Source organism: Kitasatospora sp. MAP5-34, from assembly GCF_029894335.1.
In the GTDB taxonomy this organism is placed as follows: domain Bacteria; phylum Actinomycetota; class Actinomycetes; order Streptomycetales; family Streptomycetaceae; genus Kitasatospora.
The window spans coordinates 1-42,353 of record NZ_JARXZC010000050.1; the positions used below are offsets into that span (position 1 = coordinate 1).

Here is a 42,353-nt window from a genome sequence, read left to right on the forward strand (position 1 = left end):
CTTCAAGCCGCTCTCGCAAGCTCTCCGGGCGCTTCGTTCGTTCTTTCGTGTTTCCAGCTTAGCAGATGATTTCCGCTCCGTTTTCCGGAGTTTCACTCACCAGACTCGCTTTTCTTCGCCCCTCTCGGTGCGACTCCGGAACTGTACGTGGGACGGCGTCCCACAAGCAAATCGCCCCCGCCGGGTGATCCGGACAGGGGCGATCTGGGATGAACGAGTGGAGCCAGGAGCCTCGGTCAGTGGACCTCGGTGATCTCTGGGCCACGGGCGAAGGGGTCGAGAGCGGCGCCGCCGAAGCGGGAGCCCTCGGTCTCCGTGACGCCGCCGTCGGCGACCATCTGGGCATCCTCGGGGAGCTTGAGGACGATGGGGTCGCGCGGCGCCATCGGTGTCTCGCCTCGGACCACGACGGTCTGCTGGAAGACCTGCTCCAGGACGCCGGCCATCTCCGGCTGCACGGCGGCCTGGCCGGAGATCACTCCGCGCAGGAACCAGCGCGGACCGTCACAGCCGACGAAGCGGACCAGCTGGACGCCCTGCGTCCCGTCCGGCAGCTGCACCGGTACCTGGGCCCGGAGGTGCCAGCCCAGCGGGCCTTCTTCCTCTTCGACCAGCCCACCCTGCTGGGTGATACCGGTGGCGATCTCGTCGCGGACCTCGCCCCAGATGCCCTCGGACTTGGGGGCGGCGAAAGCCTGCAGCTGGATCGCGCTGTTGCCGAGGACGAGGGTGGCGGCCACGATCGCATCGCCGGCCACCTCCACCCGGAGCTCCATGCCCTCCACACCGGGGACGAGGAGACCGCCGAGGTCGACTCGGCCCTCCTCCGGGTTCTCCAGCTCGGACATGTCCCACGGACCGTCCGGGCGCGGAGCCGGCGGCAGGCCGACCCGGTCCGCCGGGTCAAGGTCTGTCTGGTTCTCGCTCTCGGAGTCGGCGGAACCTTCGACGTCATCGGGCGTCTCGTCGGCGCTGATGGCGTCGTCGGCGAGCTGCTCGACAGCGTCCTCGCTCTTCTGGCGACGACGGAACACGGTCACTGTCCTTCCCGGTCGAAGACCGAAGCGAATACCTGCTCGGCCACTGCGAGGTCGCGGGCCGAGGTCGCGGGCATGCTAGACCGCGGCATGACCGCCGGTCGACCCGAACCCACCTTCGGCACGTGCCGACCCGGGCAGCTCGGCCACCTCATGGAAGCGCGCCTTCTCGACCTGCTGGATCACCAGCTGGGCGATGCGGTCACCTCGGCGGAAGCTGACCCCCTCGCGCGGGTCCAGATTGACGACGATCACCTTGATCTCACCACGGTACCCGGCATCGACCGTCCCTGGGGCGTTCACAAGGGCAACACCGCAACGAGCAGCGAGTCCCGAACGCGGGTGCACGAAGGCGGCGTAGCCGTCCGGGAGGGCGATCCCGATCCCGGTGGGGAGCAGCGCGCGCTCACCCGGCGCCAGCTCGGCGTCGATGGTGGTGCGCAGGTCCGCGCCGGCGTCGCCGGGGTGCTCGTACGCGGGAAGGGGGATTTCGGGGTCGATCCGCCGGATCAGGATGTCTACCGGCGGACGGGCGGTGGTGCTCACGGGTTCACCTCGAAGGCTCGGGCGCGCTTGATCAGGTCCGGGTCGTCCAGGACGTTCTTGATGTCCTCGGGACGACCGTGCGAGGTGAAGTGTTCCAGCTTCACCTGGACGAAGAGCGCCTGAGCCCGGATCGCGACCGGTCCGTCCGGACCACCGATCCGTCCTTCCGCCGCGCCGTAGATCTTCCGCCCGTGCACTCCGGTGACCCAGGCGCTGATGTGGAGCGCGGAGTCCACCGGGACGGGACGGACGAAATCGGTCTCCAGTCGACCGGTCACCGACGGAGCGTGCAGCAGCCAGCTGAGACTGCCGAGGGTCTCGTCCATCGCCGTCGCCAGCAGGCCGCCGTGGGCCAGACCGGGAGCGCCCTGGTGAGCCACGCGCACGGTGAACTCGGCGGTCACCTCCAACCCTTCGCCGGCTGTGACCACCAGCTGGAGCCCCTGCGGGTGCTGGGGGCCGCAGCCGAAACAGTGGTCGTAGTGCGAGCCGAGCAGCGACCCGGGGGCCGGTGCCTCGGGGGCCCGGGGCGGCAGCACGGCGTCTGCGGGTGGCGTGGTCGGTGCGAGGACGACAGCCCGGACGGGGGTGGGCTGGTCCACGCCCTGAGCCGCAGCTGGGGTGGTGTCGGGTCTGTTCACAGGCGCGACCCTACCGCCGGGTAGCCACGCTGCGGCAGGGGCGGCGCCGGGCCCGCGACACCGAGCGCCCAGAATGGGGGCATGTACGACGAACGCCTTACCGTCCCCCGCTCGTGGTGGCTGCTCTCGGTGGCCTGCGGGCTCTCAGTCGCGCTGATCCTGCTGCGTTACGACGCGGTCGCCGCCCTGGTCGGCCTGGTGGTCGGGATCGTGGCCGGCGCCGCCGCGCTCAGCAGCTACGGCTCCGCGCGGATCCGCGTGGTGCAGGGTTCGCTGGTCGCCGGGCAGGCGCGCATCCCGGTCAGCGCCCTGGGCACGGCCCACCCGCTCACCCCCGCCGAGGCCGTCGCCTGGCGCTCCGTGAAGGCGGACCCCCGGGCCTTCATGCTGCTCCGGAGCTACGTGCCGACCGCCCTTCGGATCGAGATCACCGATCCGAAGGACCCGACGCCGTACGTCTACCTGTCGACCCGCTCGCCGCAGCGGCTCGCCGAGGCGCTGACGGCCGAGCGGCAGAGCACCGGCCGCTGAGCGGGTCCGCCGGTCGCGGCAGGGGCGCCGGCGGCTCGCAGGCGGAGCTGCCGGGCCCGGAAACGGCGGAGGGACGGCTCCGCGGTTGCGGGACCGTCCCAGTACTCCAGCCGTGCTGTTTTCCCTGTGCAGGACTCTCCTGCGGGTGCGATCGCCTGGACGATCGCCGGTTCAGCCTCCGGTCCCGTTGTTCAAGACCGGTCGGGGCGCTGTACCGAGCCGACGGGTGACCGTCGGGCCCGGGTCGGGCCGGCCGACTGCTCAGTCACAGTCCCGGCAGATGGGCTGACCGTTCTTCTCACGGGCCAGCTGGCTGCGGTGGTGCACCAGGAAGCAGTTCATGCAGGTGAACTCGTCCGCCTGGCGGGGCAGGACCCGAACCGAAAGCTCCTCGTTCGAGAGGTCGGCGCCCGGAAGCTCCAGCCCCTCGGCCGCGTCGTACTCGTCGACGTCGACGTTGCCGCCGGACTTCTCGTTACGCCTGGCCTTCAGCTCCTCGATGCTGTCCTCGTTGAGGTCGTCATCGGTCTTGCGTGGGGTGTCGTAGTCCGTTGCCATGTTTCGCTCTCCCCCTTTGGGTGTGTGCGGGTATCTCCAGCGCACGTAACGCACGGGGGGCCGGTCTTGTGCCCGACCCGAGGCCGAGATTTTGCCTTACTTCAAGCCCTGTTACTCAATCGACACCCAGTGGCAAGCACATCGGGGTGATCGAATATGGCCCGAACGGCCCGGCGCGGAGCTGTGAAGGGGGGCGCTCGGCGGCCGTCCGACTACTACCGGGAGTGACCGGAAGCCCGTCGTACGACCGGGAAGAGCCGGGCGGACCAAGGGGGCTGACAACTCGTCGCCAACTCCCCCGCGCCGCCTCCCGGTCACGTTCGGCGACTTTGCCACTCGAACGGGTGGTCACCCTACGAGATCATCCGAACGTGTCGTGCAACAAAGTGTGACCTTGATCACATCGAGGATTTTTCGGGCAAAATCCCGAAAATCCGTCACCCGAACCTACGCCACAACCTACTTCCTGGCGGCGTTGGCAGCCTTGCGGGCGAGCAGCGCGGCCTGTCGCTCGTCGAACTTCGAGGCCTGGGCGTCGAGGCCCTCGAGGAAGCGTCCGAGCTCGTCCTGGGCGAGCTGGCCCGCCGGGCCGAGGCCGCGGATCTCCATCACCTTGAGGTGGCGCAGCACCGGCTGCAGCACGTCGTCGTGGTGGATCCGGAGGTTGTAGATCCCGCCGATGGCGAGCTGGGCGGCGGAGCGTTCGAATCCGGGCATGCCGTGTCCGGGCATCCGGAAGTCGGTCACCACGTCGGCGATGGCCCGCATGGTCTGGTCCGGCGCGAAGTCCAGGGCGGCCTTCAGCAGGTTCCGGTAGAAGACCATGTGCAGGTTCTCGTCGTTGGCGATCTTCGCGAGCAGCTGCTCGCAGAGCGGGTCGCCCGCGTAGTGACCGGTGTTGCGGTGCGAGATCCGGGTCGCGAGCTCCTGGAAGGCGACGTACGCGACCGAGTGCAGCATGCTGTGCGCGTTGTCGGACTCGAAGCCCTCCGACATGTGGATCATGCGGGCCCGCTCCAGCTCCACCGGGTCCACCGCGCGGGTGGTCAGCAGGTAGTCGCGGAGCGCTATACCGTGCCGGCCCTCCTCGGCCGTCCAGCGGTGCACCCAGGTACCCCAGGCACCCTCGCGGCCGAACATGGTCGCGATCTCGTGGTGGTAGCTGGGGAGGTTGTCCTCGGTCAGCAGGTTCACCACCAGGGCGACCCGGCCGAGCGGGGTGACCTTGGACTGGTCGAGCGCCCAGGCCTCACCGCCGAGCGCGCCGTCGAAGTCCCGCCCCTGGCTCCACGGCACGAACTCGTGCGGCATCCACTCCTTGGCGACCTTCAGGTGGCGGTTGAGCTCGGTCTCCACCACCTCTTCGAGCTGCAGGATCAGGTGGGCGTCGGTCCAGGCGGTGGAGGCGGTGCGCTGCACGGGTGCGATGGTCACGGCTGGTGCTCCTGAGGCGGGCAGAGACGGGTGGGACGCACAGATGGCCGGCGGAGCCGGACTGCTGCGACTCACTTACGGCTGCGTAGGTTACGTAACCGTAAGTTGTTCCGGAGCGAAATGACAAGCCGCCCCTGCCAGCACTTATGTCGTCTTGACAGGAGTGGCAGGGGCGGCCGGGGAAATGCGTAGATCGTCCGCATCCGGACGGATTCGGTGGACGGACGGGCGAAAGGGCGCAGGCGGCGTCCCACCGCCCGGGATCGGCGCTCAGGCTCCAGGGATGCGTACCCGGATCGTCAGGCCGCCTCCGGTACGCGGAGTGGCCTCGATGGCACCTCCGTGGGCCCGGACCACCGAGCGGACGATGGAGAGCCCGAGCCCGACCCCCTTGTCGCTGCGGGTGCGGTCGGCACCCTTCACCCGGCGGAACGGCTCGAAGATGTGCTCCAGCTCATAACCCGGCACCACCGGGCCCGTGTTGCTGACCACCAGCTCGCCACCACCGCCGGGAGCGGGCGCGGTGGAGATCTCCACCCAGCCGTCGGCGACGTTGTAGCGGACCGCGTTCTGCAGCAGGTTGAGCGCGATCCGCTCCAGCAGGACGCCGTTCCCGGCAACCGTGACGGGCTCCAGGGCGGGGCGCAGCACGACCTCGCGGCCGACCGCCTCCGGCCGGATCTGCTCCAGGGCGCGGACGGCGACCTCGGACAGCTCGACCGGGCGCCGGTCGGTCAGCTCGTTGTCGCTGCGGGCCAGCAGCAGCAGCCCCTCGACCAGCTGCTCACTGCGTTCGTTGGTGGCCAGCAGGGTCTTGCCGAGCTGCTGCAGGTCGGTCGAGGCGGCCGGGTCGGAGAGCTGGACCTCCAGCAGGGTCCGGTTGATCGCCAGCGGTGTGCGGAGCTCGTGCGAGGCGTTGGCGACGAAGCGGCGCTGGGAGTCGAAGGAGCGGTCCAGGCGGTCGAGCATGTCGTCGAAGGTGTCGGCGAGCTCCTTGAGCTCGTCGTCCGGTCCGTCCATCTCGATCCTGCGGTGCAGGTCCGAGCTGGCCACCTCGCGGGCGGTGCGGGTGATCCGGTTGAGCGGGCGGAGCACCCGGCCGGCCATCGCGTACCCGGCGGCGAACGCGATCACCGCGAGACAGACCAGGGCAGCGAGGGCCTTGCGGAGCAGCGTCGCCAGGGCCACATGGGCCTGGCTGGCCTGGACGTGCGTGAGGTACTGACTGAAGTTCGAGCCGCTGATCTCACTCCCGTCGGGGGCGACCATCTTGACGCCGGGGCCGAGGGTGAGGTTGGGGACGGAGTTCGTCACGTCCTGGAACGACTGCTTGACGAACCAGTACATCAGCAGCAGCAGCACGACCCCGGCCATCAGGAACATCCCGCCGTAGAGCAGGGTCAGCCTGATCCGGATGGTCGGGCGCAGCTGCAGCCAGCCGAGCAGCCCGTCGCCAGGGGTGTAGACCGGGGACTCGCGGCCGGGGACGGCCTGCACCACCGGGACCGACGCGGAGCCGGGCGTGGAACCGGGCTTTGGGCCGGGCTTCGGACCGGGCGAGCCGGACGGGGACTGCGCCGGGCGGGGCGGCACAGGGCCGCCGGCGGGCGCGCCGGAGGCCCCGCCGACGGGGGGCGGGGGGGTCATGACTTTCCTCTCGGATGCCAGGGTTTCGGATGGCGGGGGCTCGGATGACGGGGGCTCGGATGACGGGGGTGGCGGGCGGTGGGGGCCGGAAGCCGGCCGCAGCTGGTCAGATGCGGTAGCCGGAGCCCGGGATGGTGACGATCACGGCGGGGTCGCCGAGCTTGCGGCGCAGCGTCATGACGGTGACCCGGACGACGTTGGTGAACGGGTCGGTGTGCTCGTCCCACGCCTTCTCCAGCAGCTGTTCGGCCGAGACGACCGCGCCGCCCGCCCGCATCAGGACCTCCAGGACGGCGAACTCCTTGGGCGCGAGCTGGACGGGCTTCCCGTCCCGGAGCACCTCGCGGCGCCCGGGGTCGAGGGAGATCCCGGCCCGCTCCAGCACCGGCGGCAGCGGCACGGTCGCCCGGCGGCCGAGGGCCCGGACCCGGGCGACGAGTTCGCTGAAAGCGAACGGCTTGGGGAGGTAGTCGTCCGCGCCGATCTCCAGGCCCTCGACCCGGTCGCTGATGTCGCCGGAGGCGGTCAGCATGATCACCCGGGTGGCGAGGCCCTGCTCGACGACGCTCCGGCAGACATCGTCGCCGTGCACCAGCGGGAGGTCTCGGTCCAGGACCACCACGTCGTAGTCGTTGACGGCGATCCGCTGGAGCGCGGCCTCACCGTCGTAGACCACGTCGACGGCCATCGCCTCGCGGCGCAGACCGGTCGCGACGGCTTCGGCGAGCAACTGCTCGTCCTCCACGACGAGTACCCGCACGGTGGTTGTCCCTTCTCCAGGAGCGGCCCCACCGTGCCCCGCCCGTGCGGGTCACCGGCGTACGGACCTTTGGGCCGCCGGGTTCTCCCCACACACACGGGTCCGACGGTGGTTCCATCCTGCCTGGTCCCGGGTTAAAGCAGCGGTAAGCGGTGGGGCGACGCTTGGAGGACAGGGGTCGGCGGAGCCGGTAAGCGGTACCACCGAGCACCGAATGGACTGTGACGCAGGCAACTTTCTCGACTTCTTAGGTTTCCCTCCCCGGCGGGTGGGGAGGACAGCTTCACACCACGCGATCGGGCCGAGCGCCGGTCGCAACCACCCTCCGTGCGTTCATCCGCACCGGTTCAGGGGTCACGTGTCATCGGGAGCAGCCTTCGGCCGGCTCCGCGTCATCCGGGAGCACCATCCACCCGGGCGCTTCCGTTGGCTCAGCACCTCCGCTCCGGGGAACGCCGACCGTGCCCGTCCGACACAGCAAGGGGGCAGTATGGACGCCTTCACCGCCGGAATCCTGCAGCGCATAAAGAATGCCGAGCAGGACCTGCACCGCGCACTCGAGTCCGGTGACGAGTTCCTCGCCGAGGTCGAGCAGTCCGAACTGGACGACCTGCGCCGACTCGCCGCCGAACACGGCGTCGACCCGGTGCGGGAGATGCACCGCGCCGCCGCCTGACCCGGTCTCCCGACCGACCGACACCATCGCACCATCGCACCGGACTCACCGGACCACGTACCCCGAGAGCCGTAAGGGGTAGCTGACCCCGAGCCCTGGCGCCACGTATTCGTGGGCCAGGGCTCTTCGCTGCGGTGTGCCCGGCGGTCCCGGTCGTGCGAGCAGCCTCAGTCGTGCCAGGCGCCGAGTTCGTCAAGTCGGGTCTGGAGCGGCTCGAACACTCCGGGCGGGGCGGTCACCGTGAGGCCGCCGTGCGGCTCCTCGCCGGGGCGGCCCCCGGCGAGGGCGCCTGCCTCGCGGGCGATCAGGACGCCGGCCGCCATGTCCCAGGGCTGGAGTCCGCGCTCGTAGAAGGCGTCCAGGCGGCCGGCGGCGACGTCGCAGAGGTCGACGGCCGCCGCGCCGGCCCGGCGGATGTCGCGGACCTCCGGCATCAGGGCGTGCAGCACCTCGGCCTGGTGGACCCGGGCGTGCTGGACGTAGTTGAAGCCGGTGCCGACCAGGGCCTGCCCCCACGGCGGTGCCGGGCGGCAGGAGACCGGCCGCCGGTTCAGGAAGGCGCCGCCGCCGAGGACCGCGTGGAAGAGCTCGTCCCGGGCCGGGACGGCGACCACGCCGACCACCGCCCGGCCGTCGAGTTCGGCCGCCACGCTGACGCCCCAGGACGGCAGGCCGTAGAGGTAGTTGACGGTGCCGTCGAGCGGGTCGACCACCCAGCGGACGCCGCTGGTGCCGGGGCGGTCGGCGCCCTCCTCCCCGAGGTAGCCGTCGTCGGGGCGGCGCCCGCTGATCAGCTCCAGGACGAGCTTCTCGGAGGCCAGGTCCATCTCGGTGACCACGTCGACTGGGCTGCTCTTGGTCGCGGCGACGCCCAGATCGGCGGGCCGGCCGTCGCGGAGCAGGGCGCCCGCGCGGGTCGCGGCGTCCACGGCGACGTCCAGCAGCTCGGCCAGCAGCTCGGGGTTGGGCACGGGTGTCTCCTCCTGAAGGGGTGGTCAGCGCTCGGCGGCGGCGGGCCGGGGCGTACGGGGGTTGGGGCAGCAGGCGACGGCGCACACGTCGTGGCTCGCGCCCAGCGTGCCCAGGGCGCAGCGCTCCACGGGTACGCCCCGCTCGCTCGCCGCGCGCTCCAGCAGCAGTTCGCGGACGGCGGCGGTGAAGCGCGGGTCGGCGCCCACGGTGGCGGCGCGGGCGACCGGCAGGCCGAGTTCCGCCGCCTTGGCGCGAGCCTCGGTGTCGAGGTCGTACTTGACCTCCATGTGGTCGGAGACGAACCCGATCGGGACCATCACCGCCGCCGGGGCGCCCGCCGTGTGCAGGGTCTCCAGGTGCTCGCAGATGTCCGGTTCCAGCCACGGGATGTGCGGCGCGCCGCTGCGGCTCTGGAAGACCAGCTGCCACGGGCGGTCCGCGACACCGGTGGCCGTCGCCACGCCCTCGGCGACCAGCCGGGCCACCTCCAGGTGCTGGGCCACGTACGCGCCGCCGGGCGTGCCCCGGGCCGGGTCGTCGGGCGCACCGGAGGTTTCGGCCATCGAGACCGGGATGGAGTGGGTGGTGAAGGCCAGCCGGGCCTCGTCCCGGACCCCTGCGGGGAGCTCGGCGAGCGCGGCCAGGGTCGCGTCGATCATCGGCCGGACGAAACCCGGGTGGTTGTAGAAGTGCCGCAGCTTGTCCACCCGCAGCTCGGGCAGGCCCTCGCCGAGCAGCTGCTCCAGCGCGGCGGCGAGGTTCTCCCGGTACTGGCGGCAGCCGGAGTACCCGGCGTAGGCGCTGGTGGCCAGGACGAGCACCCGCCGGTGGCCGTCCTCGGCGATGTCGCGCAGGATGTCGACCAGGTAGGGGGCCCAGTTCCGGTTGCCCCAGTACACCGGCAGGTCGAGGCCGTGCTCGGCGAAGTCCTTGCGCAGGGCGGCCAGCAGATCACGGTTCTGCTCGTTGATCGGGCTGACGCCGCCGAACAGGAAGTAGTGCTTGCCGACCTCGGCCAGCCGCTCCTTGGGGATGCCCCGGCCACGGGTGACGTTCTCCAGGAACGGCACCACGTCCTCGGGTGCCTCGGGGCCCCCGAACGAGAGCAGCAGCAGCGCGTCGTACGGCGCGGGGTCGGTGGAGGTGAGCGTCTCGGACATGGCACCGATCCTGCCACTAAAGACCATGGGGGAAGGTGCCGGGCAGTAATCGTTTGCCACGGTTCGTAAGCTGTCAATGTGGCTCGTGCAGCTTACGAACCGCGCCTCGGACCGACCGTCAGACCACCCCGCGGAGCCCCTCGTGCTGTCCAGCTACCGCCAGATATTCGCCGCCCCCGGCACGCTGGCCTTCTCGTCCGCCGGCCTGATAGCCCGGCTGCCGATCTCGATGACCGGCATCGGCATCGTGACCATGCTGTCCCAGCTGCGCGGCTCGTACGGTCTCGCGGGCGCGGTCTCGGCGGTGCTGGCGCTCTCGCTGGCAGCCCTCGGCCCGCAGGTCTCCCGCCTGGTGGACCGCCACGGCCAGCGCCGGATCGCGCTGCCCGCCACCGGCCTGACCATCCTCGCGGCCGCCGCGCTGCTGCTCTGCGCGCGCTTCGACGCGCCCGACTGGGCACTGTTCGTCTGCGCGGCCGGGATGGGCCTGATGCCGAGCACCGGCTCGATGGTCCGGGCCCGCTGGGCCAACCTGTACAGCGCCGAGCCGCCCAGGCTGCACACCGCCTACTCGTTCGAGGCGGTGGTGGACGAGATCTGCTTCATCGTCGGCCCGATCCTGTCGATCGGCCTGGCCACCTCGGCCTTCCCGGAGGCGGGGGTACTGCTCTCCGGGATCTTCCTGACGGCGGGCATCCTGCTGTTCACCGCGCAGCGGCGTACCGAGCCGCCGATCCACCCGGGCGCGCACCGGGCGGGGCGGGCGGCGATCCGCTCGTCGGGGCTGCAGGTGCTGGTGGTGACCTTCGTGGCGACCGGCGCGATCTTCGGCTCGGTGGAGGTGGTCACGGTCGCGTTCGCGCAGGAGCAGGGGCACACCGCGCTCGCCAGCCTGGTGCTGGCGGTCTACGCGCTCGGGTCGTGCCTGGCCGGGGTGGTCTTCGGGACGCTCAGGCTCAAGGGCTCGATGGCCGGGCGATTCATCGGCGGGATCGCGCTGATGGCGGCCAGCCTGGTGCCGCTCGTGGTGGTCGCGGCGCTGCTGCGGGGCACGGCGGGGCTGGTCGCGGTCGGGGCGGCGCTCTTCGTCGCGGGGCTCTCCATCTCGCCGACGCTGATCACCGCGATGGCACTGGTGGAACGGCTGGTACCGGCCGCCCAGCTCACCGAGGGGATGACCTGGACGACCACCGGGCTGGCGCTGGGCGTGGCGCTCGGCTCCTCGGTGGCGGGCCTGGTGGTGGACCACTCGGGCGCCCCCACCGGGTACTGGGTGCCGCTGGCCGCCGCACTCTTCGCCGCGCTGACCGCGCTGGCGGGCCTGCCCCGGCTGCGGGCCGGGCTGGTCGCCGTGGCCCCTGCCGACCTGGCAAACGGTGGGACACAGGCATAGACCTGCGCCGGTGGAGTGGCTACGCTCCCCCCTACTCACTGGTAGGACGCGCGGGACTTCCACCGTCCCGGCCCCCGGAGCAGGAGGCACCCGCAATGCCGCAGGCCACCCCCGCCGGCTGGACCAACTGGGCCGGCAACCAGAGCGCCCGGCCCAGCCGGGTCGTCACCCCGGCCTCCACCGCCGAGCTGACCGAGGTGGTGCGGCGGGCCGCCGAGGAGGGACGCACGGTGAAGGCCGTCGGCTCGGGCCACTCCTTCACCGCGATCGCCTCCGCCGGGGACGGCGTCCTGGTCCGCCCGCACGGGCTGACCGCCGTCCACGAGCTGGACCGCGAGGCCGGGACGGTCACGGTCGGGTCCGGGCTCCCGCTCTCCGGGCTCAACCGGCTGCTGGCGGCGGCGGGTCTCTCGCTCACCAACATGGGCGACATCGAGGTGCAGACCGTCGCCGGGGCGACCAGCACCGGCACCCACGGCACCGGCCGCGACTCCGGCTCGCTCGCCGCGCAGATCAGGGCGCTGGAGATCGTGCTCGCGGACGGCAGCGTCCGGCAGTGCTCGCCGACCGAGCACGCCGAGCTGTTCGAGGGCGCCCGGCTGGGCCTCGGCGCGCTCGGCGTGGTCAGCGCGATCACCTTCGGGGTCGAACCGTCCTTCCTGCTGACCGCCCACGAGAAGCCGATGTCCTTCGGCGAGGTGCTGGCGGGCTTCGACGACTTCGCCGCCGTCAACGAGCACTTCGAGTTCTACTGGTTCCCGCACACCGACCGCTGCTCCACCAAGCGCAACAACCGCAGCCAGGGACCGGCCGCGCCGCTGTCGGGCTTCAAGGCGTGGCTGGACGACGAGTTCCTCGCCAACACCGTCTTCGGCGGCCTGTGCCAGGTGGGCCTGCGGCTCCCGCAGGCCGTACCGACCATCGCCCAGGTGGCCGGCCGGGCCCTGTCGGAGCGGACTTTCACCGACCTCGCGTACAAGGTGTTCACCAGCCCGCGCAAGGTGCGCTTCGTCGAGATGGAGTACGCCGTGCCGCGCGAGGCGGCGACCACGGTGCTGCGCGAGCTGAAGGCGCTGGTCGAACGCTCCCGCTGGCGGATCAGCTTCCCCGTCGAGGTGCGGACCGCCCCGGCCGACGACCTCTGGCTCTCCACCGCGAGCGGGCGGGACACCGTGTACATCGCCGTCCACCTCTACCGGGGCACGGCGGAGCGCGGCTACTTCACCGAGGTCGAGCGGCTCATGACGGCCCACGAGGGCCGTCCGCACTGGGGCAAGCTGCACACCCGTGACGCCGCCTACCTCGCCTCGGTGTACCCGCACTTCGGCGACTTCACCGCGCTGCGCGACCAGGTCGACCCCGGGCGGCTGTTCGGCAACGACTACCTGCGGCGGGTCCTCGGGGAGTAGCTCACCTTCACGGGGACGGGGTGCCCGACGGCGTGGCCGCCGAGGTCGCCGGGGGTGTGGCGCCGGGCGGGCCGGCGGTGGTGGGCGTGCTGCTCGGGGTACTTGTCGGGGGGTTCGCCGGGGTGCTGGAGGGCGTGGACGACGGGGTGCCCGAAGGGGTGCTGGAGGGTGTCCCGGACGGGGTGCCGCTCGGCGTCGAGGACGGCGTGCCGGAGGGCCTGCCGGTCGGCGTCGAGGTGGGAACGGTGGCGGGGTCCGTGCCCCCGGAGCCCGGGGAGTCGACGCGCTTCGGGGTCGAGGGCTTGCTGTCGGAGGAGCCGCCGAGCGAGGTGCCGCTGCCGCTCTCACCCTTGACCGTCGCCGACACCGGCTGCCCGGTGGCCAGTTCGAAGCCCACGATCGGCGTCATCGCGAGGACGAAAACCAGGGCCGAGACGGCGGTGTACGTACGCCAGGTCCAGCGCCGCTTCGAACGGAGCGTCCGCGACTCGTTCCACTCGGCGGAGATCTCGGCGGACGTCTGGGTGGACGCCTGGGTGGACGTCTGGGTGGACGCCTGGGTGGGGATGTCGGGGGAGGTCTTGGCGGGCACCTCCCGGAAGTCGTTCGCCAGGGCGGCCGGGGTGCGTTCGACGGCGCTGCGCAGCTGCTCGCCGGTGCGCTTGAAGAGGTGCTGGAACAGCGCACTGCCGGTGGTCGCGCCGACGCTGACCACCGCCGCGCCGATGATCGTCCCGTAGACGCCGAGTTCCGAGGCGAAGACGGCGCCGACGACGGTGGCCAGGGCGCTCGCGGCCACCTGAGCGATGCTCAGGTCGATCCGCCCACGGCCGCCCGGCGGCGGCGGAGCGGCGGTCTCCGGCCCTGCCTGATCGCGCTGCTGCGGCATCAACATCCCTCGGTCGCCATGGCTCGACATTCGTACAAGCCCGTCCATCTTGCACAAAAAAGGACACAAGGGTCGAAAATCTGGTTCTCGGGAGTCGATATATGTGAAGATGATCACCGTCGGTCGACCGGTGGTCGGCCGTTCGAGTGCCCCTTCTTGAGATTCCCGTGAATCGCGGGAGACTTGAACGGCGAGCCGCCCCTCCGGATGCCACGAATGGAGTACTGTTCGTGGAGCCTGAGCCTTCGGTCAACGTGTCGACTGCCCATCAGACGGCGGCCGGGGCACCCGGGCGAGACGTCGACCGGCGACGTGGCAAACAGGCAACCGTGCCACAGCGGCGAGTTCGGGCGAAAGCCCGACACGCCGGGTAACTCAGCAAGGTTGTGGCCACTCGCGAGTGGGCAGGCCACACTCAGTACGGGAGCAGCGACGCAGGTGACGTCGGCAGGCACCACCCGGGAGGTAACCGTGCCCGAACTGCGCGTCGTGGCGGTCAGCAATGACGGCACACGTCTGGTGCTCAAGGCTGCCGACAGCACGGAGTACACCCTCCCCATCGACGAGCGGCTACGCGCCGCCATCCGTGGTGACCGGCCACGCCTCGGCCAGATCGAGATCGAGGTCGAGAGCCACCTCCGCCCCCGTGACATCCAGGCGCGGATACGTGCCGGTGCCTCCGCCGAGGAGGTCGCCCAGGCGGCCGGCATCTCGGTGGACCGGGTACGGCGCTTCGAGGGTCCGGTGCTGGCCGAGCGTGCCTTCATGGCCGAGCGGGCGCGGAAGACCGCGATCCGCCGGCACGGCGAGTCGACAGGTCCGCAGCTCGGTGAGGCGGTGGCCGAGCGGCTGGCGCTGCGCGGGGCCGAGAAGGACACCGAGCGGTGGGACTCCTGGCGTCGCGACGACGGCACCTGGGAGGTCATCCTCTACTTCCGGGCCGACGGTGAGGGCCTCAGCGCGAGCTGGTCCTACGACCCGCCGCGCCGGTTGGTGCAGCCGAACGACGACGAAGCCCGCACGCTGATCGGTGAGAGCCCGGAGCGCGAGGAGGAGTCGGTCTTCCCGTTCATCCCCCGGATCGCCCGGCTCCCGCAGGACCGGCCGTCCCGTCCGATGATCGAACGCCCCTCGCCCGACCGGATCATGTCCGGGATCGAACGCCCTTCGGCGGACCGGATCATGTCCGGCCGCGAGGTGCGGGAGAGCCGGGAGGCGGCCGCCGAGAACCGGGATTCGCTGACCAGCCTGCTGGACGTCGTGCCCGCCTTCCGGAACGACCTCGCCATCCCCGCCGTCGAGGCGGTGCCGACCGAGGCGCCGGAGGAGGCCGAGGAGCAGCAGGCGGCTCCGGCCGCCAGCATCGGCGCGGGTTCGGCGTACGCGGACATCCTGATGCCGCGCGCCGTCGCACCGCACCGGGAGCGACTGGTCGGGACGACGGACCGTCAGGCCGAGGCGGACGGCGTCCGGCCGGGCCGGCGGGCCACCGTGCCCAGCTGGGACGAGATCGTCTTCGGCAGCAGGCGCAAGAAGCAGGAGTAAAGGCCCGGTCAGAGCGGGTGAACCAGTAGGGGCCCGGGGAACTGCGCGAAACGGAAGAGTGCGGGCCTGTTGCCTTCCGGTCTCGCGCACTTCCCCGCGCCCCTTTTTGTGGCTGGTGTGTCAGCCCGGCAGCATGCCCGTCGCGGCGGGGTTCTCCGGGTTGGCGGACCACTCGCTCCAGGAGCCCGGGTAGAGGACGCCCGGGAAGCCGGCCACCGCCAGGGCGAGCAGCTCGTGCGCGGCCGTCACGCCCGAGCCGCAGTAGACGCCGACCTCCCGCTCGCCCGCGCCGAGAGCGCTGAAGCGCGCGGTCAGCTCGGCGGGGGTGCGGAAGCGACCGTCGGCGGTCACGTTCTCGGCGGTGGGCGCGCTCACCGCGCCGGGGATGTGCCCGGCGCGCGGGTCGAGCGGCTCCACCTCGCCTCGGTACCGCTCCCCCGCGCGGGCGTCCAACAGCAGGCCGGTACGGGCCAGTTCGGCGGCCTGCCCGGCGTCGACGGTGGGCAGCTGCCCGGGGACGGGCTTGAAGTCGCCGAGCTCGGTGTCCGGTACCTCGGCCGTCAGCGGCAGCCCGGCCTCCCGCCAGCCGGTCACTCCACCGTCCAGCACCCGGACGTCCGGGTGCCCGGCCCAGCGCAGCAGCCACCAGGCCCGGGCCGCCGAGAGCGCGGGCCCCGCGTCGTACACCACCACCGGCCGGCCGGCACTCACCCCGGCGCGGCGCAGGGCGGCGCCGAACTCCTCCGGGTCGGGCAGCGGATGGCGGCCGGCGCTGCCGGGCGTACCCGCCAAGTCCCGGTCCAGGTCGATGAAGTGAGCGCCGGGCAGGTGTCCGGCCGCGTACTCCTCGGGCCCGGACGGGCCGGTCGGCTGGAAAGCCGGCAGCCGGTAGCGGATGTCGAGCAGCACCGGCGGACGGGCGGACGCCAGCGCGTCGTGCAGTTCGGCGACGGAGATCAGCGGAGAGGCGCATGTGGCGGAGATATCCATGCCTCCCATTGTGACCTGCGGCACCCGGGTCTTTGTCACGTCTTTGCCCGCCTCACCGCGCGAACTGGCCACTGCGGCGGCCCAGGAGTGGAAGCATCACCCTGGGGCGCGCGGCGGCCCGGTCGGCCGGCCCCCGTCGAGGAGGCACGCGATGACTGCGGTGAAGGTCCGGTTGGCTCAGGGAACGCCCTGCTGGGTGAGCCTGATGACCAGTGACCAGGAAGGCGCCATGGCCTTCTACGGAACATTGCTGGGCTGGGAGTACACCCCGGGCCCGACCCAGCTGGGCGCGTACGTGCGCGCCACTCTCGGCGGCGCGAAGGTCGCCGGCATCGGGAGCACCCCGCCCCCGGGCGGCCACCGCGCCGAATGGACCACCTACTTCGCCGTGGACAACGCCGACGAAGTGTCACAGCGGGTCAACGAGTGCGGCGGAACCGTCGCGGTCGGCCCGCTGCAGGCGGAACACGCCGGACGGCTGGCGATCGCGGCCGATCTCTCGGGTGCGGTGTTCGGCCTCTGGCAGGGCGAGGAGCACCTCGGCTGGGAGGTGTCCGGGGAACCCGGCGCACCGGCCTGGAGTGAGCTGCTGACACCTGACGTACCAGCAGCGGCCGTCTTCTACCGCGCCGTCCTGGGCCAGGACCCCTCCCCCGACCGGGACGGGAACACCGCGCTGCTGGTGGACGGCCGGCCCGTCGCGGGCATCCGGCGCAGCACCACCCCGAGCGGCGGAGGACGGCCGCACTGGCAGGTCCACTTCGCCGTCGCCGACGCTGATCTGACGGTACGTCAGACAGTGGGCCTCGGCGGCCAGGTGTCGGACGGGCCGCAGGACACGCCGTACGGCCGGGTCGCCTGGCTCAACGACCCCCAGGGCGGACGGTTCGCGGTCGTCCAACTGCCGGACACGGCCTAGGCCCGCTGGTCCTCGAAGGGGAGGACGTCCGGGGAGAGGACCGCGACGCGGGCCGTGGCCGAGGTGAGGCGGCGGCGGTGGTGGCGGCGGCAGAGGACCTCGTAGCCGACCTCGCCCGCGCTGACGGCGATGTCGCCGACGACGACCTGCGCGCCCTCGACGACCATGACGCCGCCGACCGTGCGGGCGTTGTGGGTGGCCCGGGCGCCGCACCAGCAGAGGGCCTCGACCTGGAGGACCTCGACCCGGTCGGCGAGTTCGATCAGGCGTTGGGAGCCGGGGAAGAGCTTGGTGCGGAAGTCGGTGGTGATGCCGAAGGTGAAGACGTCGATGCCGAGTTCGTCGACCACCCGGGCGAGCTGGTCGACCTGCTCACAGGCGTAGAAGTTGGCCTCGTCGCAGATCAGGTAGTCGACCTTGCCGCCCGCCGAGAGCAGTTGCACCACGTGGGCGTGGAAGTCGAAGCCGTCCGTGACCTCGACCGCGTCGGCCCGCAGGCCGAGCCGGCTGGAGATGGTGGAGGCACCCGCGCGGTCGTGGCGGGAGAAGATGATCCCCTGCCGGCCGCGCGCGGCGTGGTTGTGGTCCAGCTGGAGTGCGAGCGTCGACTTGCCGCAGTCCATCGTGCCGGAGAAGAAGACCAGTTCAGCCATGGGTGGAGCAGGGGCCTTTCGAAGAGAGAGGGTCAGCCGCGGACTTCGAGCAGCGGCACGAGCTGCTCGACGGGGGTCATCGACCCGTGCAGGCCGATCATCGAGGACTCGCCGGGCTCCTTGCGGGAGGCGATCACCGCGATGTCGTCCCGGGCGGCGGCCACCACGTCACCGATCCGGCCGTAGACCCGGTCGTCGACCGCGGGACCGAACCAGCCCGCCGCTATCGCCTGGTCCCTGGTCGCGACCCACATCCGGTCCCCGAGCACCTCGCTCCAGACCGTGAACACGTCGGCTGCGGCGCCCGGGACGGCGTACACGTGCCGGGCCCGGCCCTCGCCGCCGAGCAGGGCGACGCCCGCGCTCAGCTCCCAGTCCTCGTCGAAGTCGATCCGGTCCTCGGGGGCGATGTCGATCATGCCGTGGTCGGCCGTGACGTACAGCGCCGAGCGCGGCGGGAGCTGTTCGGCGAGCCGCTTCGTCAGCCGGTCGACGTTGTTGAGCATCAGCCGCCACTCGTCCGAGTCCACGCCGTAGCGGTGTCCGGCACCGTCCAGTTCACTGACGTACGTGTAGACCAGCGCCCGGTCGTGCTCGGCCAGCCACTGGGCGGAGGCGTCCATCCGCTCCTCGGCGGTGGTCCGGCCGAGGAAGGTGCCGCCGGAGAGCGCGACCTTGGTGAGCGGGGTCTGCGCGAACAGCGGGGAGGAGATCTGGCAGGTGGCCACCCCGGCCGCGTGGACCTGCTCGAAGACCGTCGGGTAAGGCTGCCAGACCTTCGGCTCGACCGGCGGCTGCCAGCGCAGCTGGTTCATCAGGTGCCCGGCACCCGGCACCGCGACGGTGTACCCGGCCAGGCCGTGCAGCCCCGGGGTGAGCCCGGTGCCGACGGAGGCGAGCGAGGTCGCGGTGGTGGACGGGAAGCCGGAGGTGATCGCCCGGCCGCCCGCGATCAGCGAGGTCAGGAAGGGCGCCCAGTCGGGGTGACGCTTGATCAGCTCCCAGCCCATGCCGTCGACCAGGAAGACACAGACCCGGTCGGCGGGCTCCAGCGGCAGGCCGCTGGAGAAGCCGGGCACGCCGAGCCCGGCCGCCACGGCGGGCAGCAGGTCGGCGAGCGAGCCCGTCCCGTACGCGGGGGCGGGGGCGTCGGAGGGGTCGAGGATCTCGAAGGCGTCGTACCCGAGGTGCGTCGTCATGGAGCGCGTCAGCCCCGGGTGGCGATCGTCGCTTCGGACAGTGCCCGCGCGAAGATCAACGCCTGCCGGACCGTCTCCGGCCCGTCCCCCGCCTCGCTGACCCGCAGTGACAGGTCGTCGGCCGTCGCCGAACCGGTGTAGCCGTGGTCGGCCTCGCAGTTCGGGTCCGAGCAGCCAGCCGGCTCCAGGTCGATCCGCTGGACCGCCCCCCAGCCGATGGTCAGCACGACTTCGCGGGGCAGGGTGCCGGGGGTGTACGTCTCCGGGTTGGCGACCATCCGGCTGAGCACCACGGAGCCGATCCGGTCCAGCCGGACGCACTCGGTCGAGGTGGTCGCGTACGGGACCGGGCTGGTCGCGTCGGCGTTCTGCTCGTCGGTGTGGCTGACCACGAAACGGGACGGGGTGAGCACCAGCACGGTGACGTGCCGGCGGACCTCGTTCGCGTCGAAGGTGGTCTCCTGGTGCACCAGGTAGGAGGTGATCGGCTCGGGGCCCACCGCGGACTCGACGGCCTCGGACACCAGTGCCGGGTAGTAGCCGCTGCGCTCGATCGCCGAACGCAGGTCCTGCGTGGTGGTGGTACCGGTCTTGGCCATAGCTCCATCCTGGCATGTCCCGCCGACGAAGCGGGCGGCACTGGGCCGGGCTTCTGGCGTTCAGCGCCCCTTGGCAGGCGCAACCAAGGAAGGTTACAGGGTGCTCATGGCGCGCGGACCCAGGTCGTTGCGCACCGGGAGCGGTGCGATCCGCACCCGCGCCTCCAGAACCGCCAGCCCGTGCGGGGCCACGACCACGGGTTCGAGGTCGACCGAGGCGACCTCGGGCAGATCGTCGAGCAGCCGGGAGACCCGGAGCAGCAGCTCCTCCAGGGCGGCGGTGTCCACCGGGACGGCACCGCGCCAGCCGAACAGCAGCGGCGCGGCCCGGACCTCGCGGATCAGCGCGGCCACGTCCTGGTCGGTCGCCGGGATCAGCCGGTGGGCCACGTCGCCGAGCAGCTCGGCCGGGGCGCCCGCCAGCCCGAAGGAGAGGATCGCGCCGGCGCCGGGGTCGAGGGTGGCGCCGATCACGGTGTCCACCCCGCGCGGGGCCAGCTGCTGCACCACCAGCCGGGCCCGGGCCGCCCCGCCGAGCAGGGCGTCCAGCTCCCGGTACGCGCGGCGCAGCCCCGGCTCGCCCGTCAGGTCGAGGCGGACGCTGCCCAGGTCGGGGCGGTGCCGCAGGTGCTCGGCGGTGGCCTTGAGGGCGACGGGGTAGCCGAGACCGGCGGCGGCGCGCAGCGCGCTCTCCTCGTCCGGCGCGGGCAGGGCGGGGAGGAGCTCGATGCCGTAGTGGCCGAGCAGGGCGGTGGCCTCGGCGTCGGGGAGCGTAATGCGTGCGCCACCGGGCTGGAGCCGGGCCGCAGCCGCCGTACGGGTGTTCAGGGCCGTCTCGACCAGGGTGCGGGCCTGGGCCTCCTCGATCCGGTCCAGCTCCGGGACGCGGGCGGTCTCCTCGGCCTCGGCGGTCCGGCGGCGCCAGTCCGCGTAGTGCACGGCGTGCGCCAGCGCGCGGACGGCGCGCTCGGGGGCGGGGTAGGCGGGGATGCGCCCGGCGCGCAGGCGTTCGGGCAGCTCGGTGAGCGCGAGGTGGGTGAGCAGCAGGGGTTTGCCGACCTGGCGGGCCCGGACCACCGCTTCGAGCAGGGCCTCGGCGAACTCGGGCTCGTCGGCGCCCAGGTCCGCCGAGGGCGGCTGGGTGCCGATCGACGGGATGGCGACCGCGATCACCGCGTCCACGGCCGGGTCGGTGAGGGCGGTGTCCAGGGCGATCCGGAAGTTCTCGCCGGTGGCACCGGTGGTGAGATCGACCGGCGTACGCGGGCGCAGTCCGGCGCCGAGGCAGGCGTCGTGGGTGAGCAGGCCGAGCGAGTCGGAGTTGCCGACCACCGCGACCCGGTCGCCGGCCGGGAGGGGCTGCCCGGCGAGCAGCTCGCCGGTGTCGAACAGCTCGGTGATGGTCTCCACCCGCAGCACACCGGCCTGCTGGAAGAGGGCGTCCACGGTGGCGTCCCGCAGCCCGCCGGCGGCCGGTTGGACGGCGTGGCCGGGCGGGAGGCTGCCGGTGTGCCGGGCGCCCTTGACCACCACCACCGGCTTCACGGCGGCGAGGCGGCGGGCGATCCGGGTGAACTTGCGGGGGTTGCCGAAGGACTCCAGGTAGAGCAGCACGACCTCGGTCGCCGGGTCCTCCTCCCAGTACTGGAGCCAGTCGTTGCCGGAGACGTCGGCGCGGTTGCCGACCGAGGCGAAGGAGGAGACGCCCAGGCCCCGGCGGTGGGCGGCCTCCAGCAGGGCCACACCGATCGCGCCGGACTGGCAGAACAGGCCGAACGGGCCGCGCTCGGGCAGGACGGGCGCGAGCGAGGCGTTGAGCGGGTGCTCGGGGTCGGTGTCGATCAGGCCGAAGGCGTTCGGACCGACCACCCGCATCCCGGCGGCGCGGGCCTGCCGGACCAGCTCGCGCTGCTGGTCGAGGCCGTCCGGCCCGGTCTCGGCGTACCCGGCGGTGACCACCACCAGGCCCTGGACGCCGTGCGCGCCGCAGTCGGCGACGGCCGACGGGACGGCGGTGGCGGGGACGGCGATGATCGCCAGGTCGACCGGGCCGGGGATGTCCAGGAGCGAGCGGTGGGTGGGGACGCCGTCCAGCTCGGTGCCGGGCGGGGCGTTCCGGTTCACCGCGTACACCGGGCCGTTGAAGCCGTTCAGATCCCGGAGCAGCGTGCGGCCGACGGACTGCGGGTGGCGGGAGACGCCGAGCACGGCGACCGAGCGCGGGGTGAGCAGCCGCTGCACGCTGCGGGCCTCGGCGCGGTGCTCGCGGGCGCGCATCACGGCGAGCGAGGCGGCGGTCGGTTCCAGGTCGAACTCGAGGTGCACGACGCCCTCGGCGAAGCTGCGGCGCTGGGTGTAGCCGGCGTCGGTGAATACCTTGACCATCTTGCGGTTCTCGGGGAGCACCTCGGCGGTGAACCGGAGGATGCCGCGCTCCTGGGCGACGGCGCCGATGTGCTCCAGCAGCGCCGACGCGACACCCCTGCCCTGGTGGGCGTCCTGGACCAGGAAGGCGACCTCGGCGTCGGTACCGGTGGCGGAGGGCCGGCCGTCCTGGTCGATCCGGTCGTAGCGGACGGTGGCGATGAACCTGTCCCGGACGACCACGGCCAGGCCGACGCGGTTGACGTAGTCGTGGTGGGTGAACCGGCGCACGTCCTTGGCGGAGAGGCGCGGGTACGGCGCGAAGAACCGGAAGTACTTCGACTGGTCGGAGACCTGCTCGTAGAACTCGACCAGTCGGTCGGCGTCCGCCTCGGTGATCGGGCGGATCCTGGCCGTGCCGCCGTCGCGCAGCAGGACGTCCGCCTCCCAGTGCTGGGGGTAGCTGTGCTCGTCGCCCTGGCGCGAAGGGTTGACTGCGGAGGTGTCCACGATCATCAGGTTATCCGTCCGCAGGGCCGCCGTCGCCGGACCGCCTCGGACCCTCGTGCGCGGGCGGCACGGAGGTGGCGCACACGTGGCACACTGGTCTAGACAACATGGCTTCACCGGCACCACCTGAAGCCGGCACCACCTGACCTCAGCACCACCTGAAAGGCACGTCACATGGCCGAGCGCCGCGTCACCATCGGTTGGCCCGAGGGCCTGCACGCCCGTCCCGCCGCCGTCTTCGTCCGCGCGGCCACCGCCGTGGGCGTGCCCGTCACCATCGCCAAGGAGGGCGGCAACCCGCTCAACGCCGCCTCCATGCTGGCCCTGCTCGGCCTCGGCGCCCAGGGCGGCGACACCGTCATCCTCGCCTCCGACGCGGACGGCGCGGACGAGGCGCTCGACCGCCTCGCCAAGCTGGTCCAGGAGGGCCTGGACGAGCTGCCCGCCGCCTGACGGCAGGCACGACAGCACAAGTAGGGGCTCGGTCCGATCGGACCGAGCCCCTACTGTGTGTCTATGCTCGGAGAGTGACGTTCCGAGGCTGGCAGACCGTGGCGCTCGACTTCTACGAGGGCCTGGAGACCGACAACTCCAAGTCGTACTGGACCGGCCACAAGGCGGTGTACGAGGAGGCCGTCCACGCACCGATGGCGGACCTGTTGGAGCAGTTGGAGGACGAGTTCGGGCCGGGCAAGATCTTCCGGCCCAACCGGGACGTGCGGTTCAGTGCCGACAAGTCACCGTACAAGACGCATATCGGCGCGTACCTGGAGGCCGGCGGCTACATCCAGCTCTCGGCGGACGGTCTCGCCTGCGGCCTCGGGATGTACCAGCTCGCCCCGGACCAGCTCGCCCGGTACCGCGACGCCGTCGCCGAGGACCTCTCCGGCGCCGAGCTGGAGCGGGTGATCGCGCGGGTCCGCGAGGCCGGCCCGTCCGTCGTCGGCCGGGACGCGCTGAAGACCGCTCCGCGCGGGTACCCCAAGGACCACCCGAGGATCGAGCTGCTCCGCAACAAGGGCCTGATCGCCTGGCAGGAGTGGGAGCCCGCGAAGTGGCTGGGCACCCCGGCCGCAGCGGACCGGATCACCAGTTTCCTGCGCAGCTCGCAACCCCTCAAGGACTGGCTGGACGCCCACGTCGGCCCGAGCGAACTGCCACCACGCTGAACCGCCAGAACGCTGAACGCCCCCGCCGGATCATCCGGCGAGGGCGTTCAGTGACGTGACGGGCCGTTACCTGACGAACGGGTCCACCGCGACGACCACGAAGAGCAGGGTCAGGTAGGTGATGGACCAGTGGAACAGCCGCATCTCCTTGAGCTTCGCGCCGACCACCCCGGCCTTGGCGCGGGCGTGCAGGCCGTGCGCCTCCTTGAGCCAGAACGCGCCGAGCAGCACCGCCGAGGCTGGGTACAGCCAGCTGGTGTGGGCCAGCGGCCACAGGGCCAGCGAGACGGCGACCATCACCCAGGAGTACGCGATGATCTGGCGTGCCACCACCAGGTTGCCCTTGACCACCGGGAGCATCGGCACGTTGGCCCTCGCATAATCCTCGCGGACCTTCATCGAGAGCACCCAGGTGTGCGGCGGCGTCCAGAAGAAGATGACCAGGAAGAGCACCAGCGCGGACCAGGACACCGAGTCGGTGACGGCGGCCCAGCCGACGAAGACCGGCATGCAGCCGGCGATGCCGCCCCAGACGATGTTCTGCGCGGTGCGGCGCTTCAGGCCCAGGGTGTAGACGAAGACGTAGAAGAGGAGGGCGGCCAGCGCCAGGCCGGAGGACAGCCAGTTGACCAGCAGCCCGAGCCAGAGCGTCGAGCCGACGGCCAGCGCGATGCCGAAGACCAGCGCCTCGCGCGGCGACACCATGCCGGTGACCAGCGGGCGGCGCTCGGTCCGGGACATCAGGGCGTCGATGTCGCGGTCGATGTACATGTTGAGCGAATTGGCACCGCCGGCCGACATGTAGCCGCCGACGACGACGTAGAGGACGAGCAGCGGATCGGGCACCCCGCGCTGGGCCAGGAACATCACCGGGACCGTCGTGATCAACAGCAGCTCGATGATCCGAGGCTTGGTCAGTGCGACGAATGCCCCGACACGGGCCCCGAACGGCCGGTGCGCAGGGGTCGTCCCGGCCACCCCGGCAGGGCGGGATTCGACGGCGGTCACGAACACCCCAACTCAAGATGAAACTTCACAGGCGTCCCCGGGACCGCTAGGTGCCGATGCGTTCGCCATGCGCGTACCACGCCACCTTAGACGCTCCATATCTCCCGACCGGCCCCGGGGTCCCCCGGCGAGGCGGAACCGCACACCGCCGGGTGAATCCGCCCAAAACGCCCGCCGATCGTCCCGCTCCCCGGACGGGCAAAGCCGAACGATCCGGGTCAGGGTAGGACAGGGGACCTGCCACAGTCCGAGGGAATCGCGACCACACCTTTCCCGGTGGTCCTGGCAAGCGGGACGGGGGCCACTCGGACGGTAGGCTCGCACAGAGAAGCGGGATCAACCCTCCGTGACCGGCACCATCCATGCGTCAGGCCCACAGCGCCGTGGCCGACCCGGTCCCTCATCACGGGGTCACTCTTCAATATGGAAGGAGCCCTGAGACAGGGTGAGCACCACGCCGACGAACGCATTCGAGTGGACCGAGCTGGATCAGCGGACCGTCGACACGGCCCGGGTCCTGGCCATGGACGCAGTCCAGAAGGTCGGGAACGGACACCCCGGGACGGCCATGTCGCTGGCCCCCGCGGCATACCTGATCTTCCAGCGCTTTCTGCGCCACGACCCCACCGACCCGGCCTGGGCGGGGCGCGACCGCTTCGTGCTCTCTCCCGGGCACACCTCGCTGACCCTTTACACCCAGCTCTACCTCTCGGGTTACGGTCTGTCACTGGACGACCTGAAGGCCTTCCGGGTCGCGGGCAGCCGCACCCCGGGCCACCCGGAGCACGGGCACACGGCCGGCGTCGAGACCACCACCGGTCCGCTGGGCCAGGGCATCGCGAACGCCGTGGGCATGGCGATGGCCGCCCGCTACGAGCGCGGCCTGTTCGACCCGGCGGCTCCGGCGGGCGAGAGCCCGTTCGACCACACCATCTGGGCGATCGTCTCCGACGGCGACCTGGAGGAGGGCATCTCGGCCGAGGCGTCCTCGCTGGCCGGGCACCAGGCACTGGGCAACCTGGTCGCGCTGTACGACGACAACCACATCTCGATCGAGGGCGACACCGCCACCGCGTTCTCCGAGGACGTGCTCGCGCGGTACGAGGCGTACGGCTGGCACGTGCAGCGGGTGACGCCGAAGTCCGACGGTGACGTCGACGTGCACGCGCTCGCGACCGCGCTGGACGCGGCCAGGGCCGAGACCGCGCGCCCGTCGATCATCGCGATGCGCACGATCATCGCCTGGCCGGCCCCCGACGCGCAGAACACCGCGAAGGCGCACGGCTCCGCGCTCGGCGACGCCGAGATCGCGGCGACCAAGAAGGTGCTGGGCTTCGACCCGCAGAAGACCTTCGAGGTCACCGAGACCGTCATCAACCACGCGCGCGAGGTCATCCAGCGTGGCAAGGCCGTCCGTGGCGAGTGGGAGAAGTCGTTCCACGCCTGGCGCGAGGCCAACCCGAAGCACGCCGCCGAGTTCGACCGGATCACGGCGGGCGAGCTGCCGGACGGCTGGGAGAAGCACGTCCCGGTCTTCCCGGCCGGCAAGGACGTCGCGACCCGCAAGGCGTCCGGTGACACCCTCAAGGCGATCGGTTCGGTCATCCCGGAGCTGTGGGGCGGCTCGGCCGACCTCGCGGAGTCCAACCTGACCACCATCGACGAGGACAGCTCCTTCCTCCCCGAGGGCAACCCGCTGAAGTCGGCCAGCCCGTACGGCCGGACGATCCACTTCGGCATCCGCGAGCACGCCATGGGCTCGACCATGAACGGCATCGCGCTGCACGGCAACACCCGCGTGTTCGGCGGCACCTTCCTGGTCTTCGCCGACTACATGCGCCCGGCCGTCCGCCTCGCCGCGCTGATGAAGCTGCCGGTGACGTACGTCTGGACGCACGACTCGATCGGCCTCGGCGAGGACGGCCCGACCCACCAGCCGGTCGAGCACCTGGCCGCGCTGCGGGCCATCCCGGGCCTGGCCATGGTCCGCCCGGCCGACGCCAACGAGACCGCCGTCGCCTGGCGCACCATCATGGAGCGCCACTTCAGCCACCCCGGCCCGGTCGGCCTGGCGCTCACCCGGCAGAACGTGCCGACCTACGACCGCGAGGTGTTCGGCTCCGCCGACCTCACGGCCAAGGGCGGTTACGTGCTGGCCGAGGCGTCCGACAGCGCGCCCAAGGTGATCCTGATCGGCACCGGCTCCGAGGTCCAGCTCGCCGTCGCGGCGCGCGAGGCGCTGGAGGCCGACGGCATCCCCACCCGCGTGGTGTCGATGCCCTCGATCGAGTGGTTCAACGAGCAGGACCAGGCGTACCGCGACAGCGTGCTGCCGCCGAACGTCCGGGCCCGGGTCTCGGTCGAGGCGGGCATCGCCCAGGGCTGGCGCGAGCTGGTCGGCGACGCCGGTCGGATCATCAGCCTGGAGCACTTCGGTGCCTCCGCCGACTACAAGGTGCTCTTCCAGGAGTTCGGCCTGACCGCCGAGGCCGTGGCGGGCGCCGCGCGCGCCTCGCTGCGTACGGTCGAGGCCGTCTCCCGCTAGCACCGCCACGGCCCGCGAGCCGAAGGACGCGCCGATGCCGAAAGCGACGAGCGACAAGCGACGAAGGAGCGCCGGAGCGAGGAGCGTTGGCATCGGGTACGAGCGTCCGGAGGCGAGCGGGCAGCAGCGCGGCCGCGTAACTGACCGCACATCAGTTGCGCGGCCCCGTCTGACTACCCCACAGCACAGACGAAGTAGACGAAGAAGAGGATGAAGGACCATGACTGACGCACTGAAGCGCCTCAGCGACGAAGGCGTAGCGATCTGGCTGGACGACCTCAGCCGCGAGCGTCTGAACACCGGCAACCTCGCCGAGCTGGTGCAGACCAAGCACGTGGTCGGTGTCACGACCAACCCGACCATCTTCCAGAAGGCCATCGGCAGCGGGCACTCCTCGTACGACGCCCAGCTGCGCGACCTGGCCGTCCGCAAGGTCACCACGGACGAGGCCGTCCGCATGATCACCACCAGCGACGTGCGCGACGCGGCCGACGTGCTGCGCCCGGTCTACGACGCGAGCAACGGCCGCGACGGCCGGGTCTCCATCGAGGTCGACCCGCGCCTGGCGCACGAGACCGCCGCGACCGTCGCCGAGGCCAAGCAGCTGTGGTGGCTGGTGGACCGTCCGAACGTGTTCATCAAGATCCCCGCCACCAAGGCCGGCCTGCCCGCCATCGCCGAGGTGCTCGGCCGGGGCATCAGCGTCAACGTCACGCTGATCTTCTCGCTGGAGCGCTACCGCGAGGTCATGGACGCCTTCCTGACCGGTCTGGAGACGGCCAAGGCCGCCGGGCTGGACCTCTCGCAGATCGAGTCCGTCGCCTCCTTCTTCGTCTCCCGCGTGGACACCGAGATCGACAAGCGCCTCTCCAAGATCGACGCCGAGGCCACCGAGCTGAAGTCCAAGGCGGCCCTCGCCAACGCCCGCCTCGCCTACCAGGCGTACGAGGAAATCTTCTCCTCCGAGCGCTGGAACGCGCTGGAGTCGGCCGGCGCCAAGGCGCAGCGCCCGCTCTGGGCCTCGACCGGCGTCAAGGACCCGGCCCTGCCGGACACCCTGTACGTGACCGAGCTGGTCGCCCCCGGCACCGTCAACACCATGCCGGAGGCCACCCTGGACGCCACCGGCGACCACGGCGTCATCACCGGTGACACCATCACCCCGAACTACGCCGACGCCAAGGCCGTGATGGACGCCATCGCCGCCGTCGGCGTGGACTACGACGACGTCGTCCAGGTGCTGGAGGACGAGGGCGTCGAGAAGTTCGAGCAGTCCTGGAACGAGCTGCTCGACACCGTCACCGCGTCGCTGGCCCGCTTCGCCGCCGCAGACGAGAAGTGACCTCCCCGCTCACAGCATCCCCACGGAAAGCGGAGCCCATTCAGTGAGCAACGACTACCCCGAGGTCGAGCAGGGCGATCCCCCGCTCGTGCCCGAGAATCCGCTGCGTGACCCAGCCGACCGCCGGCTGCCGCGCATCGCCGGGCCGTCCGGCCTGGTCATCTTCGGCGTGACCGGCGACCTGTCGCGCAAGAAGCTGATGCCTGCCATCTACGACCTCGCCAACCGGGGTCTGCTGCCGCCGGGCTTCTCGCTCGTCGGGTTCGCCCGCCGCGAGTGGGAGGACGAGGACTTCGCCAAGGAGGTCCACGACGCCGTCAAGGAGCACGCCCGGACCCCCTTCCGCGAGGAGGTCTGGCAGCAGCTGGCGAAGGGCATGCGCTTCGTCCAGGGCACCTTCGACGACGACGAGGCGTTCGAGACCCTCCGCAAGACGATCGCGGAGCTCGACGAGGAGCAGGGTACCGGCGGCAACTTCGCCTTCTACCTCTCCGTCCCGCCGAAGTTCTTCCCGAACGTCGTCCAGCAGCTCAAGAAGCACGGGCTGGCCGACCCGCCGCAGGGCTCCTGGCGCCGCGCGGTGATCGAGAAGCCGTTCGGTCACGACCTGGCGAGCGCCCAGGAACTGAACAAGGTCGTCCACGAGGTCTTCCCCCGGGACGAGGTCTTCCGGATCGACCACTACCTCGGCAAGGAGACCGTCCAGAACATCCTGGCGCTCCGCTTCGCCAACACCATGTTCGAGCCGATCTGGAACCGGTCGTACGTCGACCACGTGCAGATCACCATGGCCGAGGACATCGGCATCGGCGGCCGGGCCGGGTACTACGACGGCATCGGCTCGGCCCGGGACGTCATCCAGAACCACCTGCTCCAGCTGATGGCCCTCACCGCCATCGAGGAGCCGGCCTCCTTCCACCCGAAGGCCCTGGTCGCCGAGAAGCTGAAGGTGCTCAGCGCCGTCAAGCTCCCCGACGACCTCGGCAAGCACACCGTGCGCGGCCAGTACGCGACCGGCTGGCAGGGCGGCGAGGAGGTGCTCGGATACCTTGACGAGGACGGCATCGACCCCGAGTCCAAGACCGACACCTTCGCGGCCATCAAGCTGGAGATCAACAACCGCCGCTGGGCGGGCGTCCCGTTCTACCTGCGGACCGGCAAGCGCCTGGGCCGCCGGGTGACCGAGATCGCGGTGGTCTTCCAGCGCGCGCCGTACCTGCCGTTCGACTCCTACGCGACCGAGGAGCTGGGGCAGAACGCCCTGGTCATCCGGGTGCAGCCGGACGAGGGCGTCACCGTGCGGTTCGGCTCCAAGGTGCCGGGGACCTCGTTCGAAGTCCGGGACGTCACGATGGACTTCGCCTACGGCGAGTCGTTCACCGAGTCCAGCCCGGAGGCGTACGAGCGGCTCATCCTGGACGTGCTGCTCGGCGACGCCAACCTGTTCCCGCGTCACCAGGAGGTCGAGCTCTCCTGGGAGATCCTCGACCCGATCGAGAAGTACTGGGACACCCACGGCAAGCCCGCCCAGTACCCCTCGGGGACCTGGGGCCCCGCCGAGGCGGACGAGATGCTCGCACGAGACGGCAGGAGCTGGCGGCGGCCATGAAGATCGACCTGACGGACACCACGTCGAGCAAGATCAACGCTGCGTTGATGAACGCGCGGCGGGCCGGCGGCGCGACCGCCGCCGGCATGGTGCTGACCCTCGTCATCGTCACCGACGAGGGCAGCGCGTACGACGCCCTCAAGGCGGCCAACGACGCCTCCCGCGAGCACCCCTCGCGGATCCTGGCGGTCATCAAGCGCGCGGGCCGCTCGCCCCGGGCCCGCGCCGAGACCCGGCTGGACGCCGAGATCCTGGTCGGCGCCGACGTCGGCTCGGGCGAGACGGTCGTCCTGCGGATGCACGGCGAACTCGCCGCGCACGCGCAGTCGGTCGTCCTGCCGCTGCTGCTGCCGGACGCCCCCGTGGTCGTCTGGTGGCCGGAGAACTCCCCGCAGCACCCGGCGCAGGATCCGCTCGGCGCGATCGCCCAGCGCCGGATCACCGACGCCGTGACGGCCGAGTCGCCGGTCGGGCAGCTCGCCCAGCGGGCCGCCAGCTACACCCCCGGTGACACCGACCTGGCCTGGACCCGGATCACCGGCTGGCGCTCGATGCTGGCCGCCGCCCTGGACCAGTACCCGGCGAAGATCACCTCCGCCGTGGTCGAGGGCGAGTCCTACAACCCGAGCGTCGAGCTGCTCGGGCTGTGGCTGACGACCCGTCTGCACGTCCCGGTCGAACGGGTCGTCACCGGGGGCCCCGGCATCACCTCCGTCACGCTCCGCACCAAGGACGGCGCCATCACACTGGACCGTCCCGACGGTCTGATGGGCACCCTCTCGATGCCGGGCGCGCCGGACCGTCAGGTCGCGCTCAAGCGCCGGGAGACGTCCGAGCTGATCGCCGAGGAACTGCGGCGCCTCGACCCGGACGACATCTACGCGGCAGCCGTCCGCACCCCCGTCGAGCGGCTCCGCGAGCCGGCTGCGGCCCAGGCGCACCCTGGTCCGGACCCGGACCCGGAGCCGGCTCCCGTGGTGGTCGAGGCGTCCGTCGCCAACCCCGCCCGGGTGACCGCCAAGGTGCCGGCTGCCAAGAAGACGGTGGCCGGCAAGACCGAGGCCGGCAAGACGGCGGCCAAGAAGGCCGCTCCCCGCAAGCGGAGCGGCTCGTGACCGCCGGCGTCCCGCAGCTCGTCGTGCACCGCGACAAGCAGCTGATGGCCCAGGCGGCGGCCGCCCGGCTCATCACCCGCATCGTGGACGCCCAGTCCGCCCGTGGGACCGCCTCGGTGGTCCTCACGGGCGGGCGGAACGGCAACGCCCTGCTCGCCGCGATCGCCGCCTCCCCGGCGCGCGACGCGGTGGACTGGGCGCACCTGGACCTCTGGTGGGGCGACGAGCGTTTCGTCCCGTCGGACGATCCGGAGCGCAACGCCGTCCAGGCCCGCGACGAACTGCTGGACGCCGTCCCGCTCGACCCGGCGCGCGTCCACCCGATGCCCGCCTCGGACGGCGTGGACGGCTCCGACGTGGAGGCGGCAGCCGCCCGCTACGCGGACGAGCTGGCGAAGGCCACCCTCCCGGGCGACCGGGACGGGGTGCCCACCTTCGACGTGCTGCTGCTCGGCGTCGGCCCGGACACCCACGTCGCCTCGCTGTTCCCGGAGCACCCGGGCGTCCGGGAGGCCGAACGCACGGTGATCGGCGTCCGGGGAGCCCCCAAGCCCCCGCCCACCCGCATCTCCCTGACCCTCCCGGCCATCCGGGCGGCCCGCGAGGTCTGGCTGCTGGCAGCGGGCGAGGACAAGGCCGACGCGGTCGCCCTGGCCCTCTCGGGCCCCGGCGAGATCCAGGCCCCCGCCTCCGGGGCCCACGGCCGTAGCCGCACCCTCTGGCTCCTCGACCGCGCCGCCGCGTCGAAGATCCCGGCCGGGCTGTACCCGCCCGCCTCGGCGTGAGCGGTCGGTGAGGCCCGGTCCCGGTCAACGGGGCCGGGCCTCACCGCTTTTGGTGCAACTCTCCGGCAGGGGACGGCGAACACACCATCAGCGGCGGGCAGTTCCGTGACGTGATCCGGGCCGGAGGCTCAAGGGCCGCTCCACCCCCAGCTCGTCCGACTCCCCCGGCTCGCCCGGCTCGTCCGACTCCCCCAGCTCCGCTGATGACGAAGGGCGCCACCGTTGACCGGTGGCGCCCTGTCGTTGAGGTCTGCTCAGATCTCGCCGCGCAGCTTGGCGAGGGCCTCGGCGAGGATGGCCTCGCCGTCGGCGTCGGTGCGGCGCTCGCGGACGTACGCGAGGTGGGTCTTGTAGGGCTCGTTGCGCGAGGGGGCGGGCGGGTTGTGCTCGTCCTGGCCGGCCGGGAAGCCGCAGCGCGGACAGTCCCAGGTCTCCGGGATGACGGCCTCGGCGGCGAAGCTGGGACGGGTCTCGTGCTTGTTGGCGCACCAGAAGGAGATCCGGCTGCGGGGAGCGGACTCGCCGCGCTCCGCCTCGCCCATCGGGCCGGCGCCGACTCTGCTGCCACGGATGGCGTTGCCACTTGCCACGGTCTGACTCCCTGCGTGCTGTTGCGATGCGATCTCGGCCGGTGCCCGGACGGGGGCTGCCCGTATCCGTGAGCGGCAGGGGCGGCGGCCGGTATCCATTGCCGCCCGGCCGCGGCCTGCGGACGGTGGCGAAGTTGTCTTAGTGTAAGCAGCAGTTAAGGATCTGTCCCCACCGCCTCCGACACTCGCCTCACTCAGGATAAGCAGACGGTCGACGCACCGTCAGATCAGCGGCGAATCAGTGGTGTGCCCGTCTGGTCAGACCTTGTACTTGAGGATCAGGCCGAGCGTGACGATGCAGGCGAACCAGCCCAGCGCCACGATGATCGTGATGCGGTCGAGGTTGCGCTCGGCGACGGCGGAGCCGCCACCGGCGGACATCGAGCCACCGCCGAACATGTCGGAAAGGCCGCCGCCCTTCCCCTTGTGCAGCAGCACCAGGATGATCATCAGCACGCTGAAGATGATCAGGGCAATCGAGAACCCGATAACCACGACGGGACCAACTCTCTCGTTCAATCGGCGAAGGGCCGGACCACTCGAAGCGGTCCGGCCCCAAAGCCTACGTTGCTGCGGCGGCGTTAGCCTACTGCCTGGTCACGGAAGCGCACGATCTTGACGAACTCGTCGGCGTCAAGAGCGGCGCCACCGATCAGCGCACCGTCCACATCGGGCTTGGCCATCAGGCCGGCCGCGCTGGCGGCCTTCACCGAACCGCCGTACAGAACGCGGACCTTGTCGGCCAGCTCGGCCGAGTACAGCTCGGCCAGCCGACCACGGATCGCCCCGCAGACCTCCTGGGCGTCCTCGGGGGTCGCCACCTCGCCGGTGCCGATCGCCCAGACCGGTTCGTACGCGACGACGATCTGCTCGGCGTCCGAGGCGGGCACGCCGTCGAGCGCGCCGTCGAGCTGCGCCAGGGTGTACGCGACGTGCGTACCGGCCTTGCGGATCTCCAGCGGCTCGCCGATGCACAGGATCGGCAGGATGCCGTTCCGGTACGCAGCCTTGACCTTGGCGTTGACGATCTCCTCGTTCTCGCCGTGGTACTGGCGGCGCTCCGAGTGGCCGATGGCCACGTAGGTGCACTTCAGCTTGGCCAGCATCGGGCCGGAGACCTCACCGGTGTAGGCACCGGAGTCGTGGGCCGAGAGGTCCTGGGCGCCGTACTTGATCTTCAGCTTGTCGCCGTCGACCAGGGTCTGCACCGAACGGAGGTCGGTGAACGGCGGCAGGACGGCGACCTCGACGGCCTCGTAGTCCTTGTCGGCCAGCGCGAAGGCCAGCTTCTGGGTGTGGGCGATGGCCTCGAGGTGGTTGAGGTTCATCTTCCAGTTGCCCGCCATCAGCGGGAGACGGTCGCTCATCGGTTCAGCCTTCCAGGGCGGCGAGACCGGGGAGGGTCTTGCCCTCCAGGTACTCGAGGCTCGCGCCTCCGCCGGTCGAGATGTGCCCGAACTTCGTCTCGTCGAAGCCCAGGATGCGGACGGCCGCGGCGGAGTCGCCGCCACCGACCACGGTGAACGCGTCGCTCTCCAGCAGGGCCGCCGCAACGGCCTTGGTGCCCTCGGCGAAGGTCGGGTGCTCGAAGACGCCGACCGGGCCGTTCCAGAACACCGTCTTGGCGTCGGCCAGCTTCGCGGCGAACAGCTCGCGGGTCTTCGGGCCGATGTCCAGGCCCTCCTTGTCGGCGGGGATCTTGTCCGCGTCGACGATCTCGAAGTCCGGGACCGGCTTGAAGGTCTTGGTGTCGGGGAAGTGCGCCGAGACCGAGATGTCCACCGGCAGCACGAACTCGACGCCGTTGGCCTTGGCCCGCTCCAGGTACTCCAGGACGACCGGGATCTGGTCCTTCTGCAGCAGCGAGATGCCGACCTCGTGGCCCAGGGCCGCGAGGAAGGTGTACGCCATGCCGCCGCCGATCAGGATCCGGTCGGCCTTGCCCAGCAGGTTGTCGATCACGCCGACCTTGTCGGACACCTTGGAGCCGCCGAGCACGACGACGTACGGGCGCTCGACCTCCTCGGTGAGCCGCTTGAGCACGGCCACCTCGGTGGCGATCAGGTCGCCGACGGCGTGCGGCAGGCGGGCCGGCAGGTCGTACACCGAGGCGTGCTTGCGGTGCACGGCGCCGAAGCCGTCGCCGACGTACAGGTCGGCCAGCTCGGCGAGCTGGTCGGCGAAGGCGCCGCGCTCGGCGTCGTCCTTGGCCGTCTCACCGGCGTTGAAGCGCAGGTTCTCCAGCAGCGTGACCTCGCCGTCGGCCAGGGCGGCGACGGTGGCCTTCGCGCTGTCGCCCACGGTGTCGGTCGCGAAGGCGACGGACGTACCGAGGATCTCGCCGAGGCGGACGGCGACGGGGGCGAGGGAGAACTGCGGGTCGGGCTCGCCCTTGGGACGGCCCAGGTGCGAGGCGACGATCACCTTGGCGCCGGCCTGCAGCAGCTTGGCGATGGTCGGCGCGACGGCGCGGATCCGGCCGTCGTCGGTGATGGTGGCACCCGACAGCGGCACGTTGAGGTCGGCGCGGACGAACACGCGCTTGCCTGCGACGTTGAGGTCTTCGATGGTCTTCACGGTCTTCGGTCTCCTGGGGAGAAGGTGGCGCGAGAGAGCCTGCCACGTGCCGCGCACCCTGGGGAGGGCGGGGCGGCGCAACGGGCGGGCGGCACAGCGGCGGGCCGCCGAGATCGAGGGCGAGGGAGCGCACCGGATCGACACGGGGAGGCGCAGAGGAAGGGCCCGGACGGCTGTCTGCGCCTTCCGGGCCCCACGCCTCTTACGTCACGTCAGCTTTCGCTGCGTCAGAGCTGGCCACCGACGAGGGAGGTCAGGTTGACGAGGCGGTTCGAGTAGCCCCACTCGTTGTCGTACCAGCCGAAGATCTTGACCTGGTTGCCCTGGACCATGGTCATCAGGGAGTCGAAGATCGTGGAGAACGGCGAGTTCACGATGTCGGAGGAGACGATCGGGTCCTCGGTGTACTGCAGGATGCCCTTGAGGTTGCCCTCGGACGCCTTCAGGAAGGCGGCGTTGACCTCCTCGACGGTGACCTCACGCTCGAGGGTCACGACGAGATCGGTGATGGAGCCGGTCGGGACCGGGACGCGCAGCGAGGTGCCGTCCAGCTTGCCCTTGAGCTCCGGGATGACCAGGGCGGTGGCCTTGGCGGCACCGGTCGAGGTCGGGATGATGTTCAGCGAGGCGGCACGGGCGCGGCGCAGATCGTTGTGCGGGAAGTCCAGCGTGACCTGGTCGTTGGTGAACGCGTGCACCGTCGTCATCATGCCCTTGACGATGCCGAAGTTCTCCAGCAGGACCTTCGCCATCGGCGCCACGCAGTTGGTGGTGCACGAGGCGTTGGAGATGATGGTGTGGTTCGCGGCGTCGTACTTGTCGTCGTTGACACCCATCACGATGGTGACGTCTTCGTCGCTCGCGGGGGCGGAGATGATGACCTTCTTGGCGCCGGCGGCGATGTGCTTCTTCGCAGCCTCGGCCTTGGTGAAGATGCCGGTCGACTCGACGACGATGTCGATGCCCAGCTCACCCCAGGGAAGGTTGGCCGGGTCACGCTCGGCGATGACCTTGAAGGTCTTGCCGTCGACCGTGATGCTGTCGGCGGTGTGGCTGACCTCGGCCTGGAGGGTGCCGAGGATCGAGTCGTACTTGAGCAGGTGAGCCAGGGTCTTGGTGTTGGTCAGGTCGTTGACACCGACGATCTCGATGTCCGCGCCCTGAGCCCGAACCGCGCGGAAGAAGTTGCGGCCAATGCGGCCGAATCCGTTGATGCCTACCCGGATCGTCACGAAACCGATCTCCTTTAGGTACGCCGGAACTATGCCGACGGGGTGGAAATGGGATGTCCCCGACCACCCATGACCCTACCCTCCTGCGGGTCAGCGGGGCACACCGCCTCTCCGGCCGCATGTCCAGAGCCCGGCGGGTGACTTCGGACACGCGGGCTTCTGACGCTCGGGCTTCGGACACGCGGGCCTCGGACACGCAGCGGCCGGTGCCCCGGAATGGGACACCGGCCGCTCGAGAGGTGAGACACCGTCAGCTGAGCGCCATCTCGTCGGTCAGGTTGGCCTCGGTGCTCGGCAGGCCGAGTTCGCTCGCGCGCTTGTCCGCCATCGCCAGCAGCCGGCGGATCCGGCCGGCCACCGCGTCCTTGGTGAGCGGCGGGTCGGCGAGCGCGCCCAGTTCCTCCAGCGAGGCCTGCTTGTGCTGCATCCGGAGCTGACCGGCGGCCGCCAGGTGCTCGGGCACCTCCTCGCCGAGGATCTCCAGCGCGCGCTGCACCCGGGCACCGGCCGCGACGGCCGCGCGGGCCGAGCGGCGCAGGTTCGCGTCGTCGAAGTTGGCCAGCCGGTTGGCCGTCGCCCGGACCTCGCGCCGCATCCGGCGCTCCTCCCAGGCGAGCACCGACTCGTGCGCGCCGAGCCGCGTCAACAGCGCGCCGATCGCGTCACCGTCCCGGATCACCACCCGGTCGACCCCGCGCACCTCGCGCGCCTTGGCCGGGATGCCGAGCCGCCGGGCCGCGCCCACCAGCGCGAGCGCCGCCTCGGAACCCGGGCAGGTGATCTCCAGGGAGGAGGACCTGCCGGGCTCGGTCAGCGAGCCGTGCGCCAGGAACGCCCCTCGCCAGGCCGCCTCCGCGTCACAGGTCGCACCCGAGACCACGGCCGGGGGCAGGCCCCGGATGGGCCGTCCCCTGCCGTCGACCAGCCCGGTCTGCCGGGCCAGCAATTCGCCGTCCTTCACCACCCGCACCACGTACCGGCTGCCGCGTCGCAGGCCGCCGGGGGCCATCACCACCAGATCCGAGGAGTGCCCGAAGATCTCCAGCAGGTCCTTGCGCAGCCGCCGCGCCGCAATGCCGGTGTCCAGCTCCGCCTCGATCACGATGCGGCCGCTCACAATGTGCAGCCCGCCCGCGAATCGCAGGATCGCCGAAACCTCCGCCTTGCGGCAGCAGGCCCGGGTGACGGGGAGCCGGCTGATTTCGTCCTTCACCGCTGCCGTCATCGCCATGGGCCGATCCTTCCATGTGTCCGGAAAATCCGGTCGTACGCAGCCGCCAAGAGCTCTGGGTCGTGTCGCGGGGTTCCGTCGGCCGCCGCGACCCGGTCGAGCACCAGTGCGGCCCCCATCCGGGCGGCGGCCTTCTCCAGCCCCGCGAGGTCGGCCACGCCGAAGGCGCCGCCGGTGACGGCCTGCTCGTCCACCAGGATCGCATCAACGGCCAGGCCAGGGGCATGGTCGGCGATCACGTCCAGGTGGCGTTGCGGGGTGAAGCCCTCGGTCTCACCGGGCTGCGGGGCCAGGTTGAGGGTGAGCAGGCGGCGGGCCCTGGTCTCGCAGAGGGCCTTGGCCAGCTCGGGTACGAGCAGGTGCGGCACCACGCTGGTGAACCAGGAACCGGGCCCGAGGACCACCCAGTCGGCCTCCAGGACGGCCGCGACCGCCTCCGGCACGGCGGGCGGCTGCTCGGGGAGCAGCCGGATCGACTGGACGGTCCCAGGGGTGACGGCGACGCTCGCCTGCCCCCGGACGGCGGACAGCTCGCCCGGACGGGACGGGTCGTGACCACGTACCTCGGCCTCGATGTCCAGCGGAACGGCCGACATCGGCAGCACCCTACCCTGCACGTTGAGCAGCCGGGCCACCCAGTCCAGGGCGGCCACCGGGTCGCCGAGCTTCTCCCAGAGGGCGACGATCAGCAGGTTGCCGACGGCGTGCCCGTGCAGCTCGCCGTTGCCGCTGAAGCGCTGCTGGATCACCTCGGACCAGGTACGCCCCCAGTCGTCGTCCCCGCAGAGCGCGGCGAGCGCCTTCCGCAGGTCGCCCGGCGGCAGTACGCCCAGCTCGGTCCGCAGCCGTCCGCTGGAGCCGCCGTCGTCGGCGACGGTGACCACGGCGGTGATCTCGGTGGTGAGCCGGCGCAGCGCGGAGAGCGAGGCGGAGAGGCCGTGCCCGCCGCCCAGTGCGGTGATTTTGGGCGCGCCGGGGCGGGGTCTCGGTGTGGCGGCCCTCGGACCGGCCTCGGCAGCCTTCTGCTGGACCTGCCGCGCCGCCGAGTATCCCGTCACACCGACCCCACGTTCCTGTCTCATACCTCTGTGAGCGACAGGCGGAGCGCTGGTGTCACTCCCCGCCGATCACCGTCGGGCGGCACACCCGGCCGGTCACTCCCGGCCCATGTCGCGGTGGACCAGCACCGTCTCGACACCGTCCGCGACCAGACGCTTCGTCAGCCGCTCCGACATGGCGACACTCCGGTGCTTGCCACCGGTGCAGCCTACGGCAAGTGTCATGTAACGCTTGCCCTCCCGCCGGTAGCCCTCAGCAACGATCTTGAGCAGCTCGGCGTAACCGTCCAGGAACTCGTTGGCACCGGGCTGCTGGAAGACGTAGTCGGCGACGTCGCTGTCCGTACCCGTCCGGGCACGCAGCTCGGGGACCCAGTGCGGGTTGGGCAGGAAGCGGCAGTCCACCACCAGGTCGGCGTCGACCGGGAGGCCGTACTTGAAGCCGAACGACATCACCGTGGCGCGCAGCTCGGGCTCGTCGTTGTCGGCGAACTGGGCGTCCAGCTTGGCCCGGAGCTGGTGCACGTTGAGGTTGGAGGTGTCTATCACCAGGTCGGCCTCGCCGCGCAGCTCGCGCAGCAGATCCCGCTCGCGCTCGATGCCGTCCACGATCCGGCCGTCGCCCTGCAGCGGGTGCGGACGGCGGACGCTCTCGAAGCGGCGCACCAGGGCGTCGTCCGAGGACTCCAGGAAGACCACCCGGAGCCGGACGCCGCGCTTCTCCAGCTCGGTGAGCGAGGTCAGCAGGTCGTCGAAGAACTTGCGGCCCCGGACGTCGACCACCACGCCGATCCTGGGCACCGCGCCCTGCGAGCGGGCGCCGAGGTCGACCATGGTCGGGATCAGGGCCGGCGGCAGGTTGTCCACCACGAACCAGCCCAGATCCTCCAGGCACTTCGCCGCGGTGCTGCGGCCGGCTCCGGACATGCCGGAGATGATCACAAGTTCGGGGGCGGTCTCTCCCCCGGCCTCCGGCCAGGTGGTACCCCCACTGTCGGACAGTGTCACTTCGGTTCCCCGCTCTCCATGGTTCTGCTGGGGAGAACGCGCATGGTGGCGTCCCGCATCCCCGGGCCACCCGGAAGGGTGAAGCCGGGGCGCGGGGACCGACGGGCGGCGTCGACCGTCATGGCGTCTCCGTAAGGTGCGTCGTCTGGCCGGCCGGCGCCTCGCCGCTCACGGGCTCGGCGTGGTCCGTTGCTGCGTGGTCCGTGCTGGCGTTGTCCGTGGCTGCGCTGTCCGTTCCGGTGCTGTCCGTTCCGGCGCTGTCGTCAATGATCTCGCCGGTCGCGGTGTTCACCGCAGGTGCTGCCGGTGGACGGGAAGCCAACGCTGCCGCAACAGTCTCCGCCGTCCGGCGGCCGATCCCCGGGACCTCGCAGAGCTGGTCCACCGTGGCGGCCCGCAGCTTCTTCAGCGAACCGAAGTGCTTGAGCAGCGCCTGGCGGCGAGTCTCGCCGAGGCCGGGGACGGAGTCCAGTTCCCCCGCCGTGAAGCGCTTGCCGCGCTTGGCGCGCTGGTACGTGATCGCGAAGCGGTGCGCCTCGTCCCGAACCCGCTGCAACAGGTAGAGGCCCTCGCTCGAACGCGGCAGCACCACCGGGTCGTCCTGGCCCGGCAGCCAGACCTCCTCCAGGCGCTTGGCGAGCCCGCAGAGCGCGACGTCGTCGATGCCCAGCTCCTCCAACGCGCGCTTGGCGGCGGCGACCTGCGGCTGGCCGCCGTCCACCACCAGCAGCTGCGGCGGGTAGGCGAAGCGCTTCGGGCGGCCGATGTCGTCGGTCTTCGACTCGGGACCGTCCTCGTCCCCCTGGCCGACCTCGTCCGGGAGGGCCTCCTCCGGGACGGCCCACTCCCCCGTCTGCTCCCGCTCGCGGAGGTAGCGGCGGAATCGGCGGCTGATCACCTCGTGCATCGAGCGGACGTCGTCCTGCCCCTCGAAGCCCTTGATCTGGAAGCGGCGGTACTCGCTCTTGCGGGCGAGGCCGTCCTCGAACACCACCATCGAGGCGACCACGTCCTCGCCCTGCAGGTGCGAGATGTCGAAGCACTCGATCCGCAGCGGGACGGAGTCCAACTCCAGCGCGTCGGTGATCTCCTGCAGCGCCCGGCTACGGGTCGTCAGGTCGGAGGCGCGCTTGGTCTTGTGCAGCGCCAGGCCCTGCTGGGCGTTGCGCTGGACGGTGACCATCAGGTCCTTCTTGTCGCCGCGCTGCGGCACCCGCAGGTCCACCTGCGAGCCCCGCAGGCCCGTCAGCCACTCCTGCACCGGCCCGAGCGGCTCCGGCAGCGCCGGGACGAGCACCTCGCGCGGCACCGACTCGGTGCCGCCGCCGTAGAGCTGCTGGAGCGCGTGCTCGACCAGCGCCGGGGTGTCGATGTCCTCGACCTTGTCGGTGACCCAGCCGCGCTGGCCGCGCACCCGGCCGCCCCGGACGTGGAAGATCTGCACGGCGGCTTCGAGTTCGTCCTGGGCGAGGGCGAACAGGTCGGCGTCGGTGCCGTCGGCGAGCACCACCGCGTTCTTCTCCATCGCACGCTTCAGCGCCGCTATGTCGTCGCGCAGGCGACCCGCCCGCTCGTACTCCAGCTCGGCCGCCGCCTCCTGCATCTGCTGCTCCAGGCGGCGCAGGTAACCCCCGGTGCGACCGGCCATGAAGTCGCAGAACTCCTCGGCCAGCGCGACGTGTTCGGCCTGCGAGATCTTGCCAACGCAGGGCGCGGCGCACTTGCCGATGTACCCCAGCAGGCAGGGCCGGCCGACCTGCTGGGCACGCTTGAACACCCCGTTGGAGCAGGTCCGGACCGGGAAGACCCGCAGCATCAGGTCGACCGTCTCGCGGATCGCCCAGGCATGCCCGTACGGCCCGAAGTAGCGCACGCCCTTCCGGTGCGCGCCCCTCATCACCTGGACGCGCGGGAACTCCTCGTTGAGGGTGACGGCGAGCTCCGGGTAACTCTTGTCGTCGCGGTACTTGACGTTGAAACGCGGGTCGAACTCCTTGATCCAGGAGTACTCCAGCTGGAGCGCCTCGACCTCGGTGCCCACCACCGTCCACTCGACGGAGGCGGCGGTGGTGACCATCGTCGCCGTCCGGGAGTGCAGACCCGCGAGGTCCTGGAAGTACGAGGAGAGACGCGGACGCAGGCTCTTCGCCTTGCCGACGTAGATGACCCGCCCGTGCGCGTCGCGGAACTTGTAGACGCCGGGCGAGGTCGGGATGGCCCCGGGCGCCGGACGGTACGTGGAGGGGTCGGCCATGGCTCTACCGTACCGACTCGGTCGGACACTTCGTGGGCCAGATCGCCCGGCTCCGCGCAACAGCCACGCGCCGTGCCCGCGACTGGTAGCACAAGACCACCACCGAACTCGCGGACACCTTCGGCGTCATCGGAGTGGAACGGCTCGACATCCCGAACCGGCGAGGCGTGGGGGCGCACCGTCGAGCTCCTGGCCTACAAGCTCGCCGACCGAGGCGGGCACCTGATCAAGGTCCCCGCCACCGGTACCTCACTGCGTTGTTCCGCCTGCCTCGTCACCACCCCCGGGAGCCGGGAGACCCAGGGCAGGGCTTCGGCGTAGTCGCGTGACGTCCGTTTTGTGATCACGCGAGGCCGAGGAGAGCGAGGGGCCGGGTGGCGTCGCGGGCGTTGCGGCGG

Annotated in this window: 38 protein-coding genes and 1 pseudogene; 14 read left to right on the plus strand and 25 right to left on the minus strand. The window is 71.4% G+C overall.

The genetic code is table 11. The annotated features are described in order from the left end of the window. Positions 1-236 precede the first annotated feature (236 nt). The 3 genes from P3T29_RS29185 to P3T29_RS29195 all read right to left on the minus strand — a co-directional run bounded on the left by P3T29_RS29185 (position 237) and on the right by P3T29_RS29195 (position 2,185). A complete protein-coding gene (locus P3T29_RS29185; protein WP_280719676.1) occupies positions 237-1,034 on the minus strand; it encodes a DUF3710 domain-containing protein in 798 nt (265 codons plus the stop codon). Between the two features lie 81 nt (positions 1,035-1,115). Next, a complete protein-coding gene (gene dut, locus P3T29_RS29190) occupies positions 1,116-1,583 on the minus strand; it encodes a dUTP diphosphatase (protein WP_280719677.1) in 468 nt (155 codons plus the stop codon). Next, positions 1,580-2,185 (minus strand): PaaI family thioesterase, encoded by a 606-nt coding sequence (locus P3T29_RS29195; protein ID WP_280719710.1) that lies wholly within the window; start codon positions 2,183-2,185, stop codon positions 1,580-1,582. Before P3T29_RS29195 ends, dut begins: the two co-directional genes overlap by 4 nt. Positions 2,186-2,305: 120 nt before the next feature. Between P3T29_RS29195 and P3T29_RS29200 the strand changes: the two genes are divergently transcribed. Further along, a complete protein-coding gene (locus P3T29_RS29200; RefSeq protein ID WP_280719678.1) occupies positions 2,306-2,755 on the plus strand; it encodes a DUF3093 domain-containing protein in 450 nt (149 codons plus the stop codon). A gap of 261 nt (positions 2,756-3,016) precedes the next feature. On the opposite strand, the gene P3T29_RS29205 is transcribed toward P3T29_RS29200, so the two are convergent. From P3T29_RS29205 to P3T29_RS29220, 4 genes are all read right to left on the minus strand, one after another. After that, complete coding sequence (locus tag P3T29_RS29205) at positions 3,017-3,313, minus strand: DUF4193 domain-containing protein (RefSeq protein ID WP_280719679.1); 297 nt, start codon at positions 3,311-3,313, stop codon at positions 3,017-3,019. A gap of 459 nt (positions 3,314-3,772) precedes the next feature. Next, complete coding sequence (locus tag P3T29_RS29210; protein ID WP_280719680.1) at positions 3,773-4,747, minus strand: acyl-ACP desaturase; 975 nt, start codon at positions 4,745-4,747, stop codon at positions 3,773-3,775. A 270-nt stretch (positions 4,748-5,017) separates the two neighbouring features. After that, positions 5,018-6,394 (minus strand): HAMP domain-containing sensor histidine kinase, encoded by a 1,377-nt coding sequence (locus tag P3T29_RS29215; RefSeq protein ID WP_280719681.1) that lies wholly within the window; start codon positions 6,392-6,394, stop codon positions 5,018-5,020. 106 nt (positions 6,395-6,500) lie between these two features. Further along, complete coding sequence (locus P3T29_RS29220; protein WP_280719682.1) at positions 6,501-7,154, minus strand: response regulator transcription factor; 654 nt, start codon at positions 7,152-7,154, stop codon at positions 6,501-6,503. A gap of 490 nt (positions 7,155-7,644) precedes the next feature. Between P3T29_RS29220 and P3T29_RS29225 the strand changes: the two genes are divergently transcribed. Beyond that, the gene (locus P3T29_RS29225) at positions 7,645-7,830 is read left to right on the plus strand and encodes a hypothetical protein (RefSeq protein WP_280719683.1); all 186 of its coding nucleotides are present in this window, start codon (positions 7,645-7,647) and stop codon (positions 7,828-7,830) included. A gap of 167 nt (positions 7,831-7,997) precedes the next feature. Here the strand turns inward: P3T29_RS29225 and P3T29_RS29230 are convergent, their stop codons facing one another. After that, positions 7,998-8,801 carry an inositol monophosphatase family protein gene (locus P3T29_RS29230; RefSeq protein WP_280719684.1) on the minus strand — a complete coding sequence of 268 codons (804 nt, stop codon included), beginning with the start codon at positions 8,799-8,801 and terminating at the stop codon, positions 7,998-8,000. Positions 8,802-8,825: 24 nt separating this feature from the next. Next, positions 8,826-9,962 (minus strand): ferrochelatase, encoded by a 1,137-nt coding sequence (locus P3T29_RS29235; RefSeq protein ID WP_280719685.1) that lies wholly within the window; start codon positions 9,960-9,962, stop codon positions 8,826-8,828. 142 nt (positions 9,963-10,104) lie between these two features. Between P3T29_RS29235 and P3T29_RS29240 the strand changes: the two genes are divergently transcribed. Then, on the plus strand, positions 10,105-11,355 hold the full coding sequence (locus P3T29_RS29240; protein ID WP_280719686.1) for an MFS transporter: 1,251 nt from the start codon (positions 10,105-10,107) through the stop codon (positions 11,353-11,355). 95 nt (positions 11,356-11,450) lie between these two features. Further along, positions 11,451-12,764 carry a D-arabinono-1,4-lactone oxidase gene (locus P3T29_RS29245; protein ID WP_280719687.1) on the plus strand — a complete coding sequence of 438 codons (1,314 nt, stop codon included), beginning with the start codon at positions 11,451-11,453 and terminating at the stop codon, positions 12,762-12,764. A gap of 7 nt (positions 12,765-12,771) precedes the next feature. On the opposite strand, the gene P3T29_RS29250 is transcribed toward P3T29_RS29245, so the two are convergent. Further along, entirely contained in the window at positions 12,772-13,653 is an 882-nt protein-coding gene (locus P3T29_RS29250; protein ID WP_280719688.1) for a hypothetical protein, read from the minus strand. Positions 13,654-14,091: 438 nt separating this feature from the next. Between P3T29_RS29250 and sepH the strand changes: the two genes are divergently transcribed. Beyond that, entirely contained in the window at positions 14,092-15,198 is a 1,107-nt protein-coding gene (gene sepH / locus P3T29_RS29255; RefSeq protein WP_280719689.1) for a septation protein SepH, read from the plus strand. A gap of 120 nt (positions 15,199-15,318) precedes the next feature. On the opposite strand, the gene P3T29_RS29260 is transcribed toward sepH, so the two are convergent. Then, the gene (locus P3T29_RS29260) at positions 15,319-16,188 is read right to left on the minus strand and encodes a sulfurtransferase (protein ID WP_280719690.1); all 870 of its coding nucleotides are present in this window, start codon (positions 16,186-16,188) and stop codon (positions 15,319-15,321) included. A 151-nt stretch (positions 16,189-16,339) separates the two neighbouring features. Here P3T29_RS29260 and P3T29_RS29265 point away from each other — a divergent pair, with 151 nt between their 5' ends. Next, positions 16,340-17,107 carry a VOC family protein gene (locus P3T29_RS29265; protein WP_280719691.1) on the plus strand — a complete coding sequence of 256 codons (768 nt, stop codon included), beginning with the start codon at positions 16,340-16,342 and terminating at the stop codon, positions 17,105-17,107. Here P3T29_RS29265 and P3T29_RS29270 read toward each other — a convergent pair. The 4 genes from P3T29_RS29270 to P3T29_RS29285 form a co-directional block, all read right to left on the minus strand. Beyond that, positions 17,104-17,760, minus strand: a complete 657-nt coding sequence (locus tag P3T29_RS29270) for a thymidine kinase (RefSeq protein ID WP_280719692.1) — start codon at positions 17,758-17,760, stop codon at positions 17,104-17,106. The genes P3T29_RS29265 and P3T29_RS29270 overlap by 4 nt on opposite strands. Before the next feature lie 32 nt (positions 17,761-17,792). Beyond that, complete coding sequence (locus tag P3T29_RS29275) at positions 17,793-18,959, minus strand: alkaline phosphatase family protein (RefSeq protein ID WP_280719693.1); 1,167 nt, start codon at positions 18,957-18,959, stop codon at positions 17,793-17,795. An 8-nt stretch (positions 18,960-18,967) separates the two neighbouring features. Next, positions 18,968-19,558 (minus strand): DUF5998 family protein, encoded by a 591-nt coding sequence (locus P3T29_RS29280; protein ID WP_280719694.1) that lies wholly within the window; start codon positions 19,556-19,558, stop codon positions 18,968-18,970. Positions 19,559-19,651: 93 nt separating this feature from the next. Beyond that, a complete protein-coding gene (locus P3T29_RS29285) occupies positions 19,652-22,432 on the minus strand; it encodes a GNAT family N-acetyltransferase (RefSeq protein WP_280719695.1) in 2,781 nt (926 codons plus the stop codon). Between the two features lie 174 nt (positions 22,433-22,606). Here P3T29_RS29285 and P3T29_RS29290 point away from each other — a divergent pair, with 174 nt between their 5' ends. Then, positions 22,607-22,885: an HPr family phosphocarrier protein gene (locus P3T29_RS29290; protein WP_280719696.1), complete on the plus strand. Its 279-nt coding sequence runs from the start codon at positions 22,607-22,609 to the stop codon at positions 22,883-22,885. A gap of 74 nt (positions 22,886-22,959) precedes the next feature. After that, positions 22,960-23,601: a DUF2461 domain-containing protein gene (locus P3T29_RS29295; protein ID WP_280719697.1), complete on the plus strand. Its 642-nt coding sequence runs from the start codon at positions 22,960-22,962 to the stop codon at positions 23,599-23,601. A gap of 66 nt (positions 23,602-23,667) precedes the next feature. Here P3T29_RS29295 and P3T29_RS29300 read toward each other — a convergent pair whose 3' ends face one another. Next, a complete protein-coding gene (locus tag P3T29_RS29300) occupies positions 23,668-24,609 on the minus strand; it encodes a heme o synthase (RefSeq protein WP_280719698.1) in 942 nt (313 codons plus the stop codon). A 445-nt stretch (positions 24,610-25,054) separates the two neighbouring features. On the opposite strand from P3T29_RS29300, the gene tkt reads away from it, so the two are divergent. The 5 genes from tkt to pgl all read left to right on the plus strand — a co-directional run bounded on the left by tkt (position 25,055) and on the right by pgl (position 32,005). Continuing rightward, positions 25,055-27,154, plus strand: coding sequence for a transketolase (tkt, locus tag P3T29_RS29305; protein ID WP_280719699.1), 2,100 nt, complete (start codon positions 25,055-25,057; stop codon positions 27,152-27,154). 220 nt (positions 27,155-27,374) lie between these two features. Further along, positions 27,375-28,496, plus strand: a complete 1,122-nt coding sequence (gene tal / locus P3T29_RS29310) for a transaldolase (protein WP_280719700.1) — start codon at positions 27,375-27,377, stop codon at positions 28,494-28,496. An 88-nt stretch (positions 28,497-28,584) separates the two neighbouring features. Next, positions 28,585-30,105 carry a glucose-6-phosphate dehydrogenase gene (gene zwf / locus P3T29_RS29315; protein WP_280719711.1) on the plus strand — a complete coding sequence of 507 codons (1,521 nt, stop codon included), beginning with the start codon at positions 28,585-28,587 and terminating at the stop codon, positions 30,103-30,105. Beyond that, on the plus strand, positions 30,102-31,220 hold the full coding sequence (gene opcA, locus P3T29_RS29320) for a glucose-6-phosphate dehydrogenase assembly protein OpcA (protein ID WP_280719701.1): 1,119 nt from the start codon (positions 30,102-30,104) through the stop codon (positions 31,218-31,220). The genes zwf and opcA overlap by 4 nt, the downstream gene beginning before the upstream one ends. Beyond that, positions 31,217-32,005: a 6-phosphogluconolactonase gene (pgl, locus tag P3T29_RS29325; protein WP_280719702.1), complete on the plus strand. Its 789-nt coding sequence runs from the start codon at positions 31,217-31,219 to the stop codon at positions 32,003-32,005. The genes opcA and pgl overlap by 4 nt, the downstream gene beginning before the upstream one ends. 254 nt (positions 32,006-32,259) lie before the next feature. Here the strand turns inward: pgl and P3T29_RS29330 are convergent, their stop codons facing one another. From P3T29_RS29330 to uvrC, 9 genes are all read right to left on the minus strand, one after another. Next, positions 32,260-32,595, minus strand: coding sequence for an RNA polymerase-binding protein RbpA (locus P3T29_RS29330; protein ID WP_104818705.1), 336 nt, complete (start codon positions 32,593-32,595; stop codon positions 32,260-32,262). Positions 32,596-32,853: 258 nt separating this feature from the next. Next, positions 32,854-33,090: a preprotein translocase subunit SecG gene (gene secG / locus P3T29_RS29335; protein WP_280719703.1), complete on the minus strand. Its 237-nt coding sequence runs from the start codon at positions 33,088-33,090 to the stop codon at positions 32,854-32,856. Between the two features lie 86 nt (positions 33,091-33,176). After that, positions 33,177-33,962: a triose-phosphate isomerase gene (tpiA, locus tag P3T29_RS29340; protein WP_280719704.1), complete on the minus strand. Its 786-nt coding sequence runs from the start codon at positions 33,960-33,962 to the stop codon at positions 33,177-33,179. Positions 33,963-33,966: 4 nt separating this feature from the next. After that, complete coding sequence (locus tag P3T29_RS29345) at positions 33,967-35,172, minus strand: phosphoglycerate kinase (protein WP_280719705.1); 1,206 nt, start codon at positions 35,170-35,172, stop codon at positions 33,967-33,969. 227 nt (positions 35,173-35,399) lie between these two features. Further along, a complete protein-coding gene (gap, locus tag P3T29_RS29350) occupies positions 35,400-36,404 on the minus strand; it encodes a type I glyceraldehyde-3-phosphate dehydrogenase (protein ID WP_280719706.1) in 1,005 nt (334 codons plus the stop codon). A 250-nt stretch (positions 36,405-36,654) separates the two neighbouring features. Continuing rightward, on the minus strand, positions 36,655-37,635 hold the full coding sequence (whiA, locus tag P3T29_RS29355; protein WP_280719707.1) for a DNA-binding protein WhiA: 981 nt from the start codon (positions 37,633-37,635) through the stop codon (positions 36,655-36,657). Further along, positions 37,626-38,597 carry a uridine diphosphate-N-acetylglucosamine-binding protein YvcK gene (gene yvcK / locus P3T29_RS29360; protein WP_280719712.1) on the minus strand — a complete coding sequence of 324 codons (972 nt, stop codon included), beginning with the start codon at positions 38,595-38,597 and terminating at the stop codon, positions 37,626-37,628. Before yvcK ends, whiA begins: the two co-directional genes overlap by 10 nt. A gap of 192 nt (positions 38,598-38,789) precedes the next feature. Then, positions 38,790-39,701 carry an RNase adapter RapZ gene (rapZ, locus tag P3T29_RS29365; RefSeq protein ID WP_280719708.1) on the minus strand — a complete coding sequence of 304 codons (912 nt, stop codon included), beginning with the start codon at positions 39,699-39,701 and terminating at the stop codon, positions 38,790-38,792. Positions 39,702-39,819: 118 nt separating this feature from the next. Further along, on the minus strand, positions 39,820-41,955 hold the full coding sequence (gene uvrC / locus P3T29_RS29370; RefSeq protein ID WP_280719709.1) for an excinuclease ABC subunit UvrC: 2,136 nt from the start codon (positions 41,953-41,955) through the stop codon (positions 39,820-39,822). Positions 41,956-41,993: 38 nt separating this feature from the next. Between uvrC and P3T29_RS29375 the strand changes: the two are divergent. After that, positions 41,994-42,258 (plus strand): annotated as a pseudogene (locus P3T29_RS29375) (RNA-guided endonuclease TnpB family protein); the annotation flags it as partial. Between the last annotated feature and the right edge of the window lie 95 nt (positions 42,259-42,353).

What these genes read in the sequence shown, in the direction of transcription:
- P3T29_RS29200 (WP_280719678.1), top strand. Translation starts at nt 2,306, where the DNA reads ATGTACGACGAACGCCTTACCGTCCCCCGCTCGTGGTGGCTGCTCTCG.
- P3T29_RS29205 (WP_280719679.1), bottom strand. Translation starts at nt 3,313, where the DNA reads ATGGCAACGGACTACGACACCCCACGCAAGACCGATGACGACCTCAAC.
- P3T29_RS29215 (WP_280719681.1), bottom strand. Translation starts at nt 6,394, where the DNA reads ATGACCCCCCCGCCCCCCGTCGGCGGGGCCTCCGGCGCGCCCGCCGGC.
- P3T29_RS29225 (WP_280719683.1), top strand. Translation starts at nt 7,645, where the DNA reads ATGGACGCCTTCACCGCCGGAATCCTGCAGCGCATAAAGAATGCCGAG.
- P3T29_RS29235 (WP_280719685.1), bottom strand. Translation starts at nt 9,962, where the DNA reads ATGTCCGAGACGCTCACCTCCACCGACCCCGCGCCGTACGACGCGCTG.
- P3T29_RS29245 (WP_280719687.1), top strand. Translation starts at nt 11,451, where the DNA reads ATGCCGCAGGCCACCCCCGCCGGCTGGACCAACTGGGCCGGCAACCAG.
- P3T29_RS29250 (WP_280719688.1), bottom strand. Translation starts at nt 13,653, where the DNA reads ATGCCGCAGCAGCGCGATCAGGCAGGGCCGGAGACCGCCGCTCCGCCG.
- P3T29_RS29260 (WP_280719690.1), bottom strand. Translation starts at nt 16,188, where the DNA reads ATGGATATCTCCGCCACATGCGCCTCTCCGCTGATCTCCGTCGCCGAA.
- P3T29_RS29265 (WP_280719691.1), top strand. Translation starts at nt 16,340, where the DNA reads ATGACTGCGGTGAAGGTCCGGTTGGCTCAGGGAACGCCCTGCTGGGTG.
- P3T29_RS29270 (WP_280719692.1), bottom strand. Translation starts at nt 17,760, where the DNA reads ATGGCTGAACTGGTCTTCTTCTCCGGCACGATGGACTGCGGCAAGTCG.
- P3T29_RS29275 (WP_280719693.1), bottom strand. Translation starts at nt 18,959, where the DNA reads ATGACGACGCACCTCGGGTACGACGCCTTCGAGATCCTCGACCCCTCC.
- P3T29_RS29280 (WP_280719694.1), bottom strand. Translation starts at nt 19,558, where the DNA reads ATGGCCAAGACCGGTACCACCACCACGCAGGACCTGCGTTCGGCGATC.
- P3T29_RS29290 (WP_280719696.1), top strand. Translation starts at nt 22,607, where the DNA reads ATGGCCGAGCGCCGCGTCACCATCGGTTGGCCCGAGGGCCTGCACGCC.
- tal (WP_280719700.1), top strand. Translation starts at nt 27,375, where the DNA reads ATGACTGACGCACTGAAGCGCCTCAGCGACGAAGGCGTAGCGATCTGG.
- opcA (WP_280719701.1), top strand. Translation starts at nt 30,102, where the DNA reads ATGAAGATCGACCTGACGGACACCACGTCGAGCAAGATCAACGCTGCG.
- tpiA (WP_280719704.1), bottom strand. Translation starts at nt 33,962, where the DNA reads ATGAGCGACCGTCTCCCGCTGATGGCGGGCAACTGGAAGATGAACCTC.
- whiA (WP_280719707.1), bottom strand. Translation starts at nt 37,635, where the DNA reads ATGGCGATGACGGCAGCGGTGAAGGACGAAATCAGCCGGCTCCCCGTC.
- uvrC (WP_280719709.1), bottom strand. Translation starts at nt 41,955, where the DNA reads ATGGCCGACCCCTCCACGTACCGTCCGGCGCCCGGGGCCATCCCGACC.